The 56,768-nt window shown below is 72.1% G+C and carries 49 protein-coding genes and 1 other RNA gene (2 of these 50 cut by a window edge); 37 read left to right on the plus strand and 13 right to left on the minus strand.

Translation table 11 applies throughout. The annotated features are described in order from the left end of the window. Together ACIBQX_RS25630 and ssrA are read left to right on the plus strand one after the other, a co-directional pair. Positions 1–418, plus strand: partial view of a penicillin-binding transpeptidase domain-containing protein gene (locus ACIBQX_RS25630; protein ID WP_397008618.1) — the final stretch only. The gene continues 1,442 nt to the left of window position 1, outside the view; only the last 418 of its 1,860 coding nucleotides appear in the window; its start codon lies beyond the left edge, outside the window; it ends in the stop codon at positions 416–418. A gap of 307 nt (positions 419–725) precedes the next feature. After that, positions 726–1,112, plus strand: a transfer-messenger RNA (tmRNA) gene (gene ssrA / locus ACIBQX_RS25635). A gap of 76 nt (positions 1,113–1,188) precedes the next feature. Here ssrA and ACIBQX_RS25640 read toward each other — a convergent pair. Continuing rightward, positions 1,189–4,050, minus strand: a complete 2,862-nt coding sequence (locus ACIBQX_RS25640) for a BTAD domain-containing putative transcriptional regulator (RefSeq protein WP_397008620.1) — start codon at positions 4,048–4,050, stop codon at positions 1,189–1,191. A gap of 304 nt (positions 4,051–4,354) precedes the next feature. Between ACIBQX_RS25640 and ACIBQX_RS25645 the strand changes: the two genes are divergently transcribed. Next, a complete protein-coding gene (locus ACIBQX_RS25645) occupies positions 4,355–4,495 on the plus strand; it encodes a hypothetical protein (protein ID WP_397008622.1) in 141 nt (46 codons plus the stop codon). A gap of 98 nt (positions 4,496–4,593) precedes the next feature. Here ACIBQX_RS25645 and ACIBQX_RS25650 read toward each other — a convergent pair whose 3' ends face one another. Continuing rightward, positions 4,594–5,559 (minus strand): NAD(P)-dependent alcohol dehydrogenase, encoded by a 966-nt coding sequence (locus tag ACIBQX_RS25650; RefSeq protein ID WP_397008624.1) that lies wholly within the window; start codon positions 5,557–5,559, stop codon positions 4,594–4,596. 89 nt (positions 5,560–5,648) lie between these two features. On the opposite strand from ACIBQX_RS25650, the gene ACIBQX_RS25655 reads away from it, so the two are divergent. The 6 genes from ACIBQX_RS25655 to ACIBQX_RS25680 all read left to right on the plus strand — a co-directional run bounded on the left by ACIBQX_RS25655 (position 5,649) and on the right by ACIBQX_RS25680 (position 11,312). Next, positions 5,649–6,233: a TetR/AcrR family transcriptional regulator gene (locus ACIBQX_RS25655; RefSeq protein ID WP_397008626.1), complete on the plus strand. Its 585-nt coding sequence runs from the start codon at positions 5,649–5,651 to the stop codon at positions 6,231–6,233. A 274-nt stretch (positions 6,234–6,507) separates the two neighbouring features. After that, complete coding sequence (locus ACIBQX_RS25660) at positions 6,508–7,029, plus strand: RNA polymerase sigma factor (protein ID WP_397008628.1); 522 nt, start codon at positions 6,508–6,510, stop codon at positions 7,027–7,029. Next, positions 7,026–7,502, plus strand: coding sequence for a hypothetical protein (locus ACIBQX_RS25665; RefSeq protein ID WP_397008630.1), 477 nt, complete (start codon positions 7,026–7,028; stop codon positions 7,500–7,502). The genes ACIBQX_RS25660 and ACIBQX_RS25665 overlap by 4 nt, the downstream gene beginning before the upstream one ends. A gap of 122 nt (positions 7,503–7,624) precedes the next feature. Continuing rightward, complete coding sequence (locus ACIBQX_RS25670; RefSeq protein ID WP_397008632.1) at positions 7,625–8,467, plus strand: phosphatidylinositol-specific phospholipase C/glycerophosphodiester phosphodiesterase family protein; 843 nt, start codon at positions 7,625–7,627, stop codon at positions 8,465–8,467. A 306-nt stretch (positions 8,468–8,773) separates the two neighbouring features. Then, positions 8,774–10,168, plus strand: coding sequence for a hypothetical protein (locus tag ACIBQX_RS25675; protein ID WP_397008634.1), 1,395 nt, complete (start codon positions 8,774–8,776; stop codon positions 10,166–10,168). Between the two features lie 28 nt (positions 10,169–10,196). Beyond that, positions 10,197–11,312 carry an ARPP-2 domain-containing protein gene (locus tag ACIBQX_RS25680; RefSeq protein WP_397008636.1) on the plus strand — a complete coding sequence of 372 codons (1,116 nt, stop codon included), beginning with the start codon at positions 10,197–10,199 and terminating at the stop codon, positions 11,310–11,312. On the opposite strand, the gene ACIBQX_RS25685 is transcribed toward ACIBQX_RS25680, so the two are convergent. Then, positions 11,309–11,719, minus strand: a complete 411-nt coding sequence (locus ACIBQX_RS25685) for a hypothetical protein (protein WP_397008638.1) — start codon at positions 11,717–11,719, stop codon at positions 11,309–11,311. The genes ACIBQX_RS25680 and ACIBQX_RS25685 overlap by 4 nt on opposite strands. Before the next feature lie 99 nt (positions 11,720–11,818). Between ACIBQX_RS25685 and ACIBQX_RS25690 the strand changes: the two genes are divergently transcribed. The 6 genes from ACIBQX_RS25690 to ACIBQX_RS25715 all read left to right on the plus strand — a co-directional run bounded on the left by ACIBQX_RS25690 (position 11,819) and on the right by ACIBQX_RS25715 (position 19,185). Continuing rightward, a complete protein-coding gene (locus tag ACIBQX_RS25690; protein ID WP_397008640.1) occupies positions 11,819–12,781 on the plus strand; it encodes a GlxA family transcriptional regulator in 963 nt (320 codons plus the stop codon). 70 nt (positions 12,782–12,851) lie between these two features. After that, entirely contained in the window at positions 12,852–14,429 is a 1,578-nt protein-coding gene (locus tag ACIBQX_RS25695; RefSeq protein ID WP_397008642.1) for a protein kinase, read from the plus strand. Between the two features lie 13 nt (positions 14,430–14,442). Further along, entirely contained in the window at positions 14,443–17,370 is a 2,928-nt protein-coding gene (locus tag ACIBQX_RS25700; protein WP_397008644.1) for a BTAD domain-containing putative transcriptional regulator, read from the plus strand. Between the two features lie 76 nt (positions 17,371–17,446). Then, positions 17,447–18,058 carry a hypothetical protein gene (locus tag ACIBQX_RS25705; protein WP_397008646.1) on the plus strand — a complete coding sequence of 204 codons (612 nt, stop codon included), beginning with the start codon at positions 17,447–17,449 and terminating at the stop codon, positions 18,056–18,058. Further along, positions 18,042–18,581, plus strand: coding sequence for an OmpA family protein (locus tag ACIBQX_RS25710; protein WP_397008648.1), 540 nt, complete (start codon positions 18,042–18,044; stop codon positions 18,579–18,581). Before ACIBQX_RS25705 ends, ACIBQX_RS25710 begins: the two co-directional genes overlap by 17 nt. Positions 18,582–18,891: 310 nt before the next feature. After that, the gene (locus tag ACIBQX_RS25715; protein ID WP_397008650.1) at positions 18,892–19,185 is read left to right on the plus strand and encodes a hypothetical protein; all 294 of its coding nucleotides are present in this window, start codon (positions 18,892–18,894) and stop codon (positions 19,183–19,185) included. Here ACIBQX_RS25715 and ACIBQX_RS25720 read toward each other — a convergent pair. Next, positions 19,157–20,224, minus strand: a complete 1,068-nt coding sequence (locus ACIBQX_RS25720) for a S1C family serine protease (RefSeq protein ID WP_397008652.1) — start codon at positions 20,222–20,224, stop codon at positions 19,157–19,159. The two genes, ACIBQX_RS25715 and ACIBQX_RS25720, sit on opposite strands and share 29 nt — an antisense overlap. A gap of 19 nt (positions 20,225–20,243) precedes the next feature. Next, positions 20,244–21,674 (minus strand): AMP-binding protein, encoded by a 1,431-nt coding sequence (locus ACIBQX_RS25725; protein WP_397008654.1) that lies wholly within the window; start codon positions 21,672–21,674, stop codon positions 20,244–20,246. A gap of 939 nt (positions 21,675–22,613) precedes the next feature. On the opposite strand from ACIBQX_RS25725, the gene ACIBQX_RS25730 reads away from it, so the two are divergent. The 8 genes from ACIBQX_RS25730 to ACIBQX_RS25765 all read left to right on the plus strand — a co-directional run bounded on the left by ACIBQX_RS25730 (position 22,614) and on the right by ACIBQX_RS25765 (position 35,819). Then, positions 22,614–23,408, plus strand: coding sequence for a hypothetical protein (locus tag ACIBQX_RS25730; RefSeq protein WP_397008656.1), 795 nt, complete (start codon positions 22,614–22,616; stop codon positions 23,406–23,408). Positions 23,409–23,470: 62 nt separating this feature from the next. Then, positions 23,471–25,657 carry an acyl-CoA dehydrogenase gene (locus tag ACIBQX_RS25735; protein ID WP_397008658.1) on the plus strand — a complete coding sequence of 729 codons (2,187 nt, stop codon included), beginning with the start codon at positions 23,471–23,473 and terminating at the stop codon, positions 25,655–25,657. Between the two features lie 126 nt (positions 25,658–25,783). After that, positions 25,784–27,340: a hypothetical protein gene (locus ACIBQX_RS25740; protein ID WP_397008660.1), complete on the plus strand. Its 1,557-nt coding sequence runs from the start codon at positions 25,784–25,786 to the stop codon at positions 27,338–27,340. Between the two features lie 128 nt (positions 27,341–27,468). Further along, entirely contained in the window at positions 27,469–27,600 is a 132-nt protein-coding gene (locus ACIBQX_RS25745; protein ID WP_327109136.1) for a hypothetical protein, read from the plus strand. A gap of 89 nt (positions 27,601–27,689) precedes the next feature. After that, on the plus strand, positions 27,690–28,877 hold the full coding sequence (locus ACIBQX_RS25750; RefSeq protein ID WP_397008662.1) for a glycosyltransferase family 4 protein: 1,188 nt from the start codon (positions 27,690–27,692) through the stop codon (positions 28,875–28,877). Continuing rightward, complete coding sequence (locus tag ACIBQX_RS25755) at positions 28,874–33,016, plus strand: alpha-(1->3)-arabinofuranosyltransferase family protein (protein ID WP_397008664.1); 4,143 nt, start codon at positions 28,874–28,876, stop codon at positions 33,014–33,016. Before ACIBQX_RS25750 ends, ACIBQX_RS25755 begins: the two co-directional genes overlap by 4 nt. Continuing rightward, positions 33,013–34,842, plus strand: a complete 1,830-nt coding sequence (locus ACIBQX_RS25760) for a hypothetical protein (RefSeq protein WP_397008666.1) — start codon at positions 33,013–33,015, stop codon at positions 34,840–34,842. Before ACIBQX_RS25755 ends, ACIBQX_RS25760 begins: the two co-directional genes overlap by 4 nt. Beyond that, positions 34,839–35,819: a DUF3068 domain-containing protein gene (locus ACIBQX_RS25765; protein WP_397008668.1), complete on the plus strand. Its 981-nt coding sequence runs from the start codon at positions 34,839–34,841 to the stop codon at positions 35,817–35,819. The genes ACIBQX_RS25760 and ACIBQX_RS25765 overlap by 4 nt, the downstream gene beginning before the upstream one ends. Here ACIBQX_RS25765 and ACIBQX_RS25770 read toward each other — a convergent pair. Beyond that, a complete protein-coding gene (locus tag ACIBQX_RS25770; protein ID WP_397008670.1) occupies positions 35,760–36,500 on the minus strand; it encodes a methyltransferase domain-containing protein in 741 nt (246 codons plus the stop codon). The genes ACIBQX_RS25765 and ACIBQX_RS25770 overlap by 60 nt on opposite strands. 28 nt (positions 36,501–36,528) lie before the next feature. Here ACIBQX_RS25770 and ACIBQX_RS25775 point away from each other — a divergent pair, with 28 nt between their 5' ends. Further along, positions 36,529–38,412, plus strand: a complete 1,884-nt coding sequence (locus ACIBQX_RS25775) for a hypothetical protein (RefSeq protein WP_397008672.1) — start codon at positions 36,529–36,531, stop codon at positions 38,410–38,412. On the opposite strand, the gene ACIBQX_RS25780 is transcribed toward ACIBQX_RS25775, so the two are convergent. Beyond that, positions 38,349–39,596, minus strand: a complete 1,248-nt coding sequence (locus tag ACIBQX_RS25780; RefSeq protein WP_397008674.1) for an acyltransferase family protein — start codon at positions 39,594–39,596, stop codon at positions 38,349–38,351. The genes ACIBQX_RS25775 and ACIBQX_RS25780 overlap by 64 nt on opposite strands. A 109-nt stretch (positions 39,597–39,705) precedes the next feature. On the opposite strand from ACIBQX_RS25780, the gene ACIBQX_RS25785 reads away from it, so the two are divergent. The 5 genes from ACIBQX_RS25785 to ACIBQX_RS25805 all read left to right on the plus strand — a co-directional run bounded on the left by ACIBQX_RS25785 (position 39,706) and on the right by ACIBQX_RS25805 (position 44,736). Continuing rightward, positions 39,706–40,617, plus strand: coding sequence for a DUF3068 domain-containing protein (locus ACIBQX_RS25785; protein ID WP_397008676.1), 912 nt, complete (start codon positions 39,706–39,708; stop codon positions 40,615–40,617). Further along, positions 40,614–41,507 carry a decaprenyl-phosphate phosphoribosyltransferase gene (locus ACIBQX_RS25790; protein WP_397008678.1) on the plus strand — a complete coding sequence of 298 codons (894 nt, stop codon included), beginning with the start codon at positions 40,614–40,616 and terminating at the stop codon, positions 41,505–41,507. The genes ACIBQX_RS25785 and ACIBQX_RS25790 overlap by 4 nt, the downstream gene beginning before the upstream one ends. Next, positions 41,504–42,805, plus strand: coding sequence for an FAD-binding protein (locus ACIBQX_RS25795; RefSeq protein ID WP_397008680.1), 1,302 nt, complete (start codon positions 41,504–41,506; stop codon positions 42,803–42,805). The genes ACIBQX_RS25790 and ACIBQX_RS25795 overlap by 4 nt, the downstream gene beginning before the upstream one ends. Then, positions 42,802–43,545 (plus strand): SDR family NAD(P)-dependent oxidoreductase, encoded by a 744-nt coding sequence (locus ACIBQX_RS25800; protein WP_397008682.1) that lies wholly within the window; start codon positions 42,802–42,804, stop codon positions 43,543–43,545. The genes ACIBQX_RS25795 and ACIBQX_RS25800 overlap by 4 nt, the downstream gene beginning before the upstream one ends. 84 nt (positions 43,546–43,629) lie before the next feature. Next, positions 43,630–44,736 carry an NAD(P)H-dependent flavin oxidoreductase gene (locus ACIBQX_RS25805; protein WP_397008684.1) on the plus strand — a complete coding sequence of 369 codons (1,107 nt, stop codon included), beginning with the start codon at positions 43,630–43,632 and terminating at the stop codon, positions 44,734–44,736. A 5-nt stretch (positions 44,737–44,741) separates the two neighbouring features. Here the strand turns inward: ACIBQX_RS25805 and ACIBQX_RS25810 are convergent, their stop codons facing one another. Then, a complete protein-coding gene (locus ACIBQX_RS25810) occupies positions 44,742–45,551 on the minus strand; it encodes a crotonase/enoyl-CoA hydratase family protein (RefSeq protein ID WP_397008686.1) in 810 nt (269 codons plus the stop codon). A 230-nt stretch (positions 45,552–45,781) separates the two neighbouring features. Here ACIBQX_RS25810 and ACIBQX_RS25815 point away from each other — a divergent pair, with 230 nt between their 5' ends. The 5 genes from ACIBQX_RS25815 to ACIBQX_RS25835 are packed head-to-tail and all read left to right on the plus strand — an operon-like array spanning position 45,782 to position 51,983. Next, positions 45,782–47,332: an acyl-CoA synthetase gene (locus ACIBQX_RS25815; protein ID WP_397008688.1), complete on the plus strand. Its 1,551-nt coding sequence runs from the start codon at positions 45,782–45,784 to the stop codon at positions 47,330–47,332. Further along, positions 47,322–48,221, plus strand: a complete 900-nt coding sequence (locus tag ACIBQX_RS25820) for a Zn-ribbon domain-containing OB-fold protein (RefSeq protein WP_397008690.1) — start codon at positions 47,322–47,324, stop codon at positions 48,219–48,221. The genes ACIBQX_RS25815 and ACIBQX_RS25820 overlap by 11 nt, the downstream gene beginning before the upstream one ends. After that, entirely contained in the window at positions 48,221–49,240 is a 1,020-nt protein-coding gene (locus ACIBQX_RS25825) for a thiolase domain-containing protein (protein ID WP_397008692.1), read from the plus strand. The genes ACIBQX_RS25820 and ACIBQX_RS25825 overlap by 1 nt, the downstream gene beginning before the upstream one ends. After that, positions 49,240–50,388 (plus strand): thiolase domain-containing protein, encoded by a 1,149-nt coding sequence (locus ACIBQX_RS25830; protein ID WP_397008847.1) that lies wholly within the window; start codon positions 49,240–49,242, stop codon positions 50,386–50,388. The genes ACIBQX_RS25825 and ACIBQX_RS25830 overlap by 1 nt, the downstream gene beginning before the upstream one ends. Next, positions 50,388–51,983, plus strand: a complete 1,596-nt coding sequence (locus ACIBQX_RS25835; RefSeq protein WP_397008694.1) for an acyl-CoA synthetase — start codon at positions 50,388–50,390, stop codon at positions 51,981–51,983. Before ACIBQX_RS25830 ends, ACIBQX_RS25835 begins: the two co-directional genes overlap by 1 nt. Here ACIBQX_RS25835 and ACIBQX_RS25840 read toward each other — a convergent pair. Both ACIBQX_RS25840 and ACIBQX_RS25845 read right to left on the minus strand, forming a co-directional pair. Then, positions 51,964–52,590 (minus strand): LysE family translocator, encoded by a 627-nt coding sequence (locus ACIBQX_RS25840; protein WP_397008696.1) that lies wholly within the window; start codon positions 52,588–52,590, stop codon positions 51,964–51,966. The genes ACIBQX_RS25835 and ACIBQX_RS25840 overlap by 20 nt on opposite strands. Positions 52,591–52,611: 21 nt before the next feature. Continuing rightward, positions 52,612–53,508 carry a LysR family transcriptional regulator gene (locus ACIBQX_RS25845; protein WP_397008698.1) on the minus strand — a complete coding sequence of 299 codons (897 nt, stop codon included), beginning with the start codon at positions 53,506–53,508 and terminating at the stop codon, positions 52,612–52,614. Positions 53,509–53,606: 98 nt separating this feature from the next. Here ACIBQX_RS25845 and ACIBQX_RS25850 point away from each other — a divergent pair, with 98 nt between their 5' ends. Beyond that, positions 53,607–54,140: a cysteine dioxygenase gene (locus ACIBQX_RS25850; protein WP_397008700.1), complete on the plus strand. Its 534-nt coding sequence runs from the start codon at positions 53,607–53,609 to the stop codon at positions 54,138–54,140. Here ACIBQX_RS25850 and ACIBQX_RS25855 read toward each other — a convergent pair. Continuing rightward, positions 54,131–54,769, minus strand: coding sequence for an alpha/beta fold hydrolase (locus ACIBQX_RS25855; RefSeq protein ID WP_397008702.1), 639 nt, complete (start codon positions 54,767–54,769; stop codon positions 54,131–54,133). The genes ACIBQX_RS25850 and ACIBQX_RS25855 overlap by 10 nt on opposite strands. A 2-nt stretch (positions 54,770–54,771) precedes the next feature. Continuing rightward, positions 54,772–55,257, minus strand: coding sequence for a pyridoxamine 5'-phosphate oxidase family protein (locus tag ACIBQX_RS25860; protein ID WP_397008704.1), 486 nt, complete (start codon positions 55,255–55,257; stop codon positions 54,772–54,774). A 67-nt stretch (positions 55,258–55,324) separates the two neighbouring features. Here ACIBQX_RS25860 and ACIBQX_RS25865 point away from each other — a divergent pair, with 67 nt between their 5' ends. Next, the gene (locus ACIBQX_RS25865; protein ID WP_397008706.1) at positions 55,325–55,960 is read left to right on the plus strand and encodes a winged helix-turn-helix transcriptional regulator; all 636 of its coding nucleotides are present in this window, start codon (positions 55,325–55,327) and stop codon (positions 55,958–55,960) included. A 45-nt stretch (positions 55,961–56,005) separates the two neighbouring features. Next, positions 56,006–56,506, plus strand: a complete 501-nt coding sequence (locus ACIBQX_RS25870) for a pyridoxamine 5'-phosphate oxidase family protein (protein WP_397008708.1) — start codon at positions 56,006–56,008, stop codon at positions 56,504–56,506. 1 nt (position 56,507) lies between these two features. Here the strand turns inward: ACIBQX_RS25870 and ACIBQX_RS25875 are convergent, their stop codons facing one another. After that, positions 56,508–56,768 carry the end of a M20/M25/M40 family metallo-hydrolase gene (locus ACIBQX_RS25875; protein WP_397008710.1) on the minus strand. Its footprint extends 1,095 nt past the window's final position, so 261 of the gene's 1,356 nt are visible here — the last part of the coding sequence; the start codon falls outside the window, past its right edge; it ends in the stop codon at positions 56,508–56,510.

Here is a 56,768-nt window from a genome sequence, read left to right on the forward strand (position 1 = left end):
CGCCGACAAGGCCAAGGCCATCGCCGGCCAGAACGTCGAGGTCAGCCCGCTCAGCATGGCCCTGATCGCGGGGGCGGTCGCCTCCGGCACCTGGCGCCCGCCTCTGCTGGTCACCGAGCCGAACTCGCCCGACGCCACGGCCGAGGCGTCGCCGGCCCCGGCCGTCCAGCCGGTGTCCGTCGATCCGCGGGTCCGCAAGGCGCTCGTCTCGATGATGCGGGCCGGCTCCGTCGGCACCCCGGCCCAGAACGGACGGGACCGGGTCTACGGCGTGACGGCGAAGGGCGTCGGCGAGGACAGGCAGATGGCGTGGTTCGTCGGCTGGCAGGGGGACGTGGCGGTCGCCGCGCTCACCCGGAGCTACGACCCGGCGGCCGTGGCGGGCTACTTCTTCGCGGCCCTCGACGACCGTTCGTGATTTTCTTGTGACATAGAGCAACCATTCGGCGGTCCGGCTGCGTCTTACCTAGTGACTGGACCCGCTCGGGGGGTTGCGGGCTCAGTCGCCGTGATGAGATCAGGACTTCATCTCGGGGGAAGTCCTGCCGTCCGGACCGGCTCGACCCTGCCGGTCGACCCCCGGGAACGTGAGCTGCTGTGCGGCGTTCCCGGGGGTTTCGGCATATCCGCGCCCGTGGCCCCGGGAATTGAGTTGGCATCCTGGGTGTTGTGAAGGGTATCGTCATATTGCTCGCTCCTCACGGGGAGCGTGTTGACAACTACATGGGGGTGACCGGCTTCGACTTTGACTTTGCAAGTCAGGTGAAGCGGGCCGAGGACGGCGGACATAACCTCGTTAATCCTGTGACCGCAAACATTAAGTGCCAATAACAAGCACGCTGAGGTGGGCCAGGACTCCCTGGCCCTCGCTGCCTAAGTAGCGTAAAACCTCTGTCAGCCCGGGAGTGCCTTCGGCCTGGGATCTGGCATCGCTAGAAGGCTCAACCGATCGACCCGGCCACGGGGTTGATCGGGAAACCAAACAGTGGCTGAGCCCGTCGGTGCACTTGCCTGCATGATCACCGGGGCTGAGAAAAACGTAGCAGGCTGCGCCCGGAGAAGCCCTGTCTTGGGGTTGAAGGACGCGGGTTCGATTCCCGCCACCTCCACTGTGTGACAAACCGCCTCTTACCTGCGATTAGGCCGCAGGTAGGGGGCGGTTTCGCGTCTGTCAGGGCCCGCGGCTCGTCAGAGCTGGTTCTTGATCGGCTGGGGCGTTTCGGGCACGGCCTGGGCGAGGATCTCGGCCGCCTCCCCTGGCGTGAGCAGACGGGCGTCGCACAGGAGGCGGACGGACTCCGCCCACTGTTTCCGCGCTTCGCCGTGCCGTTCGAGGTCGTGCAGCGTGGTGCCCAGCCACCAGCGCGTCAGGGCCTCCTTCAGGCGGTATCCCGACTTGCTGAACAGCCGCAGGGCCGTCGTGTAGCTTTCCACCGCCTCGTTCAGCCGACCGGTATGACGGTAGACGTCGCCCAGCGAACCGTGGGCGATGCCCGTATCGGCGAGTGGGCCCACTTCCGACCGCAGCCGCACCAACTGGCGTGCCTCCGCGAGCGCTTCGTCGAAGCGCCCCTGCCGGTAGTAGACGTGCACCCGGTTGTTCCGGATCGTGGCCGCGGCCCCTGGGCGTTCGGCGTCGTCGGTGAGCGTCAAGGCGGACTCTAAGTAGCCGAGTGCCTCGTCGAGGCGGCCTGCGATCGTGTTGATGACACCGAGGTTGTTGAGCGCCCCGGCCTTGCGCCGAGGCAGGCCCGCGCGGTCCCAGTCGGTGGAAGCCGTCTTCAGTTGCGCGATCGCGGCGTCGTAGCGGCCCTGGTCTCGGTAGACCCAGCCGAGAAAGCTGCGGAGCTGCGCCTTGTCCTCCCATGCCGCGACGCGATCGGCCACCTCGATGGCCTGCGCGTAGACGTCGGCCAGTTGCGTGTGCCATCCCTGGTAGCAGAACGGCCAGTGGAGACCGAGGACCAGGCCGACGCCGCTCGCCGGGTCGGGGCCGTCCAGCGCCTGGTGCGCGGCGGCGAGGACGTTGTCCCGCTCTGCCCGGACCCATTCTCCCGCCTCCGTCAGGCCCTCGAAGGTGGCCTCGGGCAGCTCGACAGGGCAGCGCGGTACGGCGTCGCCGCTGAGCATGGTGCTCACCGCCCAGATGGTGGTCAGGTAGTGGTGGAGCGCACGTCGTACGGCGGTGGTGCGTTCCTCCTCGGGCAGGTTCTGGTGCGCCCATTCGCGGGCGTAGAGGCCGACCAGGTCGTGGAACTGGTAGCGATCGGGTCCGGCGGGTTCGAGGAGGCGGGCGTCCTGGAGGCGTTCCAGGGCTTCTTCGGCGCGGTGGCGGGGCCAGCCGGTCAGGGCGGCGGTGGCGGCCGGGGTGTAGGAGGGCAGGCCGAGCAGGCCGAGCAGGGGCAGCAGGTGGGCGGCGTCGCGGCCGGCGGGTTCCTCGTGGAGGTGCTGGTGGCTGACCGCGATGCTGGCGCGGACGGCCAGGTCGGCATACTCCAGCACGTCCAGGCGGCGGGTCGCGTCGGCCAGCCGTGCTTCCAGGTCGGACAGGCTCCAGTCGGGGCGGGCGACCAGTCGGGCGCCGGCGATCCGCAGGGCGAGGGGGAAGCCGCCGCACAGGTGGGCGAGTCGCTCGGCCGCCTGCGGCTCGGCGCGTACCCGGTCGGGTCCGGCCAGGCGGGACAGAAGTGTGGCGGCGTCGTCGGCGTTCAGGGTGCCCAGGTGGAGGTGGCGGGCGTTGTCCAGGGTGGTCAGCGGGTTCCGGCTGGTGACCAGAGTCCGGCAGCCAGGGCCGGCGGGGATGAGCGGGCGGATCTGGCGGACGTCGCGGGCGTTGTCCAGGATGACCAGCAGGTTGCAGGTCGCGGTCAGGGAGCGATAGCGGGTGGCGGCCTCGTCGGGCTCCGCGGGGACGGCGGTGCCGTCCAGGCCGAGGGAGCGCAGCAGGTGGCGCAGGGCTTCGGCAGGGGTCAGCGGGTCGAGGCCGGGGGTGGCCCCGTGCAGGTTGAGGTAGATGACGCCGTCGGTGAACCGGGCGGCCATGGCGTGGGCGACGTGGACGGCCAGGGCGGATTTGCCGATGCCGCCGGGGCCGTCGATCACGGTGACGGTGGGCCCCTGAGCGGGCCCCTGGGTGCGCCCGTGAGCGGGCCCGTGGGTGGATCCGTCGGCGGGGCCGAGTGCGGTGCGCAGGCGGTGGATCTCGGTGGCGCGGGCGGTGAAGGCGTGGGTGTCCGCGGGGAGTTCGGCGGGGATGTACGGCTCGCCGACCGCGATCCGCTGGGCCGGGGCGGTCAGGTCGAGGACCGGGTCCTTGACCAGGACGGCCTGGTGCAGGCGGCGTAGTTCGGCGCCGGGCTCGATGCCGAGTTCGGAGACCATGCTCCGGCGGGTGTCCCGGTAGACGGCGAGCGCTTCGGACGGGCGGCCGGCCCGGTGCAGGGCGAGCATGAGCTGGGCGGCGGGGCGTTCGCGCAGGGGGTGGGCCCGTACGTGCACGGCCAGGTCGGCGGCCACCGCGTGGTGATCGCCGGCGGCGAGGCGCAGATCGGTGTGGTCCTCCAGCAAGGCGAGGTGCTCTTCTTGCAGATGGGTTGCTTCGATGCGGGCCCAGGGGACGGACAGCTCGGCCAGTGGCTCGCCTCGCCACAACTGCAGAGCTCGGCGGAACAGGGCGTCCGCGGCGGCGCCGGCCCCCTGCGCCTGGGCGGTGCGGGCGCGTTCGGCCAGGCGGGTGAACAGCAGGGCGTCGATGCGGTCGGGTTCGAGCGCGAGCCGGTAGCCGCTGGGCACGGTCTGGATGAGCTCTTCGGACGTGTGCGGGTCGAGAACCTCGCGGAGCTTGGAGATCACGATGTGGAGTTGTTTGTCCGCGGTCGCCGCGGTGCTGTCTCCCCAGATGTCGGTGAGGATCCGCTCGGCGTGTACGGCCCGCCCGGCGTCCAGGGCGAGTCTGGCCAGCACACCGATGCGTCGTCGCCCGGCGAACCGGACCGGTTCGTTATCGGCCAGGACCTGCCACGGTCCGAGGAATCTAACCTCCAGCGCCATGCGGAGCGCTCACATCCTTCAACTCAGATCGACAGGGTGACGAGAGGGCCGGGCCTGGTTGCGACGATGGCGGATGGAAAGCCGTCTTGTGTAGACTTTCGGCGGTTTGGTGCACATATGCAGGTGTAGAGGTGTCGGCTTACAGGCAACTTACAAATGACTCGCCAGCGGCTCGCGCCGCGGGACTCGGCCCGGGACTCGGCGCGCTCAGCGGGGGACGAAGCTTGTCGGGTGTTCACCTGACACTCGCGCATTCCTGTCGTGCATAGGCTCGCCTGCACATTCGCATCTATGTGGAGGTCTCGTGAAGCACGTCAGACTGCTCAAGAAGCTCGCCGTGGTGGCCGTGGCCGGTCTTCTCACGCTCGGCGTCGGCGCTGCGACCGCCTCTTCCGCCTCAGCCGGCGGACCCTCTGGTGAGATCTCGAACTCCCTTCAGCGGTGATTCCGCACTCCGCGACACAGTGACAAACCGCCTCCCATCTGCGATCAGGCCGCAGGTGGGAGGCGGTTTCCGTCGTTCTGTGGACGTACGCTCGGGTGTCAGAGCCGCATGTCGATGATGAGCTTCCCGCGGACGCCGCCGGTTTCGAGTCGTTCGTGAGCCGCTGCGATGCCGGTGATCGGGTAGACGGTGTCGATCACCGGGCGGATGCTTCCCGCCTCGGCGGAGGCCGTGAGTTCGGCGATCCGGGCGGGAGAGGGGTTGTTGCTGAAGAGCTTCATCCGCCGGGGTGACAGGGCGGCCCGCAATCCCATGGTGACCATGGAGGTCAGGATGCGGTCCTGGTCGAAGGCGATCGCGACCATGCGGCCACCCCGCGTGAGCCGGGCCCGGTAGGCCCCGAGGTCGGTGCCCACGACGTCGAGGATCACCTCGAAGTGGCCGAGATCCTGCGGACGGGTCGTGCGGTAGTCCAGCGCCACGTCGGCGCCGAGTTCGGTGACCCAGTCGAGATTGCGGGCGCCGGCGAGCGCGGTGACGTGGGCGCCGAGCGCTTTGCCCAGTTGTACGGCGATGCTGCCGACGCCCCCGGTGGCACCGCGGACCAGGAGCCGTTCGCCGCTGATGAGGCCGGCCTTGTCCGTCAGGGCGGTGATGGCGGTGGTCCCCGACACGGGCAGGGCGGCGGCATCCAGCAGGCTCAGGTTCTTCGGCGCTCGGGCGAGCCGCTGTTCGGGAACGGTGACGTGGTCGGCGATGGCGCCGAAGGTCAAGTGCGGCATCAGCCCCCACACCTCCTCGCCCACACTCCAGGCGGAAGCTCCGGAGCCCAGGGCCGCGACGCGGCCGGTGAAGTCGGTTCCCAGGCCGCGGGGGAAGGGGGCCCGGCTGATGGCGCGCAGTTTGCCCGCGCGGAAGGCGAGCTCTCCGGCGTCCACGCTCGCGGCGCGGACCTCGACGAGTATCTCTCCCGGCCCGGGCCGAGGCGTTGGCACGTCGTTGACGCGTAACACCTCGGGAGGGCCGAAACGGGTGTATTGGACGGCGCGCATGATCTCCCCCATCACTCCGAATATAAGTGGGCCGATAGCCCACTTATCTTCGGCTACTCTAACCGGACAGCCGGTCCGATTGTCAAAACCTGGAGGTGGTCATGGCCCACGCCGCCCAGCCACGACCCCTGCGCGCGGACGCCCAGCGCAACTATGACCGCATCGTCAGCGCGGCCCGGGAGGTCATCGCCCAGCAGGGCGCCGGCGCCTCCCTCAAGGAGATCGCCCGTCGAGCCGGGACGGGATCGGCGACACTGCACCGGCTCTTCCCCTCCCGCCGGGCCCTGCTCGAAGCGGTCTTCCATGACCGGGTCGAGGAGTTGTGCGCCATGGCGGCGCAACGCGCGAAGGAGAACGAGCCGGGCCCTGCTCTCTTCGCCTGGCTGCGGGACCTCAACGCCTACGCGGCCGCCAGTCGCGGCCTGGCCGCCTCACTGCTGCGCGACGGCCGGGACGCCGACCTGCTGGAGCAGGGCGAAGGCTGCCAGGCGACGATCGCCAACGCGGCGCGCGAACTCCTGCGACGAGCACAACAGGCGTCCGCCGTGCGTCCCGGCCTGCTCGTCGAGGACGTCCTCGAGCTCTTCGCCGCCATCTCCCTGGCCACCGAGCACCACGATGACGACGAGCAGGCGGAGCGGCTGCTGGACATCGCGATCGAGGGCATCCGCCTCAAGAGCTCATAGCGCCGCCGGGGTGCGTCAGCTCGCGGCTTCGAAGCTACGGCCGTCGAAGCCGTTGAAGGTGGGGTAGCCGGCCGGCGTGCCCTCGACCCCGTTGGCGAAGAAGCACAATGCCTTCTGGGCCTGGCCGGCCTCAAGGTCTGCCGAGGGTTGCCATGAGCCTGCTGGATCGTGGCCTGGACCGCCCGCCGGTGGCGGCCGGTGCGGGGTCGGCGGATGGTGAACCTGGAGGGCTCGTTCTCCGACTGTGGTGGGTGACGGGCGACAGGAGAACGAGATGACCGACGAGTTGCTGGTGGTCCGCTGCCAGTTGGGCGAGCGTGAGGCCGTCACGGAGTTGGTGCGGGCCTGGCATGCGCCGGTGTGGAGGTATGTGCGCCGGATGCTGGACGCCGAGAGGGCCGACGACGTGACCCAGGAGATCTGGCTGGCCGTGATCCGGGGGCTGCCCCGGCTGGCGGAGCCGGGCAGGTTCGTCCCCTGGCTGTTCACGATCGCCAGGCGGGCGGTGGCGGACCGGCTGCGCGAGGAGTACGGCAGGGCCGAGTCGCCGCTCCAGGACGAGCGCGTCGCCGGGGACGCGATCGCCGAGCTGGTGGACCGGGCCGAGCTGGTCGCCGGGCTGTCCGGGCTGCCGGCTCTGGAGCGGGAGGTCCTGGTGCTGTTCTACCTGGAGGATCTGTCGATCGAGGACTGCGCCGAGATCTGCGCCGTCCCGCCCGGCACGATCAAGTCCCGGCTCCACCGGGCCCGTCGTCTGCTGCGTGACCACCTCGAGGAGAAAGGATTCCAGCGATGAGCGATGAGCCGGGTCTGTCGGCGGAGGACATGATCGGCCGGTTGGACGGGGCGCTGTCCCCGTGGCGGCGGGCCGGCGGGGTGGTGGCCCTGATCGCGGGGGCGGCCGGGGCGATCTTCGTGGCCCTGCTGTGGGCTACCGAGCCGGGCCCGCTGCCGGGCCACACTCAGGCCGCCTTCGCCCTGCTCGCCGGGTTCTGCCTGGCCTGGGCGGGTTACGGAGGGTGGGTGATCAGGAGGAGGGCGCCGCTGTTCGCGCTGGATCGGGTGATCGCGGGCTGGCTGGCCGTGGCGGTCTCGACCGTGACGACGGCGCTCATCGTGGCGGTGGCCGCCGGGAGAGACGCGGGCGTGATCCCGGCCGTCGTGGGCGGGGCCACGTTCATCGTCGTGTCGGCCGTGGTCACGGTGCGGGCGCATGCCGTACGGGCCGCGCTGCTGCGGCGCAGGCGGGAGCTGACAGGGGAGGGGTGAGCCCGCTGGGCGCGTGGTGAACCGACTGGGCGCCCAGTATTACGACAAAAGCCACTTGGGTCACACCTTGCCCACTTAGCGTGTCTTACATCTCTGGCATCGAATCGTGTGAAGGGGATGTAATGATCCGTCGAGCTCTGGGCGCGCTGGTCGCCGCGGGGGCGATGCTGCTGGTGGTGACGGCCCCGGCGACGGCCACCGGTGTCCAGCCGCTGCCCCGTGCCCACGCCCACAACGACTACGAGCACGACCGTCCGCTGCAGGACGCGCTCGACCACGGGTTCGCCAGCGTCGAGGCCGACGTCTACCTGGTGGACGGCGAGCTGCGGGTCGGGCACGACCCGGAGGACCTGGTGGCCGGCCGGACCCTCCAGTCGCTCTACCTCGACCCGCTGGCCCAGCGGGTCCGCGCCGGGCACGGGCACGTCTATCCCCGCAGCCGCCAGCAGCTTCAGCTCCTGGTCGACATCAAGAACAACGGCGTCGCCACCTACACCGAGATCGACCGGGTGCTGCGCACGTACCGCAAGATGTTGACGACCTACCACAAGGGCAAGGTGAAGCCCGGGGCGGTGACGGTGGTCATCAGCGGCGACCGGCCGCGTGACCTCATGGCGTCCCAGGAGCGGCGGTACGCCTTCTACGACGGCCGCATGTCGGATCTGGGACAGGGCGGGGCCTCCCTGGTCCCGCTGATCAGCGACAATTGGACCAACCACTTCAGCTGGGCCGGACAGGGCGAGATGCCCGAGGCGGAGCGGGCGAAGCTGCGGGAGATCGTGGCGACCGCGCACCGTGACGGGCAGCGGGTCCGCTTCTGGGCGACGCCCGACACGGCGGGTGCCGCCAGGGACGCGATCTGGCGCGAGCTGGTCGCGGCGGACGTCGACCACCTCAACACCGACGACCTGGCCGGCCTCCAGCGATTCCTCCAGGAACACGACACCGAGCGCACCGCGGCCTGACCCACGAGCAGCGGCGGCGCCTCCCAGCGCCGCCGCCGCTGTCGCCTACCGGCTCCACCCCGCCCGCCTGAAGCTCCACCCCGCTCGCCTTAGCGATTTTCACCCCGCCGCCTTCCACCTGCGGTGAAAGCGGTCCTCATGGCGTTATCGCGGGAAATGGTGTCGCGTGGGGTGGCGGTAGCCGGTATGGTCCGAGATCAGGTCGGCCGCGGGACTTCGGTGCGACTTCCGGAACCCGCCTGTACAGCGATGCTCTCGCAGCTCGTGCCCCCATTCCCCGGCCGGCCCGACCAGTCGGAGGGACCGATGGACACCTACGCCGACCTGATCGAGTGCGAGGACGTGCTCCTCTTCGCGAACGCGGCGATCACCTCCACCGGGCAGCGCGAGTTCCACAGCGGGGCGTCCCGGCAGCGGCTGTCCCTGGACTTCCTGCACCGCTACGTGCACGGCAACTACCCCGACCTCTACGCCGCGGCGCTGGCCCTGGACATCAACGACCACAACGCGGCGATGATCGTCCGCAACCTGCTGGCGACGCCGGGCAGCGGTGACGGGAAGCTGATCGCCTGGCGGCTGGGCCGGATGAGCCCGCCGCGCGTCTACCGGCTGTTCCGGGAGTTGCGGCGTGACGGGGTCAACAACCGGCGCACCAGGGCGATCATCCGTGACTGGCTGCTGGCCCGCCCCGATCTGGCCTTCGACGCGGTCAAGTACCGCGCGGCGGTGAAGGCGGCGGTGCGGCACGCGCATCTGCGGCTGCCGGGCGAGCTGGGGGACTTCCTGTTCGCGCCGCTCAGCCGGGCGAAGTACGACACGCCGGTGCTGGAGGCCTGGCGGCGCGCGCACTACGACAAGAAGGCGCTCTACGAGCTGCCGTACACCGCCGCGGAGGGGTTCGCGGCCAGGCACGGGATCGACAGGAAGGTGTTCCTGGAGCGGATCGCGCCCCGGCTGACCCGGTTGGAGCGGCTGCGGCTGACGGAGTCCGCGAAGAGCGCGGGTGTGGACAGCGGGGCCGATCTGGCCGCCATGCCGCTGGTGCGGGTGGCGTCGTACGTGCTGTCGTTGCCTGTCGCGGAGCGGACGCATGAGCATGTCGCGGCGCTGCGGTCGGCGGCCGCGCGGGTGGCGGGGGCGCGCCGTGGCACCTGGGGGACCGTCACGGCGGTGCTGGACGACAGCTTCTCCTCCTTCGGCTCGCCGGTGAAGCGGCATCGCCCGCTGGCGGTGGCGCTGGCCTGCCACTACCTGCTGGCGGCGCTGGCCGGGACCTACCAGGGGCTGTGGCTGTCGGGGCGGGCCGACGCGGTGCGGGTGCGGCCTTCGGGGGCGACGCCGCTCGGTCAGCGGATCATCGACGCGCTCGAAACCCGGCCCGACCGGCTGGTCATCGTCTCCGACGGCTGGGACAACGCGCCGCCGGGGCTGGCGGCCGAGGTGTTGCGGGTGTGGCGGCGCAAGCTCGATCCCCTGGGCGAGGTGGGCATCGTGCATCTGAACCCGGTGTACGACGCCGGGCGGTACGACGTGCGGCGGCTGTCGGCGTCGGTGCCGACCGCCGGGATCCGCGACGCCGAGGACCTGCCCGCGCTGGTGGAGCTGGCCCAGTTCGCCGAGGGGCGGAGCGGTCCCGCCGAGCTGCGGTCCTACCTGGCGGACAGGGCGGCGGGCCTCGAAGACAGGGCGGCGGGCCGATGACGCGTCTCAAGGACAGGGTGGCACGCCGATGATCGACCTCACCGGGCTGGAGACCCGGCCCGCGCAGACGTGGGGGGCGATCCGGCTGGTGCCGCTGGTGCGGCCGGAGCCGATCATGGACCTGCGCCTGCACGTCAAGGTGTACGGCGACGAACTGTCCCTGGTCGACCTGCCCGACAGATCGACGTACATCTCGTATGTCCCGCATGCCTTCGTGGCGTCGTGGACCGACGACGGCATGCCCGCCGCCGCGTACGGCACCCAGCTCGCCGAGCCGCGGCAGCACATCCCGGTCAGGACCCGCCGCCGGATGGCCCGGCGGGTGGACAAGAACCGGCTGCGCTTCCTCCCCCTGCACCTCGCCCTGGAAGGCTTCCTCGCGCTGCACTTCGGCGGCCCCGCGATCATGTGGGAGGAATGGTCGTCGCAGGCCGTCAGGCGGGGCCTGTCGCCTCGGGTCGAGGAGGCCTACACCGGAGCCCAGGTGGACGGCCTCGACGACGCGCTGCGCGTCTTCGAGATCCATCCCGGTCAGTGCGGTCTGCTCTTGTACGCCGCCGACTCCCTGGCCAGCGCCTTCGTGGTGCCGCACGAGGAGGACTACCGGGCGCTGCACCCCACGCTGATCCGGGACCTGTACGGCGAGCTGGTCTACGAGTACGCCCTGCTCCACCCCGTCAGGGACTTCCCCGCGGTGATCGACGAGGAGGCGGTCGCCTCGCTGGCGGACCTGCGGGCGCAGGCCGTGCGGCAGGAGCGGGAGTGGGCCGGCTTCCACGACTCCGTCATGGCGGCGGGACTGCTCGCCGCACCGGCCCAGGTGCAGGACGTCCACCGGCTCGGCCGCTACACCCTGCGGCGCTTCCTGCCCGCCTTCGAGCGGCACGCCGAGAACCACATCGGCGAGACGATCGACGACGCCGACGGGCGGACGGCGTACCTGAAGACCTTCAGGCTCTCCCAGGCGCAGACAAGGCGCGGCTATCTGATCAGCAAGCTGGCCGAGCACGACTGGAGCCTGCCGGACACCGCGGCCGCGCTCGGCACCGACGCGGCCGCGCTGGGGCTCCGGCTGGTGCGGGCCGGGTTCGGGCACCTGCTGCGGCAGGACGTCCTGGACGGCTACCGCAAGGCCAAGCGCTAACGAGCGCAGCCCGCGTACTCGTCCAGGCGCATGAGCATGACGGCCAGCATGGCCGGGAACATCGCCACGTGCGAGACGAGCATCAGCGCCCCGCCGTCGATGAGCCCGAGCCACAGCAGCGGGAAACACGGCACGAGCGGCACGAACATCGCGCCGCACATCTCCAGCGTGACGGGCCAGCGGTGCCCGCGGAAGCGCATCCAGGCCGCCATCCCGACGGACATGTTGAACGCCATCAGCAGGGAGGCGATCTCCGGGTCGTTCTGGTAGGTGAAGTCGAGGCCGGCGGCGGACTGCGCGAATCCCAGGATGATCATCCCGGCGAACATCGCGATGACCATCTCCACGTAGTGCCAGGCGAACCTTGCCCAGCGGCGGACCGTGGTGTTCGACGTGATAGGAGTCATGTCCATGACTGTGCGGCAGGGCGGGGCCCGGGGCGAGGAAGGCGGATGTGGAGGTCCGGAATCTTGGGCTCTCCGTCTTCCGGACCTAGAGTCGGGGGCATGGAGACACGTCGCGTCATAGTGGTCGGCTACGACGCCGCGCAGTTACTCGACATCGCCTGTGTCACCTCGGCGCTGGAGAGCGCCAACTGGCACGGCGCCGCCCCCTGCTACGAAGTGCGCCTGGCCACCCCCGGCGGCCACCCCATCGTCACCGACTCCGCGCTGACCCTCCAGGCCCAGCTCACCCTCGAACGGGTCACCGGGGCGATCGACACGCTCATCGTGTCCGGAGGCATCGGCTGCGAGAACGCCGCCGCGAACCCGTTGATCGTCGGCCACGTCCGCCGCCTGGCCAGGCAGAGCCGCCGCGTCGCGTCGGTGTGCACCGGCGCCTACGTGCTGGCCGCCACCGGGCTGCTCGACGGCCGTCGCGCCACCACCCACTGGCAGTGGGCGCAGCGCCTGGCCACCCTCCACCCCGAGGTCAAGGTCGACGCCGATCCGATCTTCATCCGCGACGGCGACTACGCCACCTCCGCGGGGGTCACCGCCGCCCTGGACCTCACGCTCGCCTTCGTCGAGGAGGACAACGGCGTCGAGCTGTCGCGCACGGTCGCCCGCGGCCTGGTGACCTACCTTCAGCGTCCCGGTAACCAGGCGCAGATGAGCATGTTCGTCAGCGCGCCGCCCGCCTCCAACAGCCTGGTCAGACGGACCGTCGAGCACATCTGCGGCCATCTGGACGCCGACCTGACCACGCCCACCCTGGCCGCCGGGGCGGGGGTGAGCGAGCGGCACCTGACCCGCCTGTTCCTCAAGCACCTCGGCCAGACGCCGGGCCGGTACGTCCGGCAGGCCCGTACCGAGGCCGCGGCCCATCTGCTGGCCTCGACCTCCCTGCCGATGGCGGCGGTCGCGGCCCGCTGCGGCTTCGGCACCGCGGAGACCCTGCGGCAGGCCTTCGTCGACCGTTACGGGATCGCGCCGTCCCGATTCCGGCTGGCTCAGGCGCCCGCCTGACGGCTGGCTCAGGCGCCCGCCTGGCCCAGGGGCGAAGCGGGAGAATCGGGACCTGGCTACTCTGTCTGCGGTGAGCGGCGAACGGGTCATCGGCGGCTACACGCTGCGGCGCGTGCTCGGCCGGGGCGGCATGGGCGAGGTGCATCTGGCCACCACCCCCACCGGCGGGCTGGCCGCCGTCAAGGTGATCCATCCGTCGCTGGCCCGCGACCCCGCCTTCCGCCGCAGGTTCGACCGGGAGGTGGCCGCCGCCCGCCGGGTGGCCAGGTTCTGCACCGCCCCGGTGCTGGACGCCGGGATCGACGGGGACGTCGCCTACCTCGTCACCGAGTACGTCAAGGGTCCCGACCTGGCGCAGGCCGTACGTGATCAGGGGCCGCTGTCCGGCGGCAACCTGGAGGCGCTGGCGGTCGGGATCGCGACCGCGCTCAGCGCCATCCACGGCGCGGGGGTGATCCACCGCGACCTCAAGCCGTCCAACGTGCTGCTCTCCCCGCTCGGGCCGCGGGTGATCGACTTCGGCATCGCCCAGCTCGTGGACACCGACAGCCTGGTCAGCCAGGCCATCCTCGGCACGCCCTCGTTCATGGCACCGGAGCAGGCGCGCGGCGAGCCGCTCACGCCCGCGACCGACGTGTTCGCGTGGGGCGGGGTGATCGCCTACGCCGGTACGGGACGGCAGCCGTTCGGCGCCGGGGCGCCTGGCGAGGTCATCTACCGGATCGTCAGCCAGGAGCCCCGGCTCGACGGCCTCGACGAGGGCGTCCGGGGCCTGGTGGAGCGGGCGCTGGCCAAGGATCCGCGCGCGCGGCCCACGGTGGGGCGGCTCCTGGACGACCTGCTCGGCGGCACCCGGCACAGCGCCGCCTCGGCCACCCAGGTCGTCGAGCGCACCTGGTCGAGCCCCGAGCCGCCGCCACCGGCCCAGCAGTCAGCCCAGCAGTCAGCCCAGCAGGCGGCCCAGCAGGCGGCCGAGCAGGCGGCGCGGCGGCCGTCCGCCCTGACGGGGAGACGCAAGAGGTGGCTGCTCGGCGGCGCCGCGGTGACGGTCGCCGTCGCGGCGGGGGTGGCGGCCGTGGTCGTGCCGGGGCTCGCCGAGGAGACCTGGCCGTACGAGACGGACTTCGCCGACTCCTGGGCGGTCGGCTCCACCGACGGCGGCAGCGCGCGGCAGGACGCCTCGGGGTACGTGCTGACCGTCAAGGACGGCTGGCGGCTGTGGAAGTCCGCGCCCAGGCGGGAGCCCGGCGGCGTGGTGGTCAGCGCGCGGGCCACGCTGGAGGAGGGGAGCGGGGAGTACGGTGTGTGGTGCCATGGGGCCGCCGGCTCCGGTGACCGCTACGAGTTCGCCGTGAGCGGCTTGGGCAAGGTCTCCATCGTCAAGCGCCGCACGGGGCAGCCGGGCGAGATCCTGTACGGTCCCGCGACGGCAAAGGTGGTCAAGGCGAATCGGGTCGTGGCGGAGTGCGCCGGGAGCGGAGACGGGGTGACCCTGCGGATGTGGCTGAACGAGGGGCTCGTCGCGGAGGCCGCCGACGCCTCCGGCGCCTACGGTCCGAGCGAGGCGGGGGTGCACGCGGCCCCGGAGCCGGGCGGGGCGCTGCGGGTGCGGTTCGAGTCGTTCGCGCTCAGGCCCGCGCAGAGCTGAGAGGCGCCTGAGCATGACGGTCGTGCGGTATCGGGTGCTGGGCCCGCTGCGGGTCGACGACGGGCGGGAGCCAGGCCCGGCCAAGCACCGGACGCTGCTCGTGGCGCTGCTCGTCTCGGCGGGACGGGTGGTGTCGATCGAGCGGCTGATGGCGACGCTGTGGGGAGAGCGGCCGCCGGTCTCGGCGGAGTCGGTGCTCAGGGTGTACGTCAGCGCGCTGCGCAAGATCGTTGACGGCATCGCCACCGTGCCGGGCGGCTACCTGCTGGAGGTCGATCCTGACGAGGTCGATTGCCACCGGTTCGAGCGGCTCGTCGCCCAGGCCAGGAGAGCAGAGGAAGCAGGGGCGGTCGCCGAGGCCGCCGACGGGTTGCGGGCCGCGCTGTCGCTGTGGCGTGGGCAGGCTCTGGAGGGCATCGACAGTGCCGAGCTCCGCCGGGCGCATGCCGTACCTCTGGAAGAGCTGCGGTTGACCGCGCTCGAAGAGCGCGTGCAGCTGGACCTGCGGCTGGGCAGGGGCGGTGAGGTGGTCGGCGAGCTTCGGGCGCTGGTCGGCGCGTATCCGCTCAGGGAGCGGGCCTGGGGGCAGCTCATGGCCGCGCTGGGGCAGGCGGGGCGCAGGTCGGAGGCGCTGGCCGTCTATCAGGAGGCGCGGCGGACGCTGGTGGAGGAGCTGGGCCTGGAGCCGGGGGCCGAGCTGCGGGAGGCGCACCAGCGGGTGCTGGACGGCGGCGAGGCTGATTTTTCGCCCGACGAGCGAAAAATCCCGCTCAACGAGACGCCGCCCGATATTTCGGACTTCACGGGGAGGGAGGACGTCCTCGCCTGGATCTTCGCCTCCAGCCGATCCCCTGGCGGGGCCTCGACGGGCCCCGGCCAAGGCACGCCCATAGGGCTGCCCGGAGCCGGTGCGGTGGCGGCGGAGGGCTCCGGGGTTGGTGCGATGGCACGGGAATCCGGAGCAGGTGCGGCGGCAGGGCGCCCGGGTGCCGGGGCGATGGTGGGGGCGCCGGTGCGTTTGGTGGTGCATGGGCCGCCCGGGTGCGGGAAGTCGGCTGTGGCCGTGCGGGCTGCGACGTTGCTCGATCTGCCTGGCGGGAGGTTATACGCGGTGCTCGGCGGCCGGACGCCGGGGGCCGTGCTGGAGGATCTACTGCGCTCGCTCGGGTGGCCGGACGGGTCGGTGCCGCCGACGCTCGACGAGCGGGTGCGGCTCTATCGCAGGCTGACGTCCGGCCGGCGACTGCTGGTGGTGCTCGACGACGCCGCCGACGAGACACAGGTACGGCCTCTGCTCCCCACCGGGCCGGGCAGCGTGACGATCGTGACGAGCCGGTCACCGCTGGCCGGGCTGGAGGCCGCGCGGGCGTACGAGCTGGGGGTGCTGGAGCCGGACGAGGCGCTGCGGATGCTCGCGAACGTGGCGGGGCGGGACCGGGTGGAGGCGGAGCCGGAGGCGGCGCGGACGCTCGTGCGGCTGTGCGGCGCGCTGCCGCTGGCGCTCCGGATCGCCGGGTCGCGGCTGGCCAGGAAGCGGGGCTGGACGCTGGCGCACCTGGTGGGGCGCCTGGCCGACGAGCGGCGCAGGCTGGACGAGCTGAGCGCGGGTGACCTGGCCGTGCGCGGCAGCCTGGCGCTGGGCTATCGCGGCCTGGCCGAGTCCGAGCGGCGGCTGCTGCGTGCCCTGGGCGCGCTGACGGCGCCCGACTTCGCCTCGTGGGTGCTGGGCGAGGATCTGGAGCCGCTGACCGAGGCGGGTTTGCTGCAGTCGCGCGGGCTGGACGAGGCGGGTCAGGAGAGGTACGGCCGGCACGACCTGACCAGGCTGTACGCGGCCGAACGGCTGGCGGAGGAGGAGGGCGGCCCCGCCCAGGTGCTGGCCGGCCGCGCGGCCGAGATCCTCGACAGGACCAGGCGCGCCAGGGTCACCCTGCTGCCCGCCGAGCCCGGCTCGGGCAGGACCTTGGTCCGCACGGCCGAGCAACTCCTGGAGACCGGCAGGCTGCGGCAGGAGGCGCGCTGGCTGAGCGCGGAGCGCCGGTTCCTGTCGGCGACGGTCGGCGACTTCTTCCGGGCGGGGCTGTACGAGGAGGCCTGGCGGCTGGCCTTCTACCTCACGCCGCTGTTCGAGCTCGGCGGGCACCACGACGACTGGCACGCCACCACGGCGACGGGGCTCGACGCGGCCAGGGCGGCGGGCCACCGGCAGGGTGAGGCGCTGCTGCTGCGCGGCCTGGCCGACCTGCACCGGGCCGAGGGCCGTAATGACGCGGCGGCCGCAGCCCTGAGGGCCGCCCAGCCCCTGGTGGCGGGCCTGGAGCAGGCCCGGATCACACTCCGGCTCGGCATGGTGGAGCAGCGCCCGGCCGAGGCCGAGCGGGTGCTGCGTAGGGCGTTGCGGGTCTTCGAGGAGGCGGCGGACCAGCGGGGCCGGGCCGACACCCTGCGGGCCCTCGGCGCGCTGCGCCGGGATCAGCCGCTGCTGGAGGAGAGCCTGGCCGCCTACAGCGAGCTGGGCGATCCGCGCGGCCAGGCCGAGTCGCTCCTCGACCTGGCCAGGCTGCACCTGGAGGCGGGCCGCCTGGCCGAGGCCGACGACTGCGCGCGGCGGCGGATCGCCGTCAACCGGCGGCTCGGCGACCGCCTGCCGGAGGCGGCGGGCCTGCTCGTGCTGGCCAGGATCGCGCGGGCGCAGGGCTCGCCGGAGGGGGTCGTGGAGCCGGCTCGCCAGGCGCTGGAGACGTTCACGGCGTACGGGGACCGCCGTGGCAGGGGTAACGCCCTGATCGTCCTGTCAGCGGCACTCATCGAGCTCAATGAGATGGATGAGGCGGTTGAGATGCTTGCGCGTGCTATGGGAGAGTTTGACGTCCTTGGCGATGAGCAGGGCCGGGCCGAGACCGAGCGCCTCACCCAGGAGGCGCACCGGCGCCGGATATAGCGGACTATGCGGATTCTGAAGGTCGCCCCGCTAGCTTCGAGTCACGAGTTTGAAACCCCGAAAGGTGACCGTAATCATGCGCAAGACGCTCGCGCTGGCTGTGGCCGCCGTCGCGCTCACCGGCTGCGGGATGCTCCCCGGACAGCCAGGCGGCGGCGGTGGCGAGGAGAAGCAGCAGGCCACGGCTCAGCAGCAGCCCACGACCGAGCAGCAGCCCACCCAGGAGCAGAGCGGCCGGCCTCTGGAGCAGAGCGCCGCGCCGCAGGCCGACCAGGTGATCGCCACTCGGGAGACCAAGGTCGCCTCGGGTGCCGCGGGTGCCGGTGGCACCGCCCGTGCCGATGTCACCGTTCTCAAGCGGCAGGGCAAGACCGTCACGCTCAACTGGACCCTCACCGTCGTCGACGGCGAGGTCAACATGCACAACGGCATGGGCAGCGCGACCCTGGACTACTCGGTGTCGGGCGTCTCCCTGATCGACCCTCTCAACGCCAAGCGGTATCGGGTCGCGCGCAACGGCACCGGGTCCGACGCGCAGTGTGTGTGCTCCGACACCCAGGGCGAGTTCCTCAAGAAGGGCCAGACGGTCACTCTCTACGCCCTCTTCGCCGCCCCACCGGCGGACGTGACGAAGGTCAACATCGAGATGCCGATGATCGGCGTGTTCACCGATGTTCCGATCTCTTAGCCTCACCCTCGCCCTGTTGCTGACCTCGCCGCCCACCACCCCGCCGGAGTCCGCCACCGGCGTGGTCGAGGACCTGGTGCTGCCCGTCGAGGACATCATCGGCGCGATCGAGTCGCTCGACGGCACCGAGAGCGAGATCCAGGAGGGCACGCAGGTCACGGTCGCGCTCACCAGTGACGTGCTGTTCGCGCTGGACGAATGGCAGCTGACGGCCAAGGCCAGGCAGCGGCTGGGCGAGGTCGCGGCGAAGGTCGACGCCGAGAGCGCGGGCGGCGTGGTCAAGGTCCAGGGCCACACCGACGACCAGGGCGCCGACGCGTACAACCTGACACTCTCCAGGCGCCGCGCGCAGGCCGTGGAGCAGGCCATGCGCGGCCTGCTCAGCAGCGCGGGCGTGACCCTCCAGGCTCAGGGGTACGGCGAGAGCCGCCCCAAGATGCCCAACGTCGTCGACGGCAAGCCGGTGGCCGAGAACCGGGCGAAGAACCGCCGCGTCGAGATCGTCTACAACGTCAGGCCATGAGCGCGTCACCCAGCGCGGTGCGACCGTAGAGGACCGATCGGCGGCCTGGCCGACCGCCTGCCGCCCAGGGCGCTGCTGGCCGGCTGGGAGGCGGTGCACGCCTGCCTGCTCGCGGTGCTCGCGCTCGGCGTGCTGCCGGTCTGGGGCATGCTGGCGCTGCTTGGGCGGGCGCGGGGACGGCCACCGCGGTGGCGCTGCTCTACCGGCTGGGGCTGCGGACCAGGGAACCCCGCGCGACCGCACGGCGGTCGATCGCCGGGGCGAGGCTGCTCCTCGGCGACCGGAATCTGCGCGGCCTGCTGCTGGTGCAGTGGGCGCCGAACGGGCTCATCGTGGGCGCCGAGGCGCTGTACGTGCCGTACGCGGGCGACTCGGCCGGCCGGTGCTGGTGGCGGTGGCGTCGTTCGGGTTCGCCGGGCACCTGGGCACGCAGGAGCGCTACCTCGCGGCGCTGCCCGAGCGGATGCGCGGGCAGGGGCTCGGGCTGGCGGGCAGCGGGATGCTGACCGGTCAGGCGCTGGCGGCCTCGCTCACCGGCGCGCTCGCGGAGGGCGTGACGGTGATGGTGTCGCCGGTCATTCGCCTGACAGTTCGCCCAGGGTGACGGTGACGGTGTCGGTCTTGCCGTCCGGGCGGACGACCTTGAGCGGGACCGTGTCGCCGGGTCTGTGGGTGGTCAGGGCCTCGGTGAGCTCCGCCATCGTGGAGGTGCTCCGGCCGCCGATCGCGATGATGACGTCCCCCTCGCGGAGCCCGGCGCGGGCGGCGGCGCTGCTCTTCTCCACGACGCCGACGCCCACCCCCGTCGGCTGCCCGTCCGCGCCGATGATCGTGTTGCCCCTGATGCCGAGCGCGGCCCGATGGCTGTTGATCACCTTGCCGTGCTCGATGATCTGGGCGGCGATGTCCAGGGCGATGTTGCTCGGGATGGCGAACCCGATGCCGGGCGCCGCGCCGCCCATGGTGGGGTCGGAGGCGGCCAGGGTCGGAATGCCGATCACCCGCCCGGACAGGTCCACCAGGGCGCCGCCGCTGTTGCCCGGATTGATCGACGCCGACGTCTGGATCGCGCCGGCGATGGTCGCGCCGGTCGAGCCGGGGCTCTCCGGCTCGGTGACCGTACGGCCGAGCGCCGAGACGATGCCCTCGGTCACGCTGCCCGACAGGCCGAGCGGGTTGCCCATCGCGAGCACGAGCTGGCCCACCCTGAGCTTGGCCGAGTCGCCCCACCTGGCCGGTTGCAGGCCCTGCGCGTCGTCCACCTTGATGACCGCGAGGTCGCCGGCGGCGAAGGTCTTGACCAGCCTGGCCTTGCGCGGGCTGCCTCCGGTGGCGAACGTCACGTTCATCACGGTCGCCTCGCCCACCACGTGCGCGTTGGTGATGACGTGCCCCTCGGCGTCGTAGACGACGCCGGAGCCGAGGCCCACCTTGGTGTTGATCTGCACGATCGACGGCAGCACCTCGGCGATGACGCGCTCGTACGCCTCCTCAAGGGCCTGTACGGGAGCGGCGGGGGCCGAGGCCGGAGGCGGGGTGGCCGGGGTGGCCGGGGTGGTCTGTGGGGGGACGACCGGCGCGCCCGCCGTTCCGCACGCGGTCAGCAGGACCGCGGCGGCCAGCCCTCCGGCGACCTTCCCCATGGAGGGCTTTGTGCCCAGCTCAGCGGGAAAGATACGCCTCGCGGACCCGGCGTCTGCTCAGCTTGCCGGTGGGGGTGCGGGGCAGGACGTCGCGGTACTCGATGACGCGCGGGTGCTTGAGCCTGGCCAGCCGGGGCTCGCAGTGCCGCAGCAGTTCGGCGGTGAGATCCGCGCCCACGGGGACGTCGGTGACCGGCTGGACCAGCGCCACGACCGTGTGGCCCCACTCGGGGTCCGGCACGCCGATCACCGCCACGTCGGCCACGGACGGGTGCTCCAGCAGCGCCGCCTCGATCTCAGCAGGGTAGATGTTGACGCCGCCGGAGATGATCAGGTCGGTCCTGCGGTCCAGCAGGAACAGGTAGCCGTCCGCGTCCAGATAGCCGATGTCGCCCGGCGTGTAGTCGCGCCCGCGCATGGTCTCGGCCGTCTTGGCCGGGTCGCCGTGATACTCGAACCGGTTGATCCCGCCGATGTAGACCAATCCGGGCTGCCCCGGAGGCACCGGCTCGCCGTCCTCGCCGATGACGCTGAACTCCATCCCGCCCAGCGCCCTGCCCACCGTGCCCGGCCTGGCCAGCCACTCCTCGGAGGAGACCATGGTGGCCACCGCCGCCTCGGTGGAGCCGTAGTACTCCCACAGCACCGGGCCCAGCCAGTCGATCATCGCCTGCTTGGTCGCGGGCGGGCAGGGGGCCGCGCCATGGTAGAGGTGGGTGAGCGAGGACAGGTCGTACGACTTCCGATCCGGTACGGCCAGCAGCCGGTGGAACATCGTGGGCACCATGAACGCGTTCGTCACCCTGTGCCGCTCGATCAGCCGCAGTGTCTCGGCCGCGTCGAACCGCTCCGGCGCCACGATCGAGTGCCCGAACTGCAGTGCCATCATCGCCTGGCCGTACGGCGCGGAATGGTAGAGCTGCGAGCACACCAGGTGCACGCCGTCGGGCGGCAGGCCGAAGTGCGTCCAGCTCTTGCGCATGAGGATCGGGTGGAGCTCCTCGGGGGTGAGGTCGAGCAGCCGCCTGCGCACTCCCTTGGGGCGGCCCGTGGTGCCGGAGGTGTAGAGCATCATGGACCCGGCCCGCCGGTGCTCGGGGGCGGCGTCCGGCTGGCCCGCCGTGAGGTCGGCGACCGTGAGGTGCTTCGGCGAGACCACGGTCCCGGCGCCGCAGTCGGCGACGATGTACGCGATCTCCTCGTCGGTGAAATGCCAGTTGACCGGCACCAGGTAGGCGCCGATCTGGTAGGTGGCGAGCATCATGGTCAGCGCGTCGAGCCCGTTCTTGAGCACGGTCACCACCGTGTCGCCCTGGCCGGTTCCGCGTGCCAGCAGGCCGTTCGAGGCCCTGTTCACCTGGGTGAGCAGGTCTCCGTAGGTGGTGGTGTCAGCGCCGAGCAGGGCGGCACGTTCCGGGTCGTCGGCCGCGATCTCATAGAAGCCCCTCATGACCGTGACATTACAGAATTAAGTTCTGCAGGGGGAATAGCAGAAATATCCCTTCCTTGGGTGACGTAGCCTCATCCCATGGCGGACGTCGGCGACCAGGACCACACGAACGATGCTCCCACCGCTCCCTTCCGTAAGATCGTTTTGCCGCCGACGGACAAAACGGTCAGCTTCCCCAGGGCGCAGTCCGGAGCCGCATCCCACCCCACACCTTCCACCCCGGACACCGACCCGCCGCCCGAGGGCGCGGACCCGCCCGCGAAGGGCGCCGAGCAGCGGCCCACATCCCCGTCCAAGGGCACCGGGAAACGACCGGCGTCTTCGTCCAAGGGTGCCGGGAAACGGCCTGCATCGTCGTCCGGGGATTCCGGGCAGGGGTCTGCGTCTCCGTCCAAGGGTGCTGGGAAACGGCCTGCATCGTCGTCCGGGGATTCCGGGCAGGGGTCTGCGTCTCCGTCCAAGGATGCTGGGAAGCGGCCGGTCTCTCCGTCCCCGGATGCAGAGCGGGGGCCGGTGCCGCCGTCCTCGGGGGCGGAGTCCTTGGCCTCCAAACTCGGGCGGCAGGCGGCACCCACGTCCCCGGATTCCGGGCAGCGGCCGGTGTCGCCGTCTTCTGGGTCCGGGGCGCAGTCCACGTCTCCGGCGGCCGGGCCGCCGTCTGGGTCTCCGGGGGCAGGGCCCCGGTCCGTGCCCCCAGGGGCGGGGCCGCGGTCGGTGTCACCGCCCCCAGGTCTCGCGCAGCAGGGTCCCGGCCCCTCCTGGTCCGGCTCTTCGGGGCTGGGGCCGGTCCCTCCGCATGCTGGGCTTTCGGGACCCGGGCCTGTGGGTTCGGGGGCTCCGGGGTCTGGGTCCGGCTCTATGGGTCCTGGGCCTATGGGGTCCGGGGCTTTCGGGCCCGAGGGGCAGCCGGGGCGGGCGTTTCCGGGGCCGGGGGCGCCCATGCTGCCGCCGTTCCCGCCGCCTCCGCCGCCGCCGAAGGGCGGGTTGCTCAGCCGGATCGGCGACATCCCCATCAAGGTCGTCTACCTGCTGGGAGCCATCCTGGCGACCGTTCTGGCCGTGCTGCTGGTGTTCGTGATCTTCCCGGGTGACGTGACCGACCAGCCGGCGAGCGAGCCGGTGGTGCCGGTTCAGCCGGTGCCCTCGCCGTCGGCCTCCACGGCGTCCGTACCGCCGAGCGGGGGTGCGGCGGCGACGGTGCCGGAGCCGCCGGAGAAGCGGGCGTTCGCCAAGCTGCCGGGGAAGGCCAGCGCCGTGTCCGGCACGATCGCCGACAAGACCAGCGGCATCGGCTATCCCCGGCTCGGCAAGCCGTGGTCGGCCCGGTCGTTCCCGCCGTTCGCGGTCGCGCAGCGTGTCGGCAAGGTGGCGGTGCCGCAGACGGTGATCGCCTCGGCCATGCTGCCCGGCGACGCCGGGACCAAGCCGTCGACGGACGCCGACTACCGCGAGCTCGCCGTACAAGCCGCTCGTTGGACGCTGCGCACGCAGTATCCCGAGGGCGCCACGCTGGCCTGGACCGGCTCCCAGAAGACGCCCGCGGGCAAGGGGTGGACGCTCGGTTTCGAGGTCACCTACACGCATGCGGGCAAGCAGCAGGAGGGCCGGGCCGTGGTGTCGGTGCTGGAGGTCGGCAAGACCAAGCCCGCGATGCTGATGGCGTCCATCCCGGCGACCGGCAAGGCCTACTGGGCGGATCTGAACACCTTGGTGACGAAAGTCCGTCCCCTCTAGGCCAGAAGCATCCTCTAGAATATGGTTCTGGCTACTACGGGACCTGCCTGGAGGATGAGCACATGGCGATCGGTTTGAGCGAGGAGCACGAGGCGCTCCGCGAGTCCGTGAGTGGCTGGGCCGACCGGAACATCCCGGCCGAGCTGCTGCGCTCCGCGACCGACGAGCGGCCCGCGTTCTGGACCGGACTCGCCGAGCAGGGACTGCTCGGCCTGCACCTGCCCGAGGACGCCGGCGGCTCCGGCTACGGGCTGCTGGAAGCCGCGGTGGCCATCGAGGCGCTGGCCGAGCGGGTGGCCCCCGGTCCGTACGTGCCGACCGTGCTGGCCAGCGCGGTCATCCACGCCTCCAAGCACCACGAACTCCTGCCCGGCCTGGCCGACGGCAGCCGCACCGGCGCGCTGGCCCTCACCGGCGCCCTGACCGGCACCCGCGCGAGCGACGGCTCCCTGGTCGTCACCGGCACCGCCGAGCCCGTGCTGGGCGGCTCGGCGGCCGATGTGCTGGTGCTGCCCGTCGTCACCGCCGACGGCGAGGAGTGGATCGCCCTCGACGCCCTCGACACCACTGGCGTCACCGTCACCCCTGTCAGGTCGCTGGACCTCACCAGGTCCGTGGCCAAGGTGGAGGTCGTGGACGTGACCGTGCCCGCCGAGCGCGTGCTGGACGGCGTCGCGGACTCCGACGTGCGCAACCTCGCCGCCATCCTGCTCGGCGCGGAGGCGGCCGGCGTCGCCTCCTGGTGCGTCACCGCCGCCTCCGAGTACGCCAAGGTACGGGTCCAGTTCGGCCGTCCGATCGGCCAGTTCCAGGGCATCAAGCACAAGCTGTCGCGCATGCTCGTCGCGCTGGAGCAGGCCCGCGCCACCGTCTGGGACGCCACCCGCGCCGGCGGCCGTGAGCTGGACTACGCCGCCGCGATCGCCGGGGTGATGGCCCCGGACGCCGCCGTGCAGTGTGCCAAGGACGCGATCCAGACCTTCGGCGGCATCGGCTACACCTTCGAGCACGACGCCCACCTCTACTACCGCCGCGCGCTCACCCTGCGCGCGCTGCTCGGCTCCTCCGCCGAGTGGGCCGCTCGCGTCACCGACCTCGCCCTGCAGGGGGTCGGCCGGGAGATGGAGATCGACCTGCCCGAGGACGCCGAGCCGGTGCGTGAGGCGCTGCGCGCGGAGATCGCCGAGATCGCCGCGCTGGAGGGCAAGGAGCAGAAGCGGGCCCTGGCCGATCGCGGCTTCGTCATGCCCCACCTGCCCAGGCCGTGGGGCCGTGGGGCCACGCCGCTGGAGCAGGTGCTGATCGCGCAGGAGCTCAAGGCGGCCAAGGTGCGGCTGCCGCAGATGATCATCGGCGCCTGGGTGGTGCCGTCCATCGCCGCCTACGGCACGCAGGAGCAGCAGGAACGCTTCCTGCCCAAGACCCTCAGCGGCGAGATGATCTGGTGCCAGCTCTTCTCCGAGCCCGGCGCCGGCTCCGACCTGGCGGCGCTGCAGATGAAGGCGGAGCGGGTCGAGGGCGGCTGGAGGCTGAACGGCCAGAAGATCTGGACCTCCGTCGCGCACGTCGCCGAATGGGGCATCTGCATCGCCCGCAACTCCTCCGAGGGCTCCAAGCACGAGGGCATCACGTACTTCCTCGTCGACATGAAGGCTCCGGGCGTCACCGTCAGGCCGCTGACCGAGATGACCGGCGAGAACCTGTTCAACGAGGTCTTCCTCGACGACGTGTTCGTGCCCGACGACCTGGTCGTGGGGGAGGTCGGCGCGGGCTGGAAGGTGGCGCGCAACACGCTGTCCAACGAGCGCGTCTCGCTCTCGTCCGGCTCGGGCGGCACCGGTTCCTCGGTCCCCGACCTGCTCGGGCTCGTCGGCCGGCTCGGCCGCGAGCTCACGCCCGTCGAGGCGCACGAGGTCGCGGGGGTCATCTGCGAGGGCCACTCGATCAGCGCCCTGTCGCTGCGGGTGACGCTCAAGCAGCTCGCCGGCGCCGAGCCGGGCGCCGACGCGTCGGTACGCAAGCTGCTGTCGACCTCGCACGCCCAGCACGTCTCCGAGGCCGCGGTGAGCCTGCTCGGCACGGCCGCCGTGACGGCCGCCGACATGAAGCTCGGCGACCCGGGCTACTGGAACAGGGCGGTGCTCGCGACCCGCGCGATGACGATCTACGGCGGCACCACCGAGGTGCAGCTCAACATCATCGCCGAACGCATGCTCGGCCTCCCCCGGGACCCTGAGCCCGGGAAGTGACATCGGGGTAGCGCCCGGTTCGCGGCCTGGGGCCGGGTGAGCTCACCGGGGCCGGGGGAGTAACACCTGCCGGGCGAGGGCCGCTACCCTCCCTGTTTCCGGGGAGCTCCGGGACAGGGACGGGTGGTGGCTGCGGTGGGCGGTGAGCGGGTGTGGCGGCCGGCTCCCGCGCTCCTGGGGCTGGGGCTGGCCGTGCTGGCGCTCGGGCCCGCCCTGGGGTGGGGGTTCGTGCTCCGGTACGACCTCCTCTTCGTGCCGGATCCGCCGTTGCTGCCCGACACCGGGGGGTTTCCCCGCGCCGTGCCCAGCGACTTCGTGGTGGCGCTGCTGTCTCGGGTGTTGCCGGTGGAGGTCGTACAGAAGGCGTTCCTGGTCGGGATCTTCGTGCTCGCGGCGAGCGGCGCGGCGGCGCTGGTGCCGCCGGAGCGCAGGCTCGCCAGGCTGGTCGCGGCCGCCTTCTACGCCTGGAACATCTACCTGGCCCAGCGGCTCATGCTCGGGCAGTGGGCGTTGCTGCTCGGCGTGGCGGGGTTGCCGTGGGCGGTGCGCGCGACGGCCCTGCCCCGACCCCTGCCCTGGCCCCGGCTCGCGCTGGCGTTGCTGCCGGCGGCGATCGGCGGGTTCCAGGCGATGCTGGTCTCGGCGCTCACCCTGCTGCCGATCGCCTTCGCCCGGAGCGCCCCATGGCCCGCCCTGGGCGCACGGACTTCCCCCCGGTCGTCGCGCCGCAGGGTGGCTGTGGTGGTGGGGGTTCTGGGGGTGTTCAGCCTGCCGTGGCTGGTTCCCGCGCTGGCCTCCGGTGCGGTGACGGATCCGGCGGGGGTGGACGCGTTCGCGGCTCGGGCCGACGGGCCGTTCGGGGTGCTGGGGAGCCTGCTGTCGCTCGGCGGGATCTGGAGCGCCGAGGCGGGCCTGCCGGGGCAGGGGACGTGGTGGGCGGCGAGCGTGCGGCTGCTGGTCGTCGTGGTGGGGATCGTCGGGTACGCGCGGTTGCGCGCCGCCGAGGAGCGGCCTGACTGGTGGGGCGGGCTGGCGGTGGCGGCGGTGGCGGGGTTCTGTGTGGCCGGGTTCGGCGCGTTCGCGCCGGGGCCGCTCAAGTGGCTGATCGGGCTGTGGCCGGGCTTCGGGCCGCTGCGGGACGGGCAGGTCTACCTCGCGCCGCTGGTGCTGGTGACCGCCGTGGGGCTGGCGTCGGTGCTGCGGTCGGGGGTGCCGGCGGTGGTCGGGGTGCTGGCGCCGGTGCTGGTGCTGCCCACGTTCGCCCTCGGCGGCTTCGGCGGGCTGGCGGCGGTGGAGTACCCACGCGAGTGGCGGGAGGTGCAGCGGATCGTCAACGCCGACCCCGCGCCCGGCGCGCTGCTGTCGCTGCCCTGGGGGGCGCACCGGGCCTTCGCCTGGAACGGCGGCCGGGTGGTGCTCGACCCGGCCACCAAGCTCTTCGACCGCCGGGTGATCTGGGACGACACGCTGCTCGTCGGGCTGCCGGACGGCGGGCGGTTGCGGGTGCGCGGCGAGGATCCGCTGAACCGCCGCGCGGGCGAGCTGCTGGGCGCCCCCGACTTCGCCGCCCGACTCGGGGTCAGGTACGTTCTCACCGTCGGCACTGAGAACGGGTTCCCGTCTGGGCTCACCGGCTGGACCACTGTCTTCGAGGGCGCTGACCTGGTCCTGCTAAGGCGCTGACCGGCCCTTTCGTTCCTTACCAGAGGGTAACTTATATCATCACGGTTTGACCAAACCCTGGATTCAAGCCGGAACACGTTCTAGTCTCGGCTAACTGCACTGCGTACCGATGTGAAGGGAGTGGCTCTGTGGTTCGAATCCTCGCGGCCTTGGGCATCGGGGCTCTGCTGGCGGTCGGAGCCTCTGTAGCGGTGGTCAACGTCGCATCGCCCGTGCCGACTCCGGCGAACCAGCCGCTCTACAACTACGGCACCAGGTAACTCTGCCCGTTCCACGAGGCCATGCCGATTGAGCTCAGGGCGTGGCCTCGCCATGCCCGCATGCTCGCTGTGACTCGCTGTGAGGAGTGATGGTGGTCTTTGCCGGTGAGCATGCGGACACCGCACGACCGGCCGCCCCGGACGACGATCGGCCGCTCGCGGGGGTGCGGGTCGCCATGCTCAACTTCCGCGAACCGCAGCAGACGACGGCGGGCGGCGCGGAGGAGTACGCCTGGCAGGTCAGCCGCTACCTGCTGTCCCAGGGGGCCTCGGTCGTGTTCGTGACCGGCCGGCAGCGGGGACAGCGCCGCGCGGAGGTCCGCGAGGGCATCGGGCTGCGCAGGATGGGCAACCCCTTCCTGGTCTACCTGCTGGTGCCGCTCTGGCTGCTGTTCCACCGGCGGCGCTTCGACGCCGTGATCGACACGATGAACGGCATCCCGTTCTTCTCCCCCGTGGTGGTGAGCCGCCGCACCCAGGTGCTCTGCCTGGTCCACCACGTGCACGACCGGCAGTTCGACGCTTTCCTGCCGAGGTGGCTGGCCGTGCTCGGCTGCTTCGTCGAGGGTCCTGTCGCCCGCCTGCTCTACCGCCGCTGCGTGACGATCACCGTCTCGGAGTCGTCCAGGCAGGAGCTGCTCCGCAAGCTGCGCTGGCTCGGCCCGATCACCATCGTGCCCAACGGGTGCGTGGTGCCCGAGCGGGTGCCGCCGGCGGAGGTGCGCGGCGATCCGGTGATCGTGTACGCGGGGCGGCTGGTCGGGCACAAGCGCATCGAGCAGGTCGTGGACCTGGCCGGTGAGCTCGGGGTGTCGGTGCACATCGTCGGGCGCGGGCCGGAGCGTGAGCGGCTGGCCAGGCGGGTCGAGCGCGGCGGGCTCGGCGACCGGGTCCGGCTGCACGGGTTCGTCCCCGAGGAGCGCAAGGTCGCGCTGCTCGGCGCGGCCCGGCTCAACGTGACGGCGTCGGAGTTCGAGGGCTGGGGGCTGACCGTGATGGAGGCGGCCGCGCTCGGCGTGCCCACGGTGGCCTACGACGTGGCGGGGCTGCGTGACTCGGTCCGTGACGGCGTCACCGGGTGGCTGGTGCGGGACGGGGAGCAGCTGGCCGACGTGGTCGGCCGCGCGCTGGCCGAGCTGGAGTCGCCGCGCCGCCGCGAGGAGGTGGCCGAGGCCTGCCGCGCGTGGGCGCGGGAATTTACCTGGGCCCGAACTGGGGCTAACATATCCGAACTTATCGTGACGAAACTCCAAGACGGTGGCGGAGCCTCCAAGTGACCGATGCCTCGCCCAAGGAGTTTGCGGTCGAGAGCTTCGAGACACGGATCAGGCACCGGCTGCGGCTGCTCGCGGCCTGCCTCCTGCTCGGCGCCATCGCGTTCAACACCTCGACCGAGAAGATCATCCCCGAGACGAAGCTCGACATGGCGGTCAACCCGCTCGGCTTCCTCGGCAGGGCGTTGCACCTGTGGGACGGCGCCTACTTCGGCCACCTGCAGAACCAGGCCTACGGCTACCTCTTCCCGATGGGCCCCTTCTACGCCATCGGCCTCAACCTGGGCATGGAGTCCTGGACGGTCCAGCGGCTGTGGATGTCGCTGGTGCTCTGCACGGCCTTCCTGGGCGTGGTCCAGCTGGCCCGCGCGCTCGGCATCGGTCGCCCGCGCGCCTGGATCATCGCCGGCTTCGTGTACGCGCTCGCGCCGCACGCGCAGGCCCTGATCGGCATCAACTCCTCGGAGTTCCTGCCCAGCGCGGTGCTGCCGTGGATGGTGCTGCCGCTGGTGAAGGGCGCCAACCGCGAACTGTCGCCCCGGCGGGCCGCCGCCCTGTCCGCGCTCGCCTACCTCTGCTGCGGCGGGGTCAACGCCGTCGCGGTGCTCGCCGTCCTCGTCGTCCCCCTGCTGTACCTGCTGACCAGGCGAGGCGGGCCGGTCAAACGCCGGCTCATCATGTGGTGGCTGCCGCTCGTCGCCGTCGCGTCACTGTGGTGGGCGGTCCCGCTGCTGACCATGGGCCGCTACATCTTCTCCTTCCTGCCCTACATCGAGACGGCCGGCGCGACCACCAGCATCACCTCCCTGGTCAACGCGCTGCGCGGCACGTCGAGCTGGCTCAGCTTCCTGACCGTCGACGGGCAGATCTGGCTGCCGGACGCCCACCAGCAGTCCACGGCGCCCTGGCTGATCGTGGTCACCGCGGCCGTCGCCGCCCTCGGCTGTGCCGGGCTGGCCTACCGTGCCATGCCGGAGCGATCGTTCCTGCTGATCAGCCTGCTCTTGGGTGTCATCGTCATCACCACCGGCCACCCCGGCACGCCGCACGCGCAGCTCATGGTCGACCTGCTGGACGGCCCCTTGTCGGCCTTCCGCAACCTGCACAAGTTCGACGCGCTGATCCGGCTGCCCGTGGCGCTCGGCGTCGCGGGCGCACTGACCCTGGTACGGCTCACCTGGCGGCGGCACCTGACCGTCGCCGCGGCCGGGCTGGTGGCGCTGTCGAGCCTGCCCGTCCTGTACGCGGGCCTCGCGCCGACCGGCGGGTTCACCACGATCCCCGACTACTGGAAGCAGGCCATCACCTGGCTCGGACGCAACGCGGGAGACGGCATGGTGCTGGCGGTGCCCGGCGCCAAGCGCGGCGAGTATCTGTGGGGCCGCCCGCTGGACGAGCCGCTGCAGCCGCTGTCGCGGGCGCGCTGGGCCACCCACACCATCGTGCCCTGGGGGTCGGCGGGCGGGTCGCGGCTGATGGCGGCCATCGACGAGCGCCTGTCGGCCGGCGAAGGCTCGGCGGGGCTCGCGGCCACGCTGCGCCGCATCGGGGTGACGTACCTGGTGGTCCGGAACGATCTGGACCGGGCGACCATCGGCACGGCCTGGCCGGTCCGCGTGCACCAGGCGTTGCAGGACTCGCCGGGCATCTCGCGGGTGACCCAGTTCGGGCCGGGTGTGGGGGTCGGGCAGCATGGCAGGGCAGCCGCCTGGGTGGACCAGCCCTATCCCGCGGTCGAGGTCTATCAGGTGGCGGGGGCCGCGCCGCTGGTCGGCACCGTCGACGCCGACCGGCCGCTGCGGGTGGGCGGTGCTCCCGAGGCCGTGCTCGACCTGGCCGAGCAGGGCCTGCTGGACGACGACCGGCCGGTGCTGCTCAACGACGACGACGGCGCCGTCGAGGTGCCCGCCGAGGACACCGTGCTGACCGACACGCTGCGTCGCAGGGAGGTGGCCTTCGCCGACCTGCGGCGCGCCGCCAGCGCCACGCTCACCGCCGGCGAGCCGTTCAAGGGCGCCTCGCCGGCGAACGACCTGCTCGACCCCGGCTGGGAGAGATACCTGTCCACGGCGAGCTACACCGGGATCGCCGGAGTGACGGCGTCCTCCTCCGAAGCGGACGTCACCGCCTCCGCCGGCGCCAGGGAGCCCGGCCACCAGCCGTTCGCCGCGCTCGACGGCGATCCGCGCACCAGCTGGCGCTCCACCGGCTGGCACGGCGCGGCCGGGGAATGGCTGGAGGTCGCCTTCACCGCGCCCATCCGGCCGGCCACGGTCAAGGTCTCCTTCGAGACCGCGCCGATCGGCCCGCCGCCCACCGAGGTGGTGGTGGAGACCGACGCGGGCTCGCTGCGCCAGAGCGTGCGGGCGGGCGCGGAGCCGCAGGAGCTCGTGGTGCCCGAGGGCTCGACCTCCAGGCTGCGGGTGAAGGTCGTCGGGACCGCCTACCGGCCGGCCAGCGACCTCGGCAGCCGGGTCGGGATCAGCGAGCTGGCCGTCCCCGGCGTCACCCCCGGCCGCTCGATCGCCGTACCCGACCCTGCCGGCACGGCCGGCGGGACGGCCGAGCCCGCGACCGTCACGCTCAGCAGGACCGGGGACGTGCCCGGATGCGTCCGAGGCTCGCTCACCTGGAGCTGCTCGCAGGGCCACGAGGTCCTCGGCGACGACGGCCACGGTTTCGACCGCACCTTCACCACCAGGAAGGACGGCGACTACGCCGTCTCCGGCCGGGCGGTGCTGACCGAGCGTGCCGCCATCGAGCGGCTCAGCACGCTGCCGGGCGAGCCGCTGAGCGTCACGGCGTCCTCGACGGCGGTCGCGCACGGCGCGGCGGGCGGCCGGTGGGCGTTCGACGGCGACGCGCAGACCGCCTGGTTCGCCGACCCGCTGGACCCCCGGCCCACGCTGACGGTGCGGCTCGAACGCCGGATCCAGCTGTCCCAGCTGCGGATCATCACCCCCGACTCCTATCTCGGCGCGCCGCCCATCCGGGTGACGATCCGGGCCGAGGGCGGGGTCAGGCAGAGCTGGGTCGGCCAGGAGGGGCTCATCAGGTTCCCCGCCATGGCGGCCGAGAAGATCGAGCTGGAGTTCGGCGTCTCGGGCGGCCGGCCCATCGAGATCAGCGACATCGCGATCCCGAAGGTGAGCCGGCTCAGCGCCCTGCACGGCTTCCCGCTCAGGCTGCCCTGCGGGTTCGGCCCGACGTTCGAGGTCGGTGGCGAGACGGTCAATACGAAGATCACCGACGGCACGCTGAACGACATGGTCACCGGCAGGCCGGTGACGTTCGAGACCTGCGAGCGGCTCACCATGGAGGCCGGCCGGACCCGGCTGTCGGTGCGGCCCGGCGACTCGTACCGGGTCGAGTCCGCGATCGTCCGCCCCGCCCGGGCCACCGCTCCCACGCCCGCGCCCGCCACGATGAGCGCGGTGCCCGTGGACGCGTGGGGGCCGGGCGAGCGGGTGGTCAAGGTCAACGTCACCGGCGACTCCTACCTGGTCGTCAACGAGAACTTCAACACGGGCTGGCGGGCCACGCTCGGCGCCGCCGAGCTCAGGCCGGTCCGGCTGGACGGCTGGCGGCAGGCCTGGTTCGTACCCGCCTACACCTCCGGCACCGTGACCCTCACCTACGTGCCCGACGCCCCCTACCGGGCCAGCCTCGCGGCGGGCGGCGCGCTGGCGCTGCTCGTCGTCCTGCTGGCGCTCGTCAAGGAGCGATGGCCGCTCCCGCGACTGGCGCCTGCCCGGCCCGTCCGGCTGCGCGCGGGCTTCGTCATGCCCTTCACCGCCGTGCTCGGCTTCTGGGTCGGCGGGGTGGTCGGCGTGGCCGTCGTCGGCGCCACGTACCTACTGGGAGCCTGGCTGCGTCCGCTGCGTGAGGCCGATCATCTGCGGGCGGGGCCGCGCGGGCGGCTGCTGCGGCTGCTGACCGGGCCGTACGCCGGGATCTGCCTCTACCTGATCGCCGCGGCCTGGCTGGCCGTGGGCGTCGGCGGGCTGTGGTCGCAGGTCCTCTGCCTGCCCCTGCTGGCGCAGCTGTCCGTCGAGGTGGCCGCCGGGCGGCGACCGGCCGCGCGGCTCAGGCCGGCCGAACCCGTCGCCGAGGGCGACCCGAGCATGACGGGCGCGCGATGACCCGGACGAACGAAGAGATCGTGATCACGGTCCCGGCGCCGCTGGCGAACGCCGCCCGTGCGCTGCGGCGGCACGGTGTCCTGCTGGCCGCGCTCGCGATCGTCGCCGCGGCCATGGCGTGGAAGACGGCCGTCGTCCAGCATGCCTACTTCAAGGAGGACGACTTCGAGTTCGTGGCCAGGGCCATGGAGAGCGAGCTCTCCCTGGACTACCTGACCCGCGTCCACTTCGGCCAGTTCATGCCGGGCGGCTTCCTGCTGGCCTGGCTCTCGGCCAGGGTGGAGCCGTACGGATGGGGGGTCGCGGCGGGCGGCGTGCTGATCGTGCACGCGCTGGCGGCGCTGGCCGTCTACCGCATGCTGCGCGTCGTGTTCGGCAACCGGCCGGCGATCCTCGCGCCGCTCCTGGTCTTCCTGATCGCGCCGATCACCGTTCCCGCGCTGGCCTGGTGGGCGGCGGCGCTCAACACGGTCATCCTGCAGCTCGCCCTGCCGATGGCGGTGGCCTCCCACTGGCATCACCTGCGCTCGGGCCGGATGCGGCACGCCGTGGCGGCGGCGCTGTGGGTGCTGGTCGGGCTGCTCGGGTTCGTCAAGGGCTTCGCCGTGCCGCTGGTGCTGTTCGCGCTGACGGCGATCTACTTCGGCGGGCTCAGGAGCGCGCTGCGCCGCCACTGGCCCGCCTGGCTGATGCAGGCGGGCGTGCTGGCCGGGTTCGGCGCGATCTACGTGCAGCGGTCGCTGTCGGCTCCCGGCACCGGCGGCCTGCCGAGCTTCGAGCAGGCCACCGGCTTCCTGTGGGAGCTGCTCGGCAGGACCTTCGCCACCACCGTGCTGGGCGGGCCGTGGACGTGGTTCGCGGCCAACGACTGGGGCGTCGCCTCGCCGCCGACGGCCGCGGTGATCGGCTCGCTGGTCGTTCTCGTGGCCCTGGTGGCGGTGACCGGCCACTACCGCAGACGGGCCCTGCTCGCCTGGGCGACGCTCCTCGGCTACGTCGTGATCGCCGACGCGCTGCCCGTCCTGCTGGGCCGGGTCCACCTGCTCGGCTCCTTCGCCGGCACCGACACCCGCTACGTCGCCGACGCGGCGCCGCTGATCGCCCTGGTCGTCGGGCTCGTCCTGCTGCCGTACCAGGGCGAGGCGGACCCGTACAGCAGAGCGCTGCCCGCCAGGGAGCGGATCACCGGGGCGTGCGGCGTGGTGCTCGGGGTGTTCGCGGGCGCTTCGCTGGTCTCGGTGACGATCTTCGGCGGCTACCTGGGCGCGGACCGGCGGCACGGCTACATCGAGACGGCCCGCGCGGAGCTGGCGAAGGCGCCCGCGGACGTGGTCGTCTACGACCGGGTCGTGCCCGCCGACGTGATGCCCGGCAGCTACCGGAGCTACAGCCTCACCTCCCGGGTCCTGGGCGCGATGGCCTCGCCCCGGCTGCGGGCCAGGATGCAGGCGCCACCCGCGGCGCTGGACGGCATGGTCTTCGACGACCGGGGCCGGCTGGTGCCGGTGGAGGTCGCCGGGGTGCCGCTGGTGCCGCGGACGCTGGACCGGTGCTGGCCCGTGACCGGCGGGACCGTACAGGTGCCGCTGGACAACAGCGCCCGCCGCCCGGCGGGGACGCTGGTGCGCCTGGACTACTCGGCGAAGGCGGACACCAGGGTCACCCTCTGGATGGCCGACCGGCCCACCGACGTGGAGCTGCGGACCGGCGTGGGCAAGATCTTCCTGCTCGCGGTGCCGGGAGCCGACCGGATCACGGTGCCCGACGTGCCGCCGGGCGTGTGCGTCGGCACGGTGACCCCGGGGCAGGCGGTGCCCCGGCCGTGACCAGAAACGCCGTGAAAAAGCACCTGCCCCTGCTCCTGGCCGCCGTGGGAGCCTTCCTGATCACCCTCGTCCCGCTGCTGCGCCTGCATGTGTACGACCAGGTGCTCAAGGCGCCGCTGGAGCAGCAGAGCGTGACCAGATCGACGGCGGAGTCCGCGACCTACCTCGATCCGTCCACCATGAAGATGGTGGCAGGCCCGCTGGTCCAGACCCGGTGGCTGATCGGCGACGTGCTGGCGGGCACCGCCGAGCGGGCGGTGTGGGGCGAGTCCGTCTCCCTGACCACGGCCGAGGACCAGCGGCTGGACTACCACGAGCGGCGGCTGGCCTTCGACCGCCGCAGCGGCGCCATCGTCAACTGCTGCGGCGAGTACCTGGACGAGGACACCCGCGTCAAGCAGACCGGGCAGGCCTTCCGCTGGCCGTTCCAGGCCGAGCGGCGCGACTACCAGCTGTTCGACCTGCGCCTGCGCAGGCCGGTGAGCGTCACGTTCGACGGCGTCGAGATGGTCGGCGAGGTCGAGACCTACCGCTACGTGCAGCGCACGCCACGGCAGCTCGTGCCCGGACACGAGGCGCCGTTGCCGCGCGGCCTGCTCGGCCTCAAGGGCAAGGGCTACGTGGGCGTGGCCCGGTACGCCGAGATCCGGCGCACGTTCTGGGTCGAACCGGTCAGCGGTCAGCCCATCAGGACCGAGGACCAGGTGACCGAGACGCTCAGCACGGCCGACGGGAGCGCCCGCCTGACCGGCCTGAACGCGGTCTTCCGCACGTCGGCGGGCGATGTCCTGACCGCGCTGGACACCGCGGCCTTCTACCGGCGCTGGATCCTGCTGGTGGACACGGTGGCGCCGGTGGGCGGCGGGCTGGTCGGCGGCGGCTGCGTGGTCGCCGCGATCTGGCTCGCGCGCCGGCGCTCACCTGCGGCGCAGGACCAGGAGCAGGTTCCAGGTGACCAGCTCGCGGAGGCCAGGTAGATGGACGACATGGCGGGCCCAGCGAGGATGGTAGCGGGGGACCGCGTCCAGGATCCGCACGTCCGGGTGGCGGCGCGCCCAGGCCAGCGGCTCGGCGACGCCGACGGCGTACATGCTCTCGCCGTAGACGTTCTTGGGCGGCCTGCCGTGCGTGCGCTCGTAGCGCCGGGCCGCCCGGTGGCCGCCCAGGTAGTGCCAGGGGGAGGTCTCGTGGCCGCCCCACGGCCCCAGCCAGATCGTGTACGACAGGTAGACGACCCCGCCCGGCCGGGTGACCCGGACCATCTCGTCCGCCATCCGCAGCGGATCCGGCACATGCTCCAGCACGTTGGACGAGAAGCACACGTCGACCGAGCCCGTGGCGAGCGGCAGGTCCAGCGCGCTGCCCAGCAGGGCGTCACGGGGCGGCTCGCCGTCGCGCAGCCGCATCTCCCCGGCGTCGCAGTCCACGCACACGGTCCGCGCGCCCGCCGCCCGCAGGGCGTCGGCGAAGTAACCGGGGCCGCCCCCGACGTCGACGACGGTGGCGCCCGCCAGCCCGGTGTACGTCGCCAGCTGCGCGACCGTGTCCGCGGCCAGCGTGCCGTAGAAGAAGTCGGGGTCGCTCTGCTCCAGACGGAACGCGCGCAGCAGCCGGACAGATCTCTTCAGATCCGCCCGGAACGGTTCAGGGGTGTCCACGGCGCGGAGCTTACCGAAGGGCGAGGAGATGGCTGAGCCAGTGCAGATCAGGCTGCCCGCGCTGGGCAAGGGCCCGGTGACGGGCGTCGGCCTGCTGATCGTCCTGGTCTCGCTGGCCTTCAAGGCCAGTGTGCTCAGCAAGGCCTACTTCGTCGAGGACGACTTCCTGTTCGTGGCGGGCGCGAGCGAGAGCGGCTTCACCTGGGACTACCTGACCAGGGTGCACAAGGGTCACCTCATGCCCGGCGCGCTCGCCCTGGTGTGGGTGCTCACCACGATCGCGCCGTACAGCTGGGCGCTGGTCTCGGCGGTGACGATCGCGCTGCAGGCGGCGGCCTCGATCGTGTTCCTGGTGCTGCTGCGCCGCCTGTTCGGCGACCGGTTCGGGGTGCTCGCCGTGCTGGCCGTCTACGTCTTCGCGCCGCTCACCGTGCCCGCGATGAGCTGGTGGTCGGCCGCGCTCAACGCGGTGCCGCTCCAGCTCGCGCTGGTCGCGGCCCTGGCGGCGCACATCAGGTACGTGCGGACGGGCAAGGGTCGGTGGCACGGCCTGGCCTGGGCCGCGGTCGGGATGGCCTTCTCCACCAAGGGGGTGTTCATCCCCTTCGTGGTGCTCGGCTTCACCAGCGCCTACCTGGGCCGGGGGCTCTGGCCGCGCGCGATCCTGGCCGAGCTGCGCAGGCCCGTCTGGTGGGCGCACGGCCTGCTCCTGGCCGGATACGCCGTGCTCTACCTGCTGAGGCGCGGTACCGCCGGAGACGACGCGCTGACCGGGCCGAAGGCCGAGGTGGTGCCCGGCCTGGTCAGGCGGCTGCTGGGGGAGACCTTCCCCACGGGCGCGGTCGGCGGGCCGCTGCGGTGGGGCGGCGTCACCTCCACCGGCGGGCTGGCCGACCCGGCCACGGCCACGGTGATCGTGTCCTGGACGATGATCGTCGCGCTGGCCCTGCTGACCTGCCTGTACCGCAGGCGGGCCTGGCGGGCGTGGGCGATCCTGGCGGCGTACGTCGTCGTGGCGGACACGGTGCCGACCGTGATCGCGCGGGCGACGCAGTGGGACCTGATCGGCGCGGAGACCCGGTACGTCGCCGACGCCGCGCTGATCTTCGCCCTGTGCCTGGCGTTCGCGGCGCTGCCGGTCGGCGGCGGTGCTGACGGCCGTGCCGACAGCGGTGCTGACGGCCGTGCCGACAGCCGTGCCGACAGCGGTGGCGACGGTGGTTACGACGCCCGGCGCAGGCCGGTGCCCGGATGGCTGACGCCGGCCGTCGGGGTGCTGACCGCCGGGTTCCTAGCCGCCTCGCTGGTCTCGATCAACGCCTTCGGCGACACGCTCACCGGCGACCGGATCAGGCCCTACCTGCAGGCCGCGCGGGAGTCACTGGCCACGGCGGCGCCCGACGCCGACATCTACGCGCGGCCCGTGCCGGCGCACATCGTGCTGCCCTGGAACGGCGCGCGCCGGCTCACCTCCCATGTGCTGACACCGCTGGCCGCCCCGCACCTCAGGCAGCGGATGCGCTTCCCCGCCCCCTCGGCCAGGCCGTACGTCTTCGACGACGCGGGCAAGCTCGTGCCCGTCGGGCAGGTGACCCCGTTCTTCGACGGCGTCAAGGGTGACAAGTGCTACCCGGCCGGCACGTCGTTCCCCGTGGAGTCCCACGGCGATCCGAGCATGGTGGTGGCCCTGGCCTACTTCAGCCCGCGGCCGGTGCGGGTGGTGGTGGACCTGGGCGGCACGCAGCGGGCGGCCACCCTGCCCGCGACGTCCGAGCTGGGGGCGCTCTACTACGTTCCGCACGACGGGCCGGGCCGGGGGCTGCGCATCACCGCGGCCGGTGACCAGGGTCAGGGCTTCTGCCTCAAGGCGGTTGCCTTCGGCGAGCCGGGACCGGCTCCGCCGGCCCTGTGAGGGACGTAGCGGACCAGGCGCCTGGCGGGCTCTTCGAGGTAGCGATAGGTGAAATGGGACAGGAGCACGGTGAGGGCGGTGACGGCCGCCAGGTTGAGGAGCAGGTTGCCGCTCCACGGCTGCTGGCCGGTGAAGTCGTACCAGAGGTAGATGACCACGAACTGCCAGAGGAAGACGCCGTAGGAGATCTGGCCCAGGTAACTCATCACCCGCCCGCCGAGGATCCGGCGCACCCGCGCCACCGGCTCCACGGCGGCGGGCGCGACGAGGCAGAAGGCGATCAGGGTGTAGAGCGCCTGCTCGTAGAACGCGGTCCAGATGCCGCCCAGCCCGACGAACCGCGGCCCGGTGACCGGCGTGGCGGCGATCGCGTACGCCATCCCGGCGATGAGCCACAGCGACCCCCAGGAGGACGCGAGGGCGACGCTCAGGCGGCGGGCCCGGCCCGGCCGTGCCCCGGCCCAGACGGTCAGCACCGCCAGCGCCATCCCCGGCACGAAGAACGTCCACGAGCGCGGCAGCCACACGTTCATCCACGGCCGGTAGTCCGGCCAGTACTCGAAGATCGTGTACACGTACGAGAGCGCGCCGAAGATCGCCAGCCCTGACAGCAGCCGCTTGGCGCGGGCGGCGACGTCCGGCCCGGCGCGCAGCGCGAAGGCCCGCAGCGCGGCCGCCATCAGCGGCAGCGTGAGGTAGAAGGTGAGCTCGACGGCGAGGCTCCACATCTGGCCGAGCCCCTTCGGGCCGAGGCCGAACCACCACGGGCTCAGGTCGTAGGTGTGCACCAGGAACAGCATCTGCGCCCAGGTCCACAGGTCGTCCCGGTGCGCGCCGCCCCACAGCGCCAGGGCCACGGCCACCACCAGCCAGTAGGCGGGGATGATCCGGAAGAACCGCTTCCACAGGTACCGGCGGACGTCCGGGGCCGGCGAGCCGGTCAGCAGGGCCGCCGCCCAGGGGCGGTAGAGCAGGAGGCCGGACAGCGTGAAGAAGATCGGCACGCCGATCTCGCCCCGCGACAGCACGGCGCCCAGAAAGCCGGGCTGCAGCGCCGTGCCGGCCTCCATCGAGACGTGGAAGACGAGGACCGCGAAGGCCGCGATGGCGCGAACGCCGTCGAGAGAGGTCTGACGGCCGCCGGCGACCCGCCTCTCCGACAAAGTAGAACCTGTTTCGGTCACGTTTCCGCATCCCTGGTGACGATGGTCACTGGCGGCAATAACATACCGGTCAGTAGAAGTCCGTTTCAGTACCTTAAAAGGCATCCGTGCACCTGCACATGGAGGGTCCATGAACCGGGTCGTTGGAAGCGTTCTCATCGCCGTCGGGGCCTTTCTCATCGTGCTGGCCCCCTTGATGCGCTTCCAGGTGGCGCCGGCCCTCATCGCCGCCAAGGCGGACCAGTACGGGATCAGCAAGCTCCAGGCCACCGGCGCCCAGTACTTCAGCGCGCCGGACGGCAAGGTGCTGACGGCCGACCTCGACATCACCGTCACCACGCGCGGCGACGTCAAGGAGGCCGTGGGGGACCGGGTGGTGTGGGACGAGTTCACCTCGGTGAACGACGTCACCCACAGCAAGCCGGGCATCAGCTTCACCGAGCGGCGCAGCGCCTTCGACAAGCGCTCCGGTGTCGGGCTCAACTGCTGCGGAGTCAGCGTCGACAAGGAGCCGGTGCAGCTCCAGGGGCAGATCTACAAGTTCCCCTTCGACGTCGAGCAGCGGACCTATCAGGTCTTCAACGCCACGGCGGGCAAGGCCTTCGAGGCCAAGTTCGTCGCCGCGGAGAAGGTCAACGGCCTCGACGTGTACAAGTTCGAGCAGGTCGTGCCCGAGACCAAGACCGAGACCAGGAACGTGCCCGCCGCGCTCTTCGACATGGGCGAGTCCGGCGACGTGCAGCTCGACCGCTTCTACTCCGGTACGAACACCTACTGGATCGAGCCGCTCACCGGCGCGCCGGTCCGCCAGGAGCAGCGGCGTCACGAGGTGCTGAAGAGCCAGGACGGCATCGAGCGGGCCAAGGCGTTCGTCGCCGACGCCAAGATGACCGACGAGACCGTCGAGGAGCTGGTCGACAGCGCCGTGGCGGGTAAGAGCCAGATCACCCTGGTCAGGACCACCATCCCGCTCGTGCTGCTCATCGTGGGCGTGGTCGTTCTCGTCGTGGGCGGCTGGATGTTCCGGCGTAAGGTCGCATGAGCCAGGGCGGGACCGTGGCACGGCCGTTTTCCGTGGCCGTGCCCGTCCTGGGGCTGCTCAGGGCGGCCCGGCCGCGCCAGTGGCTGAAGAACGTGCTCGTCCTGGCCGCGCCGATGGCCGCCGGGGTGCTGGGCGAGCCCCGCAGCCTCCTGTCCGCACTGCTCGTCTTCGCCGCCTTCTGCCTGGCCGCGAGCGGGACGTACCTGCTGAATGACGCCTCCGACGTGGAGGCGGACCGGCTGCACCCGCGCAAGGCGGCGCGCGCGGTGGCGTCGGGAGCGGTCTCCGTCCGCCTGGCCAGGGTGACCGGGGTGGCCCTGATGCTCCTCGCGCCAGCGGTGGCCGCGCTCACCGGTGACTGGCGGTCGCCCGCGGTCGTGGCCGGCTACCTCGCGCTGACGTTGTCGTACACGCTGTGGCTGAAGCACCAGGAGGTCGTGGACCTGATCGCGGTCGCCGGCTGCCACGTGATCAGGGCGTTCGCGGGGGCCCTCGCCGTGGACGTGCCGGTGACCGGCTGGTTCCTCGTCGTGGTGTCGCTGGCGGCGCTGCAGCTGGTGGCGGGCAAGCGCGAGGCCGAGCTGCACGCCCACGGCGACCGTGGGACGCGAGCCACGCTGGCCTCCTACAGCCCCGCCTACCTGGCCCAGGTGCGGGTCATGTGCTCGGGCGCGCTGATCGTGACGTACTGCCTGTGGGCGCTCAACGCGCACGACGGCGTCTTCTACGCGCTCAGCATCGTCCCGTTCCTCCTGCTCGTGCTCAGGCACAACCTGCTGGTCGACCGGGGGCTGGGCGAGGAGCCGGAGGAGCTCGCGGTGCGCGACCGGCCGCTGCTGCTGTTCGCCGCCGCCCAGGTCGTGCTCGTGGCGCTGGGCGTCCACCTGTGACCACGTTCCTCACCGGGTGGGGACGCACCTCTCCCACCCCGGCCACGCTCGCCCGGCCCCGCGACCTCGGCGAGCTGGCGGAGCTGGTCGCCGCCGCGCCGCCGCGCGGCGTCGTGGCGCGCGGTCTCGGCAGGGCGTACGGCGACGCCGCGCAGAACTCCGGCGGCCTCGTCCTCGACTGCACGGGGCTCGACCGGTGGACCTTCGACGGCGGCCAGGTGACCGCCTCCGGCGGGGTGAGCCTGCACGAGCTGATGACGGCGCTGGTGCCACGCGGCTGGTTCGTCCCCGTCAGCCCCGGCACCCGGCACGTCACCGTCGGCGGCGCCATCGCGGTCGACGTGCACGGCAAGAACCACCACCGTGACTCCTCCTTCGGCGCCCACGTCCGCTCGCTCACCCTGGTGACCGCCGGCGGCACGGTGCGGACGCTGCGCCCCGCCGACCCGCTCTTCCAGGCCACCGTGGGCGGGATGGGGCTGACCGGGGTGATCGCCGAGGCGACGTTCGACTGCGTTCCCATCGCGAGCTCGCGGATGGTGGTGGACATCGAGCGGACCGCCGATCTGGACGAGACGATGGCGGCGATGGCGAGCGGCGACGACCGCCACCGCTACAGCGTCGCCTGGATCGACCTGCTCGCCCGGGGACGGCGGATGGGACGCAGCGTGCTGACCAGGGGCGATCACGACCCGCGAGGCGCGTCGGACTTCGCGCCGCGCTCGCTCGTGCGCGCCCCCGCCTGGGCGCCCGGCGGGCTGCTCAACGGGCTGAGCGTGCGCGCGTTCAACGAGGCCTGGTACCGCAGGGCCCCCCGGCGGGCGACCGTCGTGCAGGGCATCGCGCCCTTCTTCCACCCGCTCGACGCCGTCGAGGGCTGGAACCGGATGTACGGCCCCCGCGGCTTCGTGCAGTACCAGTTCGTGGTGCCGTTCGGGGCGGAGGAGACGCTGCGCCGCATCGTCGGGACGCTGTCGGCGCGCGGCACGGTGTCGTTCCTGACCGTGCTCAAGAGGTTCGGCCCCGGCTCCGGCGGGCTGCTGTCGTTCCCGCTGCCCGGCTGGACGCTGGCCCTGGACATCCCCGCCGGGCAGCGCGGGCTGGGCGGGCTGCTGCGCGGCTTCGACGAGCTCGTCGCGCAGGCCGGCGGGCGGGTCTATCTTGCCAAGGACTCCCGGATGCGCGCTGACACGATGGCGGCGATGTACCCCTCGCTCCAGCGGTGGCGGGGCATCAGGGACGAGGCCGACCCCGCCGGCCTGTTCCGCTCCGACCTGGCCAGGAGGCTCGGCCTGTGAAGAATGCCCTGGGCGCGGTGGACTCCGTGCTCCTGCTCGGCGGCCGCAGCGAGATCGGCCTGGAGATCGTCCGGCTGCTGGTGCGGCTCGGCGCGAGCCGGGTGGTGCTGGCCGTGCGCGGCGAGCCCGGCCAGGTCCCTTCGCTGCCCGGCGCCGAGGTGCACGTCGTGCCGTTCGACGCGCTGGACCCCGGCTCGCACCAGGAGGTCTTCGACGCGGCGGCGCGACTGGTGGGCGATCTGGACGTGGTGATCTCGGCATTCGGCGTGCTCGGCGCGCAGGCCGCCTACGACGCCGATCCCGCCGCCGCGATGGCGGCCGTCGCCGTCAACTACGGCGCGCACGTGTCCGTCGGCCTGCACGCGGCCAGGGTGCTGCGCGAGCAGGGCCACGGCACGCTCGTGGTGCTGTCCTCGGTCGCGGGCGCGCGGGTCCGCAAGGCCAACTTCGTGTACGGCTCCGCCAAGGCGGGGCTCGACGGGTTCGCGCAGGGGCTCGGCGACGCCCTGCACGGCTCGGGGGCCAGGGTGCTGATCGTGCGGCCGGGCTTCGTGATCGGGCGGATGACCAGAGGGCTCACGCCCGCGCCGCTGTCCTCGACGCCCCGGCAGGTGGCGGCCGCCACGGTGCGGGCGTTGCGGGACGGCTCGGCCGAGGTGTGGGTGCCGCGCGCACTGGGGCCGGCGTTCGGCGTGCTCCGGCTGCTGCCGCGCTCCGTCTGGCGCCGGATGCCGCGTTAGAACGCGTTCTATGAAGCGTACCGATCAAAGGTTCTAGATTAGAACGCGTTGCAGTTTGCTGGGTCGGCGGCTTATCGTCAGGCCATGCGGACCCGTGCCACGGACATGTTCGGAATCGAGCTCCCGATCTTCGCCTTCAGCCACTGCCGCGACGTGGTCGCCGCGGTCAGCAGAGCCGGTGGGATGGGCGTGCTGGGCGCTCTCTACTTCACTCCCGAAGAGCTCGAAACGGAGCTCGCCTGGATCGACGACCACGTTGACGGCAAACCGTACGGTGTGGACGTCGTCATGCCCGCCTCCTACGAGGGCGCCGACTTCGCCCCCGAGGAACTCGTCGGCCGCCTGCAGGCGATGATCCCCGAGGGGCACCGTAAGTTCGTCGAGGACCTGCTGGCCGCCCACGGCGTCCCGCCCCTGTCCCAGGACGCCGACGCCGGGCGGGTGCTGCTCGGCTGGACCGACGCGACCGCCCGCCCGCAGGTCGAGGTCGCGCTCCGGCACCCGATCGCGCTGCTGGCCAACGCCCTCGGCCCGCCGCCCGCCGACGTCGTCGACCTGGCCCACGCGCACGGCGTCAAGGTCGCCGCCCTCGCCTCCACCCCCCGCCACGCCCTCAAACAGGTGGAGGTGGGCGTGGACCTCGTGGTCGCGCAGGGCACCGAGGCGGGCGGGCACACCGGCGAGATCTCCACCATGGTCCTCATCCCCCAGGTCGTGGACGCGGTCGACGTCCCGGTGCTGGCGGCGGGCGGCATCGGCAACGGCCGCCAGATGGCCGCCGGGATGGCACTGGGCGCCGAGGGCGTCTGGACCGGCTCCCTCTGGCTGACCGTCGAGGAGGCCGACACCCCTGAGATGGCCAAACGCCGCATCCTGGAGGCCACCTCCCGCGACACGGTCCGCTCGAGAAGCTGGACCGGCAAGCCCGCCCGGCTCCTCAAGAACGAGTGGACGGACGCCTGGGAGGCCCAGGAGTCGCCGGGCACACTGCCGATGCCCATGCAGTTCATGCTGGTCTCGGACGCCTTGCGCCGCATCGGCCGCTCGGACGTCGCCGAACTGGCCACCTTCCCGGCAGGCCAGATCATCGGCATCACCAACCAGGTGCGCTCCACCAAGGACGTCGTCTACTCCCTGATCGAGGAGTACGCCCAAGCCCTCGAACGCCTGGACCGCATCACCGGCGACTGACGCTGTCAGTGGCCCTGGTAGGTCGGGGGGCGCTTTTCGCGGAAGGCGCGGGTGCCTTCCTTGGCGTCCTCCGAGCCGATGACGGGCCAGCCGAGGTCGTCCGAGACCTTGAGGGCCGCCGGCTCCGGCAGGCCCAGGGTGTCGCGGTAGGTGCGCAGGATGGCCTGGACGGCGAGGGGGCCGGAGGCGGCCACGTCGGCGGCGAGGTCTAGGGCCGCCGGCAGGGCCTGGCCGTCGGGGACGACGCGGTTGACCAGGCCCATCGACAGGGCTTCGGCGGCGGTGACGGCGCGGCCGGTCAGCAGGAGGTCCATGGCGTGGCAGTAGGGGATCTGCCGGGGCAGCCGCACGGCGCTGCCGCCCATCGGGAACAGCGCCCGCTTGGCCTCGAACAGGCCGAGCGTGGCCGACTCCGCCACGATCCGCAGGTCGGTGCCGACCAGGAGCTCGGTGCCGCCGGCCACGGCGTAGCCCTCCACCGCGCTGATGATCGGCTTGGTGGGCAGGTCCTCGCGCAGCAGGCCCTTCCAGTGGAAGTTGGCGATCTGGGCGGCGCGGGCCCGCACCTCGGGGTCCGCGGCGGGCTGCCCCATGGCCTTGAGGTCGGCGCCCGCGCAGAAGGTGCCCTCGGCGCCCGTCAGGACGGCGACCCTGGCCTCCGGTTCCGCCGAGACGTACGCCCAGGCGCTCGCCAGGCCGATCAGCATGTCGGAGGAGAGCGCGTTGCGTGCCTCGGGCCGGTTCATGGTGACGATCACGACGTGGCCGTCGCGCTCGATCCGGCAGTGCGGGGTGCTGATGGGCAGAAGCTCCACAGAGGACCTCCGTGATCGAACGCTTGCCAGGTGATGATCCTAACCCGCGATCAACCGGTGTAGCCAAGCGCTTGCTCATGTCTGTGGGCCGGGTTACGCTGCCCGGGACAAATAGGAACCTGTTCTTGTTTATCCCCACCTGAGCCCGCCGGGAGCCTTGTGGCGGACGGCGATCGCATGATTCACTTCCGGCGGCTCGGGGGCCTCGAACACCTGATGAAGGAGTTCAATTGGGCACGCTCGGTTTCTGGAGGCTCGCGCAGGCGAACCCGGAGTGGATCGCCGCCGTGGACCCGGACGGCACGGAGCATCGGGCAGGCGATCTCCTGGCCCGCTCGAACCGCCTGGTGCACGGCCTGCGTGAGCTGGGACTGCGCCCGGGTGACGGCATCTGCGCCCTGGCGCCCAACGGCGCCGACGGGCTGGTGCTCTACCTCGCCGCCCTCCAGGCCGGGTGGTACTACACGCCGATCAACTGGCACCTGACCGGCCCGGAGATCGCGTACATCGTGGGGGACAGCGAGGCCAAGGCCTTCTTCGTGCACCCGAGGTACGCGGCCGAGGGAGCCCGGGGCGCCGAGGCCATCGCGCCGGACCGCCGCTTCGCCGTACCGGATGGTGATTTTTCGGGGTTCAGGCCGATCAGTGAGCTCACCGACGGGCAGCCCGACACCGCGCCCGCCGACCGCACCGCCGGGGCGGCCATGCACTACACCTCCGGCACGACCGGCAAGCCCAAAGGCGTCAAGCGGGCGCTGAACGGCCTCGACCCGGACGACTCGGCCGAGCTGATGACCTTCCTGCTGGGCCTGTTCGGCATCACGCCGGGCCGGCCGAACGCGCACCTGGTCACCTCGCCCAACTACCACACGGCCGTGACCCAGTTCGGCGGCACCGCGCTGCACATGGGACACACCCTGGTCTACATGGACCGGTGGGACGCCGAGGAGATGCTCCGGCTCTGCGAGCGCCACCGGGTCACCAACTCGCACCTGGTCCCGACCCACTTCAAGCGCCTGCTGTCGCTGCCGGAGGAGACCCGCGCGCGGTACGACCTGTCCTCGCTCAGGTGGATGATCCACGCCGCCGCGCCCTGCCCGGTGCCGGTCAAGTGGGCCATGCTCGAATGGTGGGGCGACTGCCTGTACGAGTACTACGCGGCCACCGAGGGCGGCGGCACCCTGGCCACGCCCGAAGGCTGGAAGTCCCATCCGGGCACGGTCGGCAACGCCTGGCCGATCAGCGAGCTGCTCATCGTGGACGACGACGGCGAGCCGGTCCCGGCTGGCACCCCCGGCACGATCTACATGAAGATGATGGGCGCCACCTTCGAGTACAAGGGCGACCCGGCCAAGACCGCGGCGAACCGGCTCAAGGACCACTTCACCGTCGGCGACATCGGCTACCTGGACGAGGACGGATTCCTGTTCCTGCTCGACCGTAAGGCCGACATGATCATCTCCGGCGGCGCGAACATCTACCCGGCCGAGATCGAGAACGAGATCATGATCCACCCCAAGGTCGCGGACGTGGCCGTGTTCGGCATCCCGGACGAGGAGTGGGGCGAGCAGATCAAGGCCGTCGTGGAGCCGGCCCTCGGCGCGCCGCCCGGCCCGGAGCTCGCCGCGGAGATCCTCGCCTCGCTGGAAGGGCGGCTGTCGAAGATGAAGTGGCCGCGGACGATCGACTTCATCGCGGAGATGCCCCGCGAACCCAACGGCAAGCTGCTCAAACGCAAACTCCGGGCCCCCTACTGGGAAGGTCGTGACCGTGCCATCTGAAGGCGGGCTGAGCGCGGAGCACGTGCTGGAGTTCCCCGGCGGCTACACGCGCACGACCGGGCCGGTGATCGGCCGGTTCCTGACCGAGCTGCGGGGCGGGCGCATCGTGGGCGTGCGGACGGCCGGGGGCAGGGTGCTGGTGCCGCCCCTGGAGTACGATCCCGCCACCGGCGACGCGGTGACCGGCGAGTACGTCGAGGTGGGGCCGGCCGGGACGGTGCGGGCCTGGGCCTGGGTGGCCGAGCCGCGCCCCTCCCATCCGCTGGACCGGCCCTTCGCCTGGGCGCTGATCGAGCTGGACGGCGCCGACACCGCGCTGGTGCACGCGGTGGACGCGGGCAACCCCAAGGCGATCGCCGCCGGGACCCGGGTGTGGCCGGTGTGGCGCGGCCAACGCACCGGCCACATAACCGATATTTCGTGTTTCGCCCCTGAAGTAACCACCATCGTGTCGCCTGTGCGGACCGTTTATCGGTTGCAGGCGGGCGGGGCGCTGCAGGTCTTCCTCGAAGGCGTCAGGCGCGGCGTCTTCGTGGGAGGCCGCTGCGGCGGCTGCGGCAAGGTGTACGTCCCCTACCGCCTCTCCTGCCCCGAATGCGGCATCCCCATGGCCGACCAGGTCGAACTGCCCGACACCGGCACCATCACCACCTTCGCGATCAACAACCTGCCCGACCCGCGCGCCCCCGAGGTGCCCTTCGTCTCGGCCTACATCCTGCTCGACGGCAGCGACGTGCCCATGATCAGCCTGGTGGGCGGCGTCCCGGCCCACGAGGTACGGCAGGGGATGCGGGTCCGGGCGGAGTGGGTGCCCGAGAGCGAGCGCACGCTGTCCATGGCGAACATCCGGTGGTTCGCACCCACCGGCGAACCCGACCGGGAGCTGTGATGAGACGGGTGGCGATCGTCGCCTTCGCCCAGACCGAGCACACCGGCCACGACACCGGCGTCGGTGAGGTCGAGTTGATCCTGCCGGTGATCAACGAGGTCAAGGAGCGCACCGGCCTGACGCGGTTCGGCTTCACCTGCTCGGGGAGCTGCGACTACCTGGCCGGCGCGCCGTTCTCGTTCGTCTCCGCGCTCGACGCGCTCGGCGCCTGGCCGCCGATCTCGGAGAGCCACGTCGAGATGGACGGCGCGTGGGCGCTGTACGAGGCCTGGGTGCGGCTGCAGCACGGCGACGTGGACACCGCCCTGGTGTACGGCTTCGGCAAGTCGTCGCTCGGCGACCTGGCCGAGATCATGACGCTCCAGCTGGACCCCTACTACCTGGCCCCGCTCGGCCTCGACCAGCTCTCCTTCGCCGCTCTGCAGGCCTCGGCCACCGGCGCCGACCGCAAGGAGCTGGACGAGATCGTCCGGCGCAGCCGGGCCGACGGCAGGCGCAACCCGTACGCGCTGGACCTGCCCGAGGAGATCCCGGACGGCTTCGCCGTCGAGCCGCTCAAGGCGTCGGACGCCGCCCCGATCACCGACGGCGCGGCCGCCGTGGTGCTGGCGGCCGGGGACCTGGCCGAGCGGCTGTGCGCCACCCCGGCGTACATCACCGGCATCGCGCACCGCATCGAACCCCACTATCTGGGGATGCGCGACCTGTCCCGTTCGGTGTCGGCGGCCGACGCCGCACGGGCCGCGGGAGTCGGCAAGGGGCCCGTCGAGGTGGCCGAGCTGCACACCCAGTTCGCCCACGAGGAGGTGATCCTGCGCCAGGCCCTGGAGCTGCCGGACGGCACGGTGATCAACCCCTCCGGCGGCCCGCTGGCGGCCAACCCGGTGATGGCCACCGGCCTCATCCGCATCGGCGAGGCGGCCCGCCGCATCCACGACGGCACGGCCCGGCGCACCGTCGGCCACGCCGCGAGCGGCCCCTGCCTGCAGCACAACCTCGTCACCGTACTGGAGGCATGATGGCCGAACGCTGCGCCGTGATCGGGGTCGGGCAGACGCACTACACGTCCAAGCGCAGGGACGTCTCGATCGCCGGGCTCGTGCGCGAGGCCGCCCTGCGCGCGCTCGACGACGCCGGGCTCACCTTCGCCGACATCGACGCGGTCGTCATCGGCAAGGCCCCCGACCTGTTCGAGGGCGTCATGATGCCCGAGGCGTACCTGGCCGACGCGCTCGGCGCGGCGGGCAAGCCGATGATGCGGGTGCACACCGCGGGCAGCGTCGGCGGGGCCACCGCCCTGGTCGGCGCCGGGCTCATCCAGGGCGGCGTGCACGAGCGGGTGCTGGTGGTGGCCTTCGAGAAACAGTCGGAGTCGAACGCCACCTGGGCCCTGTCGACGCACCTGCCGTTCAGCGCGTCGCTGGTGGTGGGCGCGGGCGGCTACTTCGCGCCGCACATCAGGGAGTACATGCGCAGGACCGGCGCCCCCGAGCACATCGGCGCGCTGGTGGCCGTCAAGGACCGGCTCAACGCGCTGAAGAACCCCTACGCCCACCTGAGGATCCCCGGCATCGACCGGAAGATGGTCGAGTCGACGCCCATGCTCTGGGAGCCGATCCGCTACCTGGAGACCTGCCCGTCCAGCGACGGCGCCTGCGCGATGGTGCTGTCCTCGGAGCGGGCCGTCACCGGCACCCCGGCCTGGGTGCACGGGGCCGCCATGCGCTCGGAGCCGATCTTCCGGGCCGGCCGCGACACGGTCAACCCGCAGGCGGGCAAGGACTGCGCGGCGGACGTCTACCGGCAGGCGGGCGTCACCGACCCGAGGCGGCAGATCGACGTGGCCGAGGTGTACGTGCCCTTCTCCTGGTACGAGCCGATGTGGCTGGAGAACCTGGGGTTCGCCGCCGAGGGCGAGGGGTGGAAGGTCACCGAGTCGGGGGCCACCGCGCTCGACGGCGACACCCCGTGGAACGCCTCCGGCGGGGTGCTGTCCAGCAACCCGATCGGGGCGTCCGGGCTGATCAGGTTCGCCGAGGCCGCGCTGCAGGTGCGCGGCATGGCGGGGGAACACCAGGTGGACGGCGCCCGGCTCGCGCTCGGGCACGCGTACGGGGGTGGCGCCCAGTTCTTCTCGATGTGGATCGTCGGACGGGAGAGACCCTGATGAAGTTCAACCACGCTGACCTGTTCGAAGGGCTCACGGACGCCATCGGGGAGCGGACGGCCGTGATCTGCGGGGCCGAGCGCCGCACGTACGCCGAGCTCGACGCCGAGGCCAACCGGCTCGCGCACTATCTGCTGAGCCGGGGCATCAGGGCCGGCGACCACGTCGGCATCCACCTCTACAACGGCATCGAGTACGTCGCCGGGCTGCTCGCCACGCTGAAGATCCGGGCCGTGCCCATCAATGTGAACTACCGCTACGTCGAGGCCGAGCTGCTCTACCTCTACCGCGACTCCCGGATCCGGGCCCTGATCTACGACGTGGAGTTCGACGCCCGGGTGACCGCCGTGGTGCGGGACAGCCCCGAGCTCGACCACCTCGTCGCGGCAGGCGGCCCGTCGGCCGTCCCGGGGGCGGTGCCGTACGAGGAGGCGCTGAAGGCCGGGAGCCCGGAGCGCGGCTTCGAGCCGCGGTCGGGGCAGGACGTCTACATCATCTACACCGGCGGGACCACCGGCATGCCCAAGGGCGCCATGTGGCATGTCGAGGACCTGTTCATGGCCTTCGGCGGCGGCAACCCGTACGGCGAGCCGCGCGCCACCCCGCAGGAGGTGATCGACGAGGCCGTCAAGGCCGGGCCGTTGATCATGATGGCCGCCCCGCCGCTGATGCACGGCGCGGCGCAGATGGCCACGTTCATCACCTGGTGGATGGGCGGCACCATGGTCTACGTGCGCAAGTTCCAGGCCGACGAGGTGTGGCGGACCATCGAGCGGGAGCGGGTGTTCACCCTCAACATCACCGGCGACGCGATGGCCAGGCCGCTCGCGGACGCGCTCGCCGGGGGCGGCTACGACGTCTCCTCGCTGATCGTGGTCAGCTCCACCGGCGCCATCCTGACCGGCGCGGTCCGCGACCGGCTGCAGGAGCTGCTGCCGAACGTCATGATCCTCGACAACTTCGGCTCCACCGAGTCCGGCTACACCGCCTCCGGAGTGGCCGGGTCCAGTCCCGAGAAGGGTCTGCGCTACCAGCCGAACGCCACCTCCGGCCTGGTCGTGCTCGACGATCGGTTACGTCCCGTCACGCCCGGCTCCGGCGAGGTGGGCACGCTGGCCAAGGCGGGACGGATCGCCTTCGGCTACTACAACGACCCGGACAAGACCGCCCGCACCTTCGTCACCACCGACGACGGCACCCGCTGGCTGCTCACCGGCGACCTGGCGAGGGTCGAGGAGGACGGCACGGTCACCGTGTTCGGCCGGGGCTCACAGTGCATCAACACCGGCGGCGAGAAGGTGTACCCCGAAGAGGTGGAGGCGGTGCTCAAGGGCCATGCCGCCGTCTTCGACGCGGTGGTGACCGGCGTGCCCGACGAGCGGTGGGGGAGCAGGGTGGCGGCCGTGATCGAGGCCCGCCCCGGCTCCGGCGTCACGGACGCCGACCTGGACGCCCACTGCAGGCGGCTGCTGTCGGGCTACAAGGTGCCGCGCACGTACGTCTTCGTGGCCGAGATGGTCCGCTCCCCGGCGGGCAAGGCCGACTACAGGTGGGCCAAGGAGATGGTCGGCCGGGTCAGGCCTTCTCCCCCGTGAGCCAGGCGGCCAGGCCGAGATAGACCAGGCCGCTGCCGACGTCGAGGCGCCGCCGGGCCTTCGCCGAGCGGCGCACGCGCCCGGCCAGCGTGGCGGCCAGCATCGCGTAGGTGCCGTCGCTGGCCATCCCGAGCGCGAGCCAGAGCAGGCCGAGCAGCAGCATCTGCGGCGCGATGGGCCCGGCGGCGGCGTCGGTGAACTGCGGCAGGAAGGCCAGGAAGAAGATCGCGGTCTTGGGGTTGAGCACGTTGACCACGAACCCCTCCCAGAACATGCGGCGCCGGGAGTGCACGGGCAGCTCCACGGCCTCCTCGCCGCCGCCCCGCCGCAGGAGCTTGCGCGCGCCGAGCCAGACCAGGTAGGCGATGCCGGCGTACTTGACCACGGTGAAGGCCGTCGCGGAGGCCGCCAGCAGCGCGCTGACGCCGAGCGTGGCGGCGGCCACGTGGACCAGCGAGCCCGCGTGCACGCCGAGCACCGAGATCAGCCCCGCCGACCGGCCCTGGGCGACGCTGCGGGTGACGATGAACAGGACCGCGGGCCCCGGCACGAGCAGCAGGGCGAGGGTGGCCGTGCAGAAGAGGGCGAGCGTCGTGAGATCCGGCATGAGGCCATCGTAGGTACGGCGTCAAAGGCTTTCCCGCAGCGCCGACAGCAGCGCCTCGGTGGCCGGCGGGTGGGGCGGGTCGCCGTAGACGGCCGCGAGGACGTGCCTGGTGGAGCCGGGGACCGGGGTCGCCGACACGCCGGGGTGAAGGTGCGCGCGCAGTGCCAGCCCCGGCAGCACCGTGATCCCCATCCCGGCCGCCACCAGCGCCTGCACGGCCACGATGTCGTCGCTGGTGAAGGTGATCCGCGGCTCGAACCCGGCCTTGGCGCAGATGTCGAGCAGGTGCAGGCGGCAGCGGTCACAGCCGGCGATCCAGGCCGCCTCGGCGTGCTCGGCCAGCTCGGCGTGCTCGGCGTGCTCGGAGTGCCCGGTGCGCTCTCCCTGCGGGCCGGGGCGGATCAGGTAGCTGGGGTCGTCGAGGAGGTGGACCGTCTGGATGCCGTTCTCCTCCGGCGCGGTGTCGTCGTAGCGGAACATCACCGCGACGTCCACCCGCCCCGCGCGCAGCAGCTTGAGCGCCTCGGGCGGCTCGGTCTCGGTGAGGTGCAGCAGCAGGCCGGGATGGGCCCGGCCCAGCCGCGTCGCCGCCTCGGGGATGAACGTGCCCAGCGCCGAGGGGAAGGCCGCCAGCCGCACCCGCCCGGAGCGCAGCCCGACGTGGGAGGCGAGCTCCTCGGCGGCGGCGTCGAGCCTGCCGACGATGTCCGCCGCCCGGTCGGCGAGCAGCCTGCCGGCCTCGGTCAGGCGGATGCCGCGCCCGGCGCGCTGGATCAGCTTGGCCCCGGTCTCGGCCTCCAGCCGGGCGAGGTGGTGGCTGACCGACGGCTGGGAGTAGTGCAGTTCCTTGGCGGCGGCGGTGAGCGAGCCCCTGCGCGCGACGGCGAGCAGGACGCGCAGCCGTACGACATCGAGCATGTATCAAGCATATCTATGGATAGGCCCAAGAACTTCTGTTGGACCTATCGGTGGGTAGAGAGGACCGTAGGAGGAAAGACGGTTTTCTAGGAGATGCCATGAATACGGTCGCTTCCATCCTCAGGCCGGGCCTCGACGAGCTCGTGTCCGGCATCGCCGCGATCACGGCCCGGCGCCCGGACGCCCACGCGGCCGCGGTCGCCGTGGCCGACCTGCTGCGCGAGCGGCTCCCGTCCCAGGACATCCTCACCGAGGAGGAGCGGGCCGGCTCCCCCGACGGTTACGTCTCCCACGTGCTGCACGCCCAGGCCGACTTCTCCATCGCCGCCGTCGTGTGGCGACCCGGCCAGGAGACGGTGATCCACGACCACGTGTCGTGGTGCACGTTCGGCATCCTCAGCGGCGTCGAGTACGAGACCCTCTACCGCGACGAGGGCGACCACCTCGTCGAGATCGGGCACGCGGAGAACCGGCCGGGCGAGGTCAGCGGCTTCGCGCCGCCCGGCGACATCCACAAGGTGCGCAACACCAGCCCGGTGACCGGGGTGTCCGTGCACGTCTACGGCGCCGACCTGCACAAACTGGGCAGCAGCGTCCGCCGCGCCTACGACCTCCCGGTGCTTCAGAGGTAGCTCTCCAGCCGGTCGGCCAGCTCTCGCGGCCGGGAGAGCATCACGCTGTGGCTGCCGTCGATCTCGTCCGCCTCGACGCCCAGCCGCTCGCGCGCCATCGCCCGCATGAAGTCCGCTGGGAACCACCGGTCGTCACGGCAGAGCAGGAACCGGGTCGGCACGTCCGGCCACCTCTCCAGCGGCCACGGCTCCGCCAGCGCCTTCTCGGCGTGGGTGCGCCCACGCCGGGAGGCCTCGGCGGCCAGGCCGGGTGGCACGTCGTGCATGAACAGGTCGACCGCGTCGTCGATGTCCTTCATGCCGAAGCCGGTGTTCTCCCACCAGTCCGCCGGCGGCTCGCCGTGAACCGGGACCATGCCCGCGAGCAGGACCAGCAGGTCGGCCTTGATCCGGTCGCAGACCAGCGGGCCGACGAACCCGCCCCAGGAGTGCGCCACCACGACCAGGCCGGCGCGCTCCCCGATGGCCTGGACCACCGAGTCGGCGTAGTCGCCGAGGCCGGCGTCCGGGTCCTCGGTCGGCAGGTCCACCGCCACCACGTCGTGCCCGCGCTCGCGCAGCTCGGCGTCCAGCAGGTGCCACTGCCAGGCGGTGCCGCCGCCGCCGTGGATCAGCACGAAGGTCGCCACGGTCAGCCCTTCCCGGCGATCGGGGCGGGCAGCCGGCTCTGGAAGTCCAGCACGCCCACCCAGGACGGCCTGAGCGCGATGCGGGCCATCCGGACACCCGGCCGGTCGGCCTCCGCCACGTTCCTGGCCCCCTGCTCGGGGCCCGCGTAGCGGTGATGGGCCAGCGCGTACTCCGGCACGATGCCCTCGACCTCCGTCACCTCCGCCCGGCCGCGGAGCAGCAGCACCTCCGGCGGCATCACGTTGACGTCGATGGTGATGGCGACGTCCGGCCTGGCCCGCAGTGCGGGGATCTTGGCGGCGCCGGCGAACGTCGCCATCACCAGCTCCTCGCCGGTCCAGTGGAACATCGTCGGGTAGACGCGCGGCGTGCCGTCGGCGGCGACGTAGGCCACCCGGGCCAGCTCCGTGGAGTCGAGCAGCCGCCGTGCCACCGGGTGCGCCAGCAGCCTGACGTCTCCCTGTGGCAGTGAGTCGAGCGCGGTCATGGCATTGCCCCTTTCCCTCTTTAGTCCTAAATTAGGACTAGATGGTGCGACATGGCAAGGGGATGGGATGAGGACCTATGACGACCCGTGCGGCATCGCCCGCGCGCTCGACCAGGTCGGCGAGCGGTGGGCGCTGCTGATCGTCCGGGAGCTGCTGCTGGGTCCCAAACGCTTCACCGACCTGCGGGCCGGCCTGCCGGGCGCGAGCCAGAACGTGCTCTCTCAGCGGCTGCGCGAGCTGGAGGAGTCCCAGGTCGTCCGCCGCCGCAAGCTGCCGCCGCCGGCCGCGAGCCAGGTCTACGAGCTGACGGACCGGGGCCGCGAGCTGGAGCCGGTCGTGCTCGCGCTGGCCCGCTGGGGGAGCCGGGCGCCGCTGCGCTCGGCCGGACCGCTGAGCGTGGACGCGCTGATGTACGCGCTCAAGTCCACCTTCGACCCCGAGGCGGCCGGCGACTTCGCGGGGCGGCTGGAGCTGCGGCTGGGCGAGCAGAGCTTCCTGGCGGAGGTGTCGGGCGGGCGGTTCACGCTCCTCAGGACCGAGCCGGGCGCCGCCCCCGCCGACGCGGTGCTGCGCGCCGACGCCGACACGCTGCGGGCCCTGGTGTTCGCCGGCGACAGGCTCGACCCCGGCATGGTGGAAGGCGACCGCCAGGTGGCCGAGCGTTTCGTGCGGCTGTTCCCGCGCCCCACGATGAGTTCCTGACGGCCACCGGGTCTACCCCATGACCGTCCAGGAAGAGGAGCGACCATGAACCCAGTCACCGAGCTCGACGCGCGCTTCAGCGCCCAAGGGGCGACCGCGACCACCTGGGAGGAGGCCCGCGAGCAGCTGATCCGGGCGGAGACGTTCTGGCTGTCCACCGTCCGCCCGGACGGCCGCCCGCACGTCACGCCCCTGCTCGCCGTCTGGCGGGACGAGGCGCTGCACTTCTGCACGGGCGCCGGCGAGCAGAAGGCCGGAAACCTCGCGGCCAACCGGCACTGCGTGCTGACGACCGGCGTCAACCTCCTGCGGGAAGGGCTGGACGTGGTCGTCGAGGGCGTCGCCGAGCGGGTCACCGACCAGGGCGAGCTGAAGGCACTCACCGACGCCTTCGAGGCGAAGTACGGCAGCGAGTGGCGCTTCGAGGTGCGCGACGAGGCCTTCCACAGCGAAGGGGGCGGCCGGGCGCTGGTGTTCGCGGTCGCCCCGGTCAGGGCGTTCGGCTTCCGTAAGGGCGAATACAGTCAGACCCGCTGGAAGTTCTGACTCAGACGCCCAGCGCCGACGGCAGGCTGAGCTCCTGCAGGAAGAGCGCCTCAGCGGTGGCGATCCGGCGCAGCTCCTCCAGGTCCACCCGCTCGTTGGGCGCGTGGATCGAGGCGTCCTCGTCCTCGGCGCCGAACAGCAGGATCTCCGCCGCCGGGAACTGCTTGAGCAGCGTGTTGACCAGCGGGATCGACCCGCCGGCACCCACGTCCCTGGGCGGGCGGCCGAAGGCGCGTTCCATGGCGCGGTTGAGCGCCGCGCG

It is taken from the genome of Nonomuraea sp. NPDC049714 (assembly GCF_044465295.1).
Lineage (GTDB): Bacteria > Actinomycetota > Actinomycetes > Streptosporangiales > Streptosporangiaceae > Nonomuraea.

Bases quoted from the DNA above. Each gene is read 5' to 3' on its own strand.
- ACIBQX_RS25775 (WP_397008672.1), top strand. From the start codon at position 36,529: ATGGCTGAGCCAGTGCAGATCAGGCTGCCCGCGCTGGGCAAGGGCCCG.
- ACIBQX_RS25665 (WP_397008630.1), top strand. From the start codon at position 7,026: ATGAGCGATGAGCCGGGTCTGTCGGCGGAGGACATGATCGGCCGGTTG.
- ACIBQX_RS25660 (WP_397008628.1), top strand. From the start codon at position 6,508: ATGACCGACGAGTTGCTGGTGGTCCGCTGCCAGTTGGGCGAGCGTGAG.
- ACIBQX_RS25825 (WP_397008692.1), top strand. From the start codon at position 48,221: ATGAGACGGGTGGCGATCGTCGCCTTCGCCCAGACCGAGCACACCGGC.
- ACIBQX_RS25870 (WP_397008708.1), top strand. From the start codon at position 56,006: ATGAACCCAGTCACCGAGCTCGACGCGCGCTTCAGCGCCCAAGGGGCG.
- ACIBQX_RS25705 (WP_397008646.1), top strand. From the start codon at position 17,447: ATGCGCAAGACGCTCGCGCTGGCTGTGGCCGCCGTCGCGCTCACCGGC.
- ACIBQX_RS25785 (WP_397008676.1), top strand. From the start codon at position 39,706: ATGAACCGGGTCGTTGGAAGCGTTCTCATCGCCGTCGGGGCCTTTCTC.
- ACIBQX_RS25865 (WP_397008706.1), top strand. From the start codon at position 55,325: ATGAGGACCTATGACGACCCGTGCGGCATCGCCCGCGCGCTCGACCAG.
- ACIBQX_RS25675 (WP_397008634.1), top strand. From the start codon at position 8,774: ATGGACACCTACGCCGACCTGATCGAGTGCGAGGACGTGCTCCTCTTC.
- ACIBQX_RS25850 (WP_397008700.1), top strand. From the start codon at position 53,607: ATGAATACGGTCGCTTCCATCCTCAGGCCGGGCCTCGACGAGCTCGTG.
- ACIBQX_RS25760 (WP_397008666.1), top strand. From the start codon at position 33,013: ATGACCCGGACGAACGAAGAGATCGTGATCACGGTCCCGGCGCCGCTG.
- ACIBQX_RS25680 (WP_397008636.1), top strand. From the start codon at position 10,197: ATGATCGACCTCACCGGGCTGGAGACCCGGCCCGCGCAGACGTGGGGG.
- ACIBQX_RS25860 (WP_397008704.1), bottom strand. From the start codon at position 55,257: ATGACCGCGCTCGACTCACTGCCACAGGGAGACGTCAGGCTGCTGGCG.
- ACIBQX_RS25790 (WP_397008678.1), top strand. From the start codon at position 40,614: ATGAGCCAGGGCGGGACCGTGGCACGGCCGTTTTCCGTGGCCGTGCCC.
- ACIBQX_RS25840 (WP_397008696.1), bottom strand. From the start codon at position 52,590: ATGCCGGATCTCACGACGCTCGCCCTCTTCTGCACGGCCACCCTCGCC.
- ACIBQX_RS25700 (WP_397008644.1), top strand. From the start codon at position 14,443: ATGACGGTCGTGCGGTATCGGGTGCTGGGCCCGCTGCGGGTCGACGAC.
- ACIBQX_RS25845 (WP_397008698.1), bottom strand. From the start codon at position 53,508: ATGCTCGATGTCGTACGGCTGCGCGTCCTGCTCGCCGTCGCGCGCAGG.
- ACIBQX_RS25720 (WP_397008652.1), bottom strand. From the start codon at position 20,224: ATGGGGAAGGTCGCCGGAGGGCTGGCCGCCGCGGTCCTGCTGACCGCG.
- ACIBQX_RS25830 (WP_397008847.1), top strand. From the start codon at position 49,240: ATGGCCGAACGCTGCGCCGTGATCGGGGTCGGGCAGACGCACTACACG.
- ACIBQX_RS25735 (WP_397008658.1), top strand. From the start codon at position 23,471: ATGGCGATCGGTTTGAGCGAGGAGCACGAGGCGCTCCGCGAGTCCGTG.
- ACIBQX_RS25750 (WP_397008662.1), top strand. From the start codon at position 27,690: ATGGTGGTCTTTGCCGGTGAGCATGCGGACACCGCACGACCGGCCGCC.
- ACIBQX_RS25805 (WP_397008684.1), top strand. From the start codon at position 43,630: ATGCGGACCCGTGCCACGGACATGTTCGGAATCGAGCTCCCGATCTTC.
- ACIBQX_RS25685 (WP_397008638.1), bottom strand. From the start codon at position 11,719: ATGACTCCTATCACGTCGAACACCACGGTCCGCCGCTGGGCAAGGTTC.
- ACIBQX_RS25640 (WP_397008620.1), bottom strand. From the start codon at position 4,050: ATGGCGCTGGAGGTTAGATTCCTCGGACCGTGGCAGGTCCTGGCCGAT.
- ACIBQX_RS25650 (WP_397008624.1), bottom strand. From the start codon at position 5,559: ATGGGGGAGATCATGCGCGCCGTCCAATACACCCGTTTCGGCCCTCCC.
- ACIBQX_RS25835 (WP_397008694.1), top strand. From the start codon at position 50,388: ATGAAGTTCAACCACGCTGACCTGTTCGAAGGGCTCACGGACGCCATC.
- ACIBQX_RS25655 (WP_397008626.1), top strand. From the start codon at position 5,649: ATGGCCCACGCCGCCCAGCCACGACCCCTGCGCGCGGACGCCCAGCGC.
- ACIBQX_RS25725 (WP_397008654.1), bottom strand. From the start codon at position 21,674: ATGAGGGGCTTCTATGAGATCGCGGCCGACGACCCGGAACGTGCCGCC.
- ACIBQX_RS25730 (WP_397008656.1), top strand. From the start codon at position 22,614: ATGCTGCCGCCGTTCCCGCCGCCTCCGCCGCCGCCGAAGGGCGGGTTG.
- ACIBQX_RS25690 (WP_397008640.1), top strand. From the start codon at position 11,819: ATGGAGACACGTCGCGTCATAGTGGTCGGCTACGACGCCGCGCAGTTA.
- ACIBQX_RS25710 (WP_397008648.1), top strand. From the start codon at position 18,042: ATGTTCCGATCTCTTAGCCTCACCCTCGCCCTGTTGCTGACCTCGCCG.
- ACIBQX_RS25670 (WP_397008632.1), top strand. From the start codon at position 7,625: ATGATCCGTCGAGCTCTGGGCGCGCTGGTCGCCGCGGGGGCGATGCTG.